The following is a 57,671-nucleotide window of genomic DNA, read 5'->3' on the forward strand; positions in this document are numbered from 1 at the left end:
CAACCTCCTCAACCTCCATTCCCCACAAAACAGCCATTCTCACTAGCACTTTTCGCACTGTCGGCTTGTCGCTGGCAACTAACATTTTTCGCCCGGCCAGCACCGTTTCAAAATTCACTTCGCACGCTGTCCCGACAGCAGTTAAATTTTCATTAACTGTCGGCACAGTAAACCAAAAAGTCGATCCTTTGCCAGGGGTACTTTCCACACCGATTTGCCCACCCATTAACTCCACCAACTCCTTAGAAATAGCCAGACCCAAACCTGTGCCCCCATATTTTCTTGTTGTAGAGGCATCAACTTGAGTAAAAGATTGAAACAGCTTTTTTTTGTTTTCTGGAGCAATCCCAATTCCTGTATCTGTCACTTTAAACAGCAGGAGCATCGACTCATTATTTTCTATTTTTAACGGTTCGATATTCTCTAAAATTTTCTGAGTATCGCTGTCTGCCAATAACCCAGGATTACTAGCATTAGCAACCTCTATTACCACTTCTCCTGCTTCTGTAAACTTAATAGCATTGTTGATCAAATTAGTGAGTATTTGCCGCAACCGTGCTGCATCGCCTTTAATTTGCAGCGGCACGTCGCTGTCAATCAGTGCCACCACTTCTATACCTTTTTCTTGTGCGGGAGTTGCCAACAAATCCAGCACTTCATTCATACAGATACTGAGGTTAAATTCTAGTATTTCTAAGCGCATTTCTCCTGCTTCCAGTTTGGAGAGATCCAGAATATCATTAATGATGGAGAGTAAATTTTGACCGCTGAGTTTCAGCGTCTGTACAAAGTCAAGCTGTTCGGGAGTAAGATTCGTTTTCAGCAGCAAATCCGTCATCCCCATCACTCCATTCATCGGAGTACGGATTTCGTGACTCATATTTGCTAAAAATAACGACTTCATTCGAGACGCTTCTAGGGCTGCTTCTCGGGCCTGCTGTGCTTGTTCAAAAAGAGTAGATTGCTGAATGGCGATCGCCAACTGCACGCTCAACCTTCCCAGCAAATCCATCTCAGAATCAGTCCAAACACGCGGAGCGCTACACTGATGGGCAATCAGCAACCCCCACAACCGATTTTGACTCGTTTCCAAACTCCTTCCCGGCGGTTCAATTCGAGTTTCCGGCGAATATTCGGCTGCCAACCCCTGACTTTCATCGCCTATAAAAATTGGTACAACTAAATTAGCCCTTACCTGCAAACTAGCAAGTAAATCTCGGTGTTCCTCGCTCAAATTTGCCGTATAAATATCTGCCATTGCTTGAATTGTTTCTGCACTGTACAGCCATACATAACTTTCCCCAAAGGATGTTCTTTGAACTTTTCTGCCCAGCAGGGGCATCCAATCATCCCCTACAGATTCCACAACAACCAGCGCTGTTTCCTCGGACTCAAAACGATAAATTACCGTGCGGTCAGTTGCCAGCAACTGTCGCACTTCGTGTACAGCAGTGCTCAGAGTTTGAGTGAGGTTGAGAGACTGGCGGACTCGCTGGGCGATCGCCGAAACCAGCCGTTCTTGTTCTGCTTGTTCCCGCAGCATTCTCTCAGCTTGCTTGCGTTCGGTGACATCGCGAATTACCGCAGCAAAGCACAGCGGTTCGGTGGTTTGAGGGTGCTTGACCAGAAAAGCATTCATCACAACATCAATGGGTTGTCCGTTGCCCAAGTGCTGCATTTGACCTTCGCCTTGCCACTGGCCATGACTGATAATTGTTGGTAAAATTTCTTGACCGAATTTATGTTGAAAATACGGCCCAATATAATCCCATATCTCCGTATAAAGCACTGCCGAAAGATTCTCTACACCAACCAGTTTTCGTCCGGCTTCGTTGACAAACAGTGTTTTGCCTTTCAGGGTAGCCATACCGATAAAATCGCTGCTGTTTTCAATCAGCGACACAAATTTTTGCCGTTCTTCTTCTCCTTTTTTGCGTTCGGTAATGTCGCGCTTGACGCAGACGTGACAAATTACATCATTGGCGTTGTTAATCACAGAGTATGCCGCAACGTCGATCGCCAGCGTCTGGTCTTTTTTAGTGCAGGTAGTAATTTCGCCCCGAAAACTTCCTGTTTTCTCTAAACTTTGGGCAATTGCCGAAAAACACTCTCCCGCAACCAGTGGCGAAGCTTCTGCTTGTAATTCCGCGTCTGTGTATTCTAGAAGCGTTTGGTGAGCAAGATTTTGTTCGAGGAAAAACCCGTCAGCATCAATAATGACGATCGCATCATTGGAGTTTAAAAATATTTCTCGGTAAAGCTTGAGTTTTTCCTCAGCTCGCTTGCGTTCGGTTATGTCTCTTTTGACACTTACGTAACAAACTACATCCCCAGCATCATTTAAAACCGCAAAAGCCGAAACCTCCACCTCAACTGTTCCTGCTTGCATAGCCTTAATACAGGTTATTTCGCCTCGGTAACTCCCTGTTTCTGCCAAGCTTTGCAGCACAGACATAAATGCCTGTTCTCCCATGTGAGTGGCAGGCGTTTTTCCCCACAATTTTGACGCGCTGTAACCCAGCAAAGCCGTGTGAGCTTGATTGGTTTCTAAGTAATAGCCTTCGGGGTCTAAGATCGCGATCGCATCGTTGGATTTCAAAAAGATTTGTTGATAAAGTTGCAGCTTCCGTTCAGCTTGTTTCCGGGCGCTAATATCCGTGAACAAGCCGTAGTAAACTATCTCGCCCGATGCTTGGAATTCTGGCTGGGAAGCTCCTTGCACCCATTTAAGTTTTCCTGACGGAGTGACAATTCTTCCTTCCCACCGCCAAGGCTGCAAATTTTCAGCAGAAAGCGTCACCGAGTTGAGAAAATCATCTCGATCTTCGGGATGAATCATGTCAACAATTACATTAAAATCCTGCTGAGCCACCTCTGGTTCTATTTCATACAATTCTCGGCAGCCCGCGCTCACAAACGAGAAAGCCATCGAGCCGTCTGGATGCAAGTCAATTTGATATACCGTACCTGGTACGCTAGCAGTAATTTTTTGCAGTTTGGCTTGGCTTTGATTCCTCGCTTCATCTGTGGCCTGCAATTGACCAATTTCTCTAGAAAAACCCAAAACCCCAAATATATTACCCTCTGCATCGCACAGTGGCACTTTTTGCGTATCAAAGACGTGCTGTTTGCCACTTTCAAAGACGATCGCCTGGTAGGGATTGCGAACCCTCTCCCCAGCCAGCACAGCTCGATCTTCCTCGCGGATGCCCTTAATTTGGCGGTTGCGATCGCCAAATACTAATTCGGCTGAAAACCCTAATTCAATATCATCTTTGCCGATAATTTCCTCAACATTTTTCCCCACACATTCAGCAAAACTTTGATTTACAAAAATGTATCTCAAGTTTCTATCTTTCGCAAAAACTCCGTCCGGGGCCTCGTCCATTACAGCCCGCAATAATAGTTCTTGACTTTCCGAATCCAGAGCAAAATTATTTTTAATTTCATCCTTGACACTGCTCGTTTTACGTGCTAAAGTTATTAACTGTTTCGCACAAATTTGAGCGACAGTGTGGAGCAAACAAAGATGTTCCAAATTAAAAGCATTTTCCTGCTCTGCACCGATGAAAAATACTCCCAACAATTCTTCAGTTTCATCAGTTTCATCCGAGTTGGCTGATGCCATCAAGACAGACTGAAACTGAGTAATTGGTGGCGGAGCGATGTTGTGCGCCCAGTCCCGATTGCCAGCAAGCCATTCACTGCGAGCAGCTTGCAAGCGCCCTTCAATTTCGGCTTTGGCGCTAGCACTTAACGGCTGTAAGTGTTCCAGGTATATTCGATCGTCCGGTAGCGTCAAAATGGCGATCGCCTGTGTGGGAATGAGGCGATCGAGATGTGCCAGACACGCAGACCAAATTTCCTCAACGCTGAGAGCGGCTTGAACTTTTGCAGTAAGTTCGTTGAGAACTTGCAGTTCCAAGGTACGCTGGCGGACTTGTGCTTTGAGGCTGGCGGCTAGGATTTGCATAGTGCTCACCAAACTGGTTTGCTTATATTATAATTATTGATTTTTAAACTTTTTCAAACAATCATCTTAAAATACATCCGCCGAAAAAACAACTTTTTTATATTGAAATTACCTTCTACCAATAAAAAAACAAGGGCGCGATCGGGAGCAAAGCGGCACCGCAAAGCACCTGCTTGGCTCCCGCAGCGAGATTAAACGGCGAAATTATCCCATTAAAATTACGTTATCGATCACATGGATCACACCGTTATCAGCTTCGATATCTGCAGCGACAACTGTAGCATTTTTCACCTCAAAACCGTCTGAACAATCAATTTTAATCGGCGAACCTTCCAAGGAAGTAACAAAACCGAGTTTGGCCAAATCAGCTTTCATAAACTTGCCGGAGACGACATGAAACATCAAAATCCTACTCAGTTGGGGAACGTTCTGCACTAGGGTGGTGATAGTTCCCGGTGGCAATTTCGCAAAAGCATCGTCCGTGGGTGCAAAGACAGTAAAAGGACCCGGACTTTTGAGCGCGTCTACTAAATTAGCTACTTGCACGGCTGTTACGAGGGTTTGGAACGAACCCGCACCTACGGCAATATCAACAATATCAGGCATTGTGTTTTACCTCATCTGGGAAAAAAGTTCTATTAAGTATCGTAAACTGAGGCGGGCAACAATACCTACTGTCTTTTTTGAAAAATTGGTAATTATTTTGTAGTCAGGACTTCAATCCTCACATTTTTGATGAGGACTTCAGTCCTCACTACAAACCTAATAATATAGGACTTACGCATGGGGGTCCAGAAACCGGGTTTATTACGAAAATACTTCGTTAAAACCCGTAGATTAGGTAAAAAACCCAGTTTCGAGGAGTCGGAGTGCGTCCAGGACTATAATAGTTATTTTACCAGATATAATATTACTAACCGCTTGGCAATTTAACCGCGGGGGGGTTTACAATTGGTACAATACTGCTGGCGATTGTGATACCCCAATCCTCTGTTTCTAAATCTTCTACTTCAGCATTTAGGTTTTCTCCCTTGTGAATGCTAAAACTGCCGTACAAAATTGAAATTTCAAAAATATCTGTAGTAATCACCGCAGGCTTGCGGTGTTCCGGCTCGCCCAATGAAATTCCGAAGAATTCAGCTTCCAGTTCGCCAACTGCCCCTTCATCGTGTACAGTCCAACTGATATCGCGACAGTCTTTGAATGCCAGGATATAAGGCAATCTTTCTTCGGGATTGTAGACGCATTCAATTAATACTTCGTTTCCCCATAAAGATACGTTGACTTTTGTGATTAAAGATGTAAAGCCACCCAATCCAAGCAAGTTATAGTCATCCTTCCAATCACTCATTTAATTTTTTTCCCGTATTGTGAGTACCTGGAATTAAATTACCAAATTCGTCTTTCGTCCGCAATAAATTACCATCTCTGTCGAGACGCAAACCTTTGTTGATATTTATTCCATCCGAGCCATATTTCGGTGCAGGCGTTCTCATCACTTCACCGTTAGGACGGATCATTACTGTTGACTTATCAAAAAATTTATATTCAACATAACCCTCTCTAGTAGTTCTGATTTCTGCACCCAATCCGCGCAAAAAATCATTGACTTCTTGGCGAGTCATTCCGGTTAAGTCTCCAAACTCAGATGCAATTCCATTTCCTCCAAATCCCTGACTCGGCACGCAAGTCTCCTCACCAACCATTGCCTCTTCGGGTTTAGCACAGGTGCAGAATCGGAAAAAGGAAGTTCGGCAACGGATTCGCTTTCTGAAGAGGTAACGGATGTAACGGATAAATGGATGGAAGAAGGAAGAAGGATAAAGGATAAAGGAAGAATCATTCCTAAAATTCGCAATGGCCAATGCTTTTCGGCCCAATTTTCAATTCCCAATGACCAATTATCAATTCCCAAAACAAATAGGGGGTGCTTTGCGCCCCCCTACTCATTAAATAAAACTAACTAAACTAGCAAACAATTATTAGCCGCCGATTTGCACTTTCACCACGCGGTTCTTTTCTGCTTCCGCTTTGGGCAAATTCAGGTGCAAAACTCCATTTTTGTACTCAGCTTGTACGCTGTCATTTTGAACCCGTGCGGGTAGGGGAATCACCCGGCGGAACGAACCGTAACGGAACTCAGAGCGAGTCATGCCTTTATCTTCAGTCTGAGTTTCCTGACGGCGTTCGCCACTGATAGCAACAGCTTCTGCGGTTACTTGTACGTCCAAATCCTTAGCTTCCATGCCCGGAACTTCTAACTTAAGGTGGATGGCTTCGGGAGTTTCATCGAGTTCGGCGGCGGGTAGAAAAGCAACACCGTTAGATGCGCGATCTGTTGTCGGTGACAAGCTATCAAACAACCGATTCATTTCTCGTTGCAAGGAGTCCATTTCCCGCAAAGGTTCCCAACGAATAAGTGCCATAACTAATACCTCGACTATCTGAAGTTTTGATGGTTGAGAAACACTTGACTCAACCTGTATTTAATATATTCCAGCTCCAGAAATAGGGGGAGTCGGTTTTCCGCAAAAAGGGCGATCGCATTTCCGAACATTCGCGATCGGTATTGTAAAACCATCCCCGGTGCGGGTATCCGAGCCAACTCGAACCCAGCAATTTTAGATTTTAGATTCGAGCCAGGAATTCCCATCTAAGAATCTCAAATCGAAGTTTCGATTAACTCCACCGCGAATGCTGATAAGAAGCGTAGGTATCAAACAAAGCACCCACCAAACCAAAAGTTAGGCCGATCACGAAAAAACCCTGGAGGGGACAGCCGCTGCCGAAAGTAGCTAAGAACTGCAAAATCAGGTCTTCTCCAGAACGACCAACTCCTTGGAGAGCAGGGACGAAGCCGATCAGCGAAAAGCTAGTCAATCCCGCACCGATTAACAATAAGGGGGCGACAAAGCTCAACAGGCTGGTCAGCAGTAGAGAGCGAAGAAAATTGGGGAAAATGCTCATAAGAGTCAGTAAATTCAGCTAAACTGCCGAAAGGTACAAGCAAACAAAACTTGTCCTTTTCTACGATAGGCAGCGATCGCCCTCAGCGGCCAATTATGTCAAAAATCTTAAATCTTAGAGAAGAAAGTTGTTTAAGATTTGTAGATAGATTTCATTTTTGGCAGTTGTTCTACACTCGAAATCCCTTGAGCACAACTACACCATCGAGCCTCAGTTTGTGGAGTCAGCGGTTGCTGGCAGCAATTTTATTGGGCGGCCAAGTCATGCTGCACTTGCTGAAGGGCAAAATTCACCGCCGCAACACGATCGACCAAATGGCAGCAGTCGGCCCGGAATCTCTGCTGATTGCTTTGCTGACTGCGGGTTTTGTCGGCATGGTATTTACTATTCAGGTAGCGAGGGAGTTTATTAACCTCGGTGCTGGCAATGTCGTCGGTGGCGTTTTAGCTTTGTCTTTGACTCGCGAGCTCGGCCCCGTCTTAACAGCCGTCATCGTGACGGGACGGGTAGGTTCGGCTTTTGCAGCGGAAATCGGCACGATGCAGGTAACAGAACAGATAGATGCCCTGCTGATGCTCAGAACAGACCCGATAGACTATTTAGTAATTCCCCGCGTCCTTGCTTGCTGCTTGATGCTGCCAATTTTAACCATCATGTGTCTCGTCACCGGCATCGTCGGCGGACTGCTGATTGCTACGACAATGTACGGCATCTCTCAAAGCGTGTTTTTAGAATCAGTCCGCAATTTCCTGAGTCTGTGGGATATTTGCAGCGCCGCAATTAAGGCTTTTGTATTCGGTGGCTTGATTGCTGTAATCGGCACTAGCTGGGGTTTGACCACCACCGGCGGGGCAAAAGGCGTCGGTCAATCGACTACTACGGCGGTGGTGACGGCTTTACTGGCTATTTTTATTGTGAACTTTTTCCTGACTTGGCTGATGTTTCAGGGGACGGGCTCTAGCGTACTCAAAGGCTTGTAAGCTAGGAAACATATAAAATATGAATAATCGGCAACATTCCTTTACTACCCTTGATTTAAACCCGTGAATACCACTGCCTCTTCGACTGCGCCGACAAGTACGATCGAACTCGCTCCGAGTTATGCGATTCCCCTAGTCTTGGTACTGGCGGCCGTACCCCTGCTGTTTGTTCAGAAGTGGGTGAGTTTGCCGCTTTCTGTGTTCGGCTTGTTTCTGATGTACCAAGCCGCCACCCTCCGGCTGCAATTTACCCCAACAGATTTGGATATTTATCGAAAGTCCAACTTAATCCGCCGCTTTCCTTACCGAGAATGGCAAAATTGGCGGATATTTTGGCCCCCTGTGCCGATTTTGTTTTATTTCAAAGAAATTAACAGCATTCACTTTCTGCCGGTTCTGTTCGATCGTAAAATGCTACAGACCTGCTTAGAACAGCGCTGTCCCCGTCAAGACTAAAAAAGTTGTTAATTTTAAATTTTTAACTTTTCCATGCCCACGCCGAACAAAATTTCCCATGAATTCAGACGAATCTCCAACCCAAGAACCGCAATCACAACCAGCCGCCCCAAGCGGTGACGGCGAAGTCGATTTACCCGTGAATGAGACGGAGTACCAGCTTCCATCTCAAACAGAGGATTTGTGGCTCGACCAAAATGAACTGGCAGCCCAACTCCCGCCAGAAACAGACCCGCCGCTGGGCGAGGAAGATGCCGAAATCGCCCAATTCGTGGACGAAGCAGGCGCAATGGCCCAAATTCCGCCCAACACCGACGATGGCGAATCAGAAAGTCCGATCGCTCAAATCGAGCCTCCAACAGACTCCCAGCCAACAGTAACCGCAGAAACGGTAACGCCCATCCCAGAAAATGTTACCGAACAGTTGGCAGAGAGAGTCAAAGAATTGCAGCAGCAAGAACAAGCTTTGACAGAAAAAATTGCCGCCTTGGAAGCCGACAAAGCCAATGCTATAGAAGCGTTGGGCCAGGCTCAAGCATCGATCGGGCGTTTGGTACAAGACGGCTTGATTCAATTAGATCAGCGCAAACAAGCGCTACAAATCGAAGTAGAAAAACTCGAACGCCGGCGCGATCGAATTCAAAAGGAAATGCGAACCACTTTTGCCGGCGTTTCCCAAGATTTGGCAATTCGAGTCCAGGGTTTCAAAGACTATCTAGTAGGCAGTTTGCAGGATTTGGCCGCTACCGCCGAACTCTTAGATTTGACGCCACCGGCGCAAGAGACACCCAAGCAAATTCCTGCTGAGGAGTCTCAATCCTCAGCACCAGTAAATCCCAAATTTGCCGAACAGGGATTTCAAGAACAAGCCAAACAAATTCGCCGCACCCTCGATCAATACCGCACTGTCCCCGACTACTACGGCCCGCCTTGGCAACTTCGCCGCACTTTTGAACCCATCCACGCAGAACGAGTTTCTAACTGGTTTTTCACCCAAGGAGGAAGGGGTGCTTTGCGGACTATGGGTTCGCGCTTGCAAAATATCTTGATTACTTCCACTATTATTTCTGTACTCAGAAGCGTCTACGGTGGACGGGTGCGGACTTTGGTGCTCGCCAACAGTCCCGAACGTTTGGGAGAGTGGCGCCGGGGTTTGCAGGACTGTTTGGGCATTACTCGCAGCGATTTTGGCCCAGAACGGGGGATTATTATGTTTGAGTCTGCGGAAGCTTTGGCTCAAAAAGCCGATCGACTGGTGAAAGATGGCAAATTGCCACTAATTGTCATTGATGAAACTGAGGATTTAATTAGTTTGTCAATCCTGCAATTCCCGCTATGGCTGGCATTTGCTGCCGATCCGCAAACTTTAATGGCTGCTAAGGATTTTTGATTGGCTAATTGGTAATTGGTAATTGCTAATTGCTAATTGCTAATTGCTAATTAGTAATTAGCAATTATGCTAGGGGAAAGGTGGCAAATTTTAAAAGTACACGAAATCTCAAAGTAAAAAATGGCTAGCTGGATAATTTTAAATGGCGCACTGCTAATAGCAGCTTATCTGCTGGGTTCGATTCCGACGGGGTACGCCTTGGGGAAATGGATGCTGGGAATTGATATTCGACAGGTTGGTTCGGGTTCGACGGGTGCGACTAACGTACTGAGGACTTTGGGGAAGTGGCCGGGGTTGGGGGTGTTGCTGGTTGACGTGTTGAAGGGGGTAAGCGCGATCGTCCTAATCCGCTACATTTATTCTCTCAGTTTTACCCAGCAGCTAGCAACCGTCGCAGGTTTAGAAAATACTGCAACTGTCATCCCTTGGATGGCAACTTTGGCGGGTTTCTCTGCTGTTTTGGGCCACAGCAAATCAATCTGGCTGGGGTTTACTGGCGGTAAATCGGTGGCGACGAGTTTGGGAGTTTTGCTTGGTTTGTATTGGCCAGTTGGTTTGGGAACTTTCGGAATTTTCGGGATAGTATTTGCGGTATCGCGAATTGTTTCTTTAAGTTCGATTATCGGGGCAATTAGCGTTGCTGGATTGATGTTTGCTTTACATCAGCCGCTGGCTTATGTATTGTTTGGAATTGCGGGCGGTGTATTTGTAATTGTGCGGCACCGGAGCAATATTCAGCGACTGTTGAATGGTACGGAACCCAGGATTGGAGAGAAATTAGAAACAGCAGCGAGCGATTGATCGGTAATATTGTTGTACTCCTGGTTGCAGATTACCATTTCTCTGTCCAATCTTCGATTTAAGCTTTTGGAGGAGGCTTTGCAGCGCATTCTACAGCTTAGAATCCCTGAGTAGAGATAATACTCCCTTGAATCTCAGCCACACTTACATTTGCCACAAAGCCTACTATGTCGCCGGAATTCCTAACTTTAATTAGAGTGCCTTGACTCTGTATCGGTTGAGGATCGAATACACCTGGCGCGAAAACTTGATTGAAACTTTCTGGTGCATCAAACCCCAATAAGAGTGTCACGTTTGTCACGTATTGCAAGTCTACATCGCTAGCAGTCAAACCGCCTGCCAATCCAATTCGATCGGCACCTACTCTGAAACCGGCAATAGCATCGGCATTATTGACATCTGTAACTCCGGGTTCTGCTTGGAGGACGTACAAGTTGCTGCCCCCGATTTTGATTGAATTATTTTCATTCAAGGCGGCTAAAAAGTCGCGACCCAAACCTCCCACCAGAGTGTCATTTCCGTTACCGCTGGCTAAGAAATCATTGCCTCTACCGCCCAAGAGAATATCGTTTCCCGCATCACCCGCAAGCAAATCTGCATCTTGACCGCCGCTGAGAGAGTCATTTCCCTCATTTCCATCAAGTAGATCTATTCCTTTTCCCCCAAATAAAGAATCGTTGCCCAACTCCCCGCTGATAAGATCTTCCCCTTCATTGCCAAATATCAAATCATTAGCTGTTGAGCCGGTGACTAGATCGTCACCTCCGAGCATCCAACCTCCCAAAGGAAAATTAGTTGCATCTGCGATCGACAAAGTAACGACTTCGGATGTATTGTCGCCAATTAATCGCCGCTGTTCTGACGGATCGGGTTTTAAAGCCATAAAAAATTTCCGCGTAAAATCTCAGATGTCAACATGATTAAATAAGCAGTTTTCAAAGTCAATTCATAAATTCATAACTTTGAGTTCATAAAAGTCATAACTTTGAGTTCCTAAAAGTCATATTTGTGGTAAAATCAACACCAACGGGTGCAGCGAGTCGAGGGAATAGAACAATTTATGTGTCTGAATCCAGGGGATATTCTGCGCGATCGCTACCAAATTATCGGTCAATTAGGTGAGGGAGGATTTGCCAGAACCTATACGGCTAACGACGCTTTGGGCAGCCCCGAAAATCCCCTGTGCGTCGTCAAGGAAATTGGGCCTCCTCCATCGAAAGATCCCGATGTTTTGCACAGGGCACAGGTGCAATTTGAAACAGAAGCTGAATCCCTGATATCTCTGGAACAGTGCTCGCGCATTCCCAGGTTAATCGAGCACTTTCAAGAACAGGGAAGATTTTACTTAATTCAAGAATATATTGCAGGAAATCCGCTGAACAACGAGATCGGTTCAGGCAGGCAGTTTAGGGAATCAGAAGTTATTGATTTATTGCAGGATATTTTAGAAGTTTTAGATTGCGTCCACAAAAAACATATTATTCACCGCGATATTAAACCGTCAAACTTAATCCGGTGCAACCGCTCCGGCAAAATTGCGGTGATTGACTTTGGGGCAGTCAAAGGTATTAGCAATTTGGCGATTCAGGGCGGTCAAATAACTCAAACTCGCGTCATCGGTACAGAGGGTTATATGCCGGCCGAACAGTGGAAAAATCAGCCAAGATTTAACAGCGATATCTATGCTGTGGGAATCATCGGCATTCAAGCGATCGCAGGTTTAGATATTCCAGACTTTTTTAATCATAAAAAAACTGGAGAACTCGTCTGGCACTACTCAACTCACGATCGCCCGATGGTACAAATTAGCGACAAGCTGGAAAAAGTTTTAAATAAGATGGTGCGCTACCACTTTAACGATCGCTATCAATCCGCTGCTGAAGTGTTAAAGGATTTGCGATCGGTGGTGGTATCGCCCTCAGCGCCGATTGAGACTGCGACGCAGGTGGGAGTGGAATATTCGATCGCCAGTGACAGCAGGACACCTGTGGACTCAAACCCTCGTTTAGTCCTCCCAGATAATTTAAGTGCGGGAGAAAGAATTCTCTTTACCAGTTCTCGTCCTCGGTTAAAGCAAAGAGGAGTTGAAAAATTTGCAGCTTCAAATTCAGAGCAAGCTTTTAATTTATTCAAACAATCGTGGCATAAAGAATACGGCAAAGATCCAGAAACTTTAGTTTACCTGAACAATGCTTTTCTGGAGGTCAGCAACGCTCCTTATTACACAATTGCTGTAGCCCTTCCCATTTGTGGGAGAAAGCCGGACAGTTTTGCTCTGCTTGGTGCTCAGGCAAAAGAATTTCTGCGCGGAGTGGCTCAAGCGCAAACAGAAGTTAATTTGGGACTGTCCAATGCTAGCGATCGGGACTTTACCGGTCGAGGTTTTTTACCAAGTCAAGCCATTAACGGCAAAGGACTTAAAGTAATTATTGCTGACGATGGGAACGATAAAACAAGGGCAAGACAAAGAGCAATCTCACTGGTAAATCAACCGGATATTTTAGCAGTTGTCGGTCACGCTAGCAGCGAGATGACGATGTACGCTGTAGATATTTACAATAACAATAATCTGGTTTTGATGTCTCCGGGTGCAGCCACGGAAGAGCTGACAGATGAGCCTAAAAAATTTTTCTTTCGGACTCAATATACGACCAGTTTAATCGCTAGAGATTTAGCGGACTACCTCCTCGCACAGAATCAAACACAAGCAGCAATTTTATACAATCAGGAAAGCCCATTTAGCGCATCTTTTAAGGAAGAGTACACAACGTATTTTCGAGACCGCAAAGGAGGGGAAATAGTCTGCATTCGCGATTTTGATTTATTTCAAACAGACTTCAACGCCCAAAGAGCGATCGAGGAAATCCAGGCGAACGCAGAAACTGCGATCGTGTTAGTTCCAGACCCTCATGTTACAGGAGCCTTAAACAGCGCATTTGAGATAATAAAACTTAACGCCGATCGCAATTGGATTGCCGGGGCATGGATGCTGATGTGTCCGCAAATGTTAGAATTTGTATCTGGGCAACCGAAAAGCTTGTTTAATAAACTAATTCTTTCTGTCGGCTGGCATCCCTTAAACAGCCCCAACAAAGAATTTCCTCAACAGGCTCGATCGCTGTGGGGAGAAGAGGGAAATACTCGTATAGCTTCAGGTTACGATGCAGCGCGCGCACTCATAAAGGCATTGGAAATGCAGCAGGAACCCAGTCGCGAAGGAATGCAAAGAACGCTTTCATCTCCTGATTTTAGGGCTTGGGGAGCAACAGGAACCATTCAGTTTAACTCGCCGGAAAATGGCGATAGGAAAAATCATCCCAGCGATCTAGTACATATTGTAGAGTGTCCAAAAGAGCGGTTCGGCCTCGCTTTTGTTCCCGTCAAGTACCCGACAGCGGCAGCGGCCGGTTTAAAGTGCGATTGAACTCGTTTCTGATTGATTCAATTTTCTTGCGTTAGCCGCCCTCGCTCGCGGTACATGAAGCGCCAGAGGGCGGCGTTACATACTCGTGAGTAAACTATATAAACCCGTTCCCGCCCGATGGTAAAATCAACGTCAACGAGTGCAGCCAGTCGGGGAATCGGAGAATTTATGTGTCTGAAGCCAGGGGATATTCTGCGCGATCGCTACCGAATTATCGCTAAATTAGGTGAGGGAGGGTTTGCTAAAACCTATACGGCTAACGACGCTTTGGGCAGCCCTGAAAATCCCCTGTGCGTCGTCAAGGAAATTCCGCCGCCTCAATCTAATGATGGGCGGCTGTTGGAGGAAGCACAACAGCAATTTGAAAAAGAAGCTAAAACCCTGAAGTATCTCGATAAGTGTCCGCATATTCCCCAGTTAATCGATCGCTTTCTGGAAAATGGAAAATTTTACTTAATTCAAGAATACATCGACGGAAATCCGCTCAACAAAGAACTCGTTTCAGGCAGACAGTTTCAGGAGTCAGCAGTTATTGATTTATTGCTGGACATTTTGTCAGTTTTAGAGTGCGTACACTCTCAAGGTATTATTCACCGAGATATTAAACCGTCAAACTTAATCCGGCGCAAGCTTGACGGCAAAATTGTGTTAATTGACTTTGGGGCAGTAAAAGCGATCGGCACTTTGGCGATCGAGAACGGTCAAATAACTCAAACTCGCGTCATCGGTACAGAGGGTTATATGCCGGCCGAACAGTGGAAAAATCAGCCCCGATTTAACAGCGATATCTATGCTGCGGGAATCATCGGCATTCAAGCGCTCGCAGGGTTAGATATTGAAGACTTTTTTAATGATAAAAAAACTGGGGAACTCGTCTGGCACTACTCAACTGACGATCGCCCGATGGTACAAATTAGCGACAAGCTAAAAAAAGTTTTAAATAAGATGGTGCGCTACCACTTTAACGATCGCTACCAATCTGTTGCTGAAGTGTTGCAGGATTTGCGATCGCTAACAGCGTTGCACTCACCACCGCCGAAACGCAGGCTGTTTTCTCGCTCGATCTTTGGTTTGTTACCATTGGCAGTTGCGGGAATGACTGCGGGACTGGCAGCCCCTATTTTTTTACGCACAATTACACCTAAAACTTGTCCTTTAATGCAGGGAGATGCTTTGAGTTGCGGCGAAGAAATCCTCGTCAAAACTTCTTCGCCTCGGTTAAAGCAAAAGGGAGTTGAGGAATTTGCCAAATCTAATTATCAATCTGCTTTTGATTTATTCAAAAAATCCTGGAACGAAGAAGACAGCATCGATCCCGAAACTTTAATTTACATGAACAATGCTTTGCTCAAGGCTAAAAATGCTGATTATTACACAATGGCTGTTGCCGTTCCCATCCTGAGAACTCAGGATGGTTCTGTAATTAATGCAGATTCGGCAAAAGAAATTTTGCGCGGCGTTGCCCAAGCCCAAACACAAGTTAATTTAGGATTAAGCGCTGCTAATGAGAGGAATAAAAGCTTTCCCGGTCAAAGCTTTCTCGACGCCAAAGCTATTAACGAAAAAGGACTGAGAGTCATCATTGCTGACGATGCGAATCTCAAAACAGAGGCCATTAAAACAGCAAATGCACTGGTTAAACAGCCGGATATTTTAGGGGTAGTAGGTCACTATGCCAGCGAAATTACTCTATCAGCGATAAATATTTATGACAAAAATAACCTAGTGCTGATTTCTCCGGGAAGCACAACGGAAGAACTGACAGAAAAGCATCGAAAAATTTTCTTTCGCACATCCTATTCGAGTCGGTTTGCAGCTCAAAGTTTAGCAAAGTATCTGCGGTCAGTAGGTAAAAATCAAGCAACAGTTTTATACAATCCCGGCAGTTCGTCGGGTTCTTATTTTACACAAGCATTCAAAAGGCAGTTTCAAGATGACAAAAAAGGAAAAATAGTCAGAACTCGCGACTTCGATTTATCGAAAAATGAATTTAACGCCCAAACAGCTTTAAAGGAAATCCAGCGAACAGGAGAAACAGCGATCGTGTTATCTCCAGACGGTCAAATTACCAATTCCTTAAATAACGCGATCGCAATGGTTAAAGCCAACCGCGATCGCAATTTGATAGCCGGAATTTGGGTACTCTACAAGTGGAGAACTTTAGAAGCAGCATCCCAGTTAAAATCTTTTGAAAAACTAATCGTGTCTGTCCCCTGGCATCCCTTAAGCAGTGTTAATAAAAAATTTCCTCAACAGGCTAAAAAGTTGTGGGGAGGAACGGTAAATACCGATACCGCCTTAGCTTACGATGCAACTATTGCACTGATTAAGGCAATGGAAATGCAGCAGCAGCCCAGCCGCGAAGGAATGCAGAAAACGCTTTCTCTTCCGAATTTTATTGTGGAAGGAGGAACAGGAACTATTCAGTTTGGAAAGAATGGCGATCGCAAAAATCCCCCCAGCGAATTGGTGCATATTGTCAAGTGTCGAAAAGAACAATTCGGTGTAGCTTTTGTTCCCGTCAAGTATCCGACAGCAAAAGCGGCAGGTTTAAAGTGCGATTGAAGTCATTTTTGATTGTTTCTGTGCGTCTTTCCTGACTTATTTCCCTAATTCTTGAGAACGCAAAGAAGCTGCTTTCACTGCTTCGATCAGTGCCGAACGAAAGCCGTTACTCTCTAATTTAGCAATTCCGGCAATAGTTGTACCACCGGGACTTGTAACTCGATCTTTCAATTCTGCTGGGTGCATTCCTGTTTCTTGCAACAGTTTCGCTGTACCGAATACTGTTTGCAAAGCTAATTGAGAGGCGATCGCCCGTGGCAAACCAGCACAAACCCCCCCATCTGTCAAGGCCTCTATCAAAATTGCTACATAACCAGGCCCGGAACCCGAAAGCCCAGTCACCGCATCGAGCATACTCTCAGGTACTTCTACCACTTCTCCTACGGCCTGAAAGATGCGCTTTACTAATTCTAAATCAGCCGGTTGCACGAGTTTTCCCGGAGCGATCGCGCTCATTCCCGCCCCCACCGTCGCCGGAGTATTCGGCATCACCCGCAGCACTCCCCGCCCCGGAAAGGCTGGTTCGAGCTTGCTCAGTGGCACTCCTGCCAAAATCGACACTACCAGCGCTTCTGGCTGGGAATTAGCCGTTTCTCCATTATTTCCCTGTTTGCGATCGCCTGCCACGGCCAATTCCAAAGCTACCGTATCAAAAACTTGCGGTTTAATCGCCAAAAACAGCACTTCTGTAGCGGCAGCAACTTCTAGATTGCTGGCTGTTGTTCCAATCCCGTATTTGTTAGTCAAAAACTCGCGGCGCTTTACCCCTGGCTCGCTCACCAATATTTCTGAAGGCAAATAAACTTTTTGTGCAATTAAGCGGGATAAGAGAGCTTCTCCCATTACCCCGCCGCCGATCGTACCAAATTTTATGTTAGTCATTAGTCACTTGTCACTTTTGAGTTATCAGTTGTCAGTTGTCAGTTGTCAGTTGTCATTGGTTACTTAGTTGTTAGCTAATGTTATTAATCCGCAGTGTTTATTCCACAGTTATTAGTTGTTAACTATTGACTACTGATTACTAACTACTGACTACTGACTACTGACTACTCACCACTGTCAACTGACTACTAACTACTAACTACTGAGCGATGGGAGCTTGTTCTGCCGGCCAGACTGTCGGTGCAGGAGCAGCAGCACGGGGCCGTCCTTGAGCAGGAGGCACTTCGTGAACCACACCAGACTGAGTTCTCACCTGCACGCAGCTAGGCGTAAACAAGAAAATACTTTCGCCAATTCGCTCTTGATGACCGTCAAGAGCATAAGTACCGCCCGCCACAAAGTCCACAGCTCTTTGCGCTTGGTCTGGGTCCATCACCGTCAGGTTCAAAACAACAGACTTCCGTTCCTTAAGGGCTCGAATTGCTGCCGGCATCTCTTCAAAAGTGCGCGGCTCCATTACTACTACTTCCGAAATCCCGTTCATAGCTCCAGGCATTCCAATCACGTTATTCATTACTGACCCTACTCCCCCGGTTGGTGCAACGACATCCATACCTGTCGATCCTACTACTGACCGCTCTCGCATTCTACGATTTTGACGACGTTCTTCTTCGGCTGCTGCGACGGCAGCGGCGTTGGGTTCAGGCGCTTGGTAGAAGTTCTGATAGCGCTCCCCTTCCGTTTCGTCGTACACGTCATCGTACTCAGGCTCATTGTTGATGCCTACAAAATCTCGCAGTTTAGAAAAAATATTCATGATTCACGCTCCTTCACGACTTTGCTGCCCCGACTATACTCGCGTTGCGCGTTAGTCGCGGGTAGCTGACTATTCTATATTTAACCCAAATTGTCTTTATCAGAAGATTTCAATTACTTATCCCCTCCTAGAGCCAAATAAGGTTTGTCCTAGCCGTACCATAGTAGCACCTGCTTGAATTGCCAAATGATAATCTCCCGACATCCCCATCGAGAGCTGCTGCATTTGAATGCAGGGCAAGTTTTGCTGCTGGATTTTCTCAGCAAGTTCGCGGGTGCTGTTAAATAATTCTAGGATTTGCGAGTCATCTAATCCCAGCGGAGGAATTGTCATCAAACCTTGAATTTTGATATGCTGACATTTGTTGAGTTCTGGAAGGTCGGCAAGCAGTTCTGGAACGCTCCAGCCGTATTTGTCCGGGTCGGGCAACATTTTGACTTGCAGGCAGACTTGGGGAGAGCTCGACTGTTCGCCCGCCAAGCGCGAAAGTCGCTGAGCGATTTTTAAATTGTCGAGAGAGTGAATCCACTGGAAATGCTCTAGGGCTTTGGCGGCTTTGTTGGCTTGCAAGTGGCCGATCAAGTGCCAGTTGATATCCGGTAAATCTTGCAGTTGGCTTTGTTTTTCGGCAGCCTCTTGAACCTTACTCTCGCCAAAATCCCGGATACCGGCGTCGTATGCTTCGCGGATAGCATCAGTCGGTACCTGTTTGGTAACGGCAATTAACCGCACTGATTGTGGCAAGTGTTGGCGAATGCTGTTAATTCGAGAGGCAATGGTCATGGGTGCTCAACGCTCTTGACGGGAAGGAAGGAAAATTAAGACAGTTACCAATTACCAAATTACTGATTTTCGCTATTGAAACGTGCGCTGGTGAATGGTTTGCAATTGGTCGTACTCGTGATATTGACCGCTGCGACGCAGGGTTCGCAGGCGAATTTCGACCATGAGGCGAGCGTCGGAGCGGCTGATTGGTTCAAATCTCAGCCCGCCTGGGCCGTTTGTCACCAAAAAAAACAGGCGCTGGGCGTATAGGGTGGTAAATAATTCTTGGCTGTCTTCAACCTGGGATACCCTGAAGAGGAGGCCAAAGTTTGGATGATTCAGGTAAGTTTCGGTAGTCATTCACGCTCACAATCGATCAATTTTAGATTAAAGATTTAGATTTTAGATTTTAGTTTCGCTCGATCGCCCGACGGCGTTGTTTGACGGCGGGGTACAAAGAGCGATTACCGTAGCCGTGCAATAGTCTCCGTCGTGGCTGAGGCTCAATTGCCACTGGCAATTTCCCCAAACAGAGGCTTTTGCTGCTGCGGTTCCGTGGAGTTGCACGTTGGGAGCACCGTTTTCGGAGCGCCGAATTTCCACATCTGCATACCGTATTCCCCGCCATCCCGTCCCTAGAGCTTTGACAACGGCTTCTTTTGCTGCCCAGCGCCCTGCTAGTTGGTTGCAGGAAACTCGATTCATTTTACCTTTAATGCTGCTGTGTTGAGAATTTAGTGACCTACAATCCCTTTGTTCGGCGGGCGTGTAAACTTTTTCGAGGAAGCGATCGCCAAACCGGTCTAATGCGGCTTGTATGCGCGGAACATATACGATATCTGTCCCAAGATAGATGTTCAAGGTCTTGGTTCTCTAAATATTTTTCTCCATTACTTTAGCAGGACTGTCGCGCACCAGACAAAACTTACTCAAATTTAGGCCCGCGATCCAAACCCCGCTCGAATCAGTCCTTGTCAATTCTTCAATCTCAAATCTAATCAATCAATCAATCAATCAATCAATCTAAAATCTAAAATCTTAACTGTCCCAACCCCAAACCAAGCGGGCGCTCCAGAGGACGAGCAAGCAGCCGAGGGCGATCCAGTCTCGGATTTTCAATTGCAACTGGTGCCATTCTACACGGTGTCGATCGGGACTGGTGAAGCCACGAACTTTCATGGCGCTGGCTATTTGTTCAGCTCGCAGCAGCAAGTTTTCTAACAGCCGCTCGGCTATCATCAACCAAACTTGAGCGGCGCGGCGAAATCCTAGTTTTTTCCAGTTTATGGCTCTAGTGCTGACCGATCGCACTAAATTTTGTATTTCTTCCAATACTAGGGGAATGAATCGCAAAGATAAAGTTAATGTTAAGGCTATTTCGGTAACAGGCCAGTTCAAGCGGCGCAGCGGCTGCATTAAGTTTTCTATAGCAGCGGTGATTTCTTCGCTGGCTGTGGTGAGAAGGTAGAGGTTGGTGCTGTAAATTACTGTAAAAAATAGGGTGCTGACGTTGATAGCTAAATCTAGGGATTTGCGGGTGATTTTAATCGGGCCTTGTTTGAATAAAACGTAACGGTAGTTTGTGGGTTGCGGGAGTTGATTTGGGCTTTGGGCTTTGGAATTGGGGATTGGGGAGTTTGAGCCTAAATTAAAAGGTTTGTACCAGGGTTTTGGTTGGGGCGGGGGTGGAAGAGTTGCGGGCTGTTGGGAAAATGTTAATTCGTCGGCGGGGATGCGGGGCTGGTGCTCTGAGGGGAGTCCGTCGGGGGCGATCGCGCTGAGGCAAAATACTAAAATGCAGAATAGCAGCAGCATTCCCATTTGCTGTTTCCACACCCGCAAGGGAATTGCTGCGGTTAGTGTCAGTACGATTAACATTCCTACTAGCATCAAGCGCCAGATGGGATTGGCGAGTATTGGCGCAATCAGAAATGTCATCAACCAGGCTAGTTTTACGCGGGAGTCTAGCCGGTGAAGCCAGGTTACAGGTTGTTCTAGGTAGAGTCCAATAGGGAGCGATCGAAGTAAATCCATCTTGATATTTTAGATTTTAGATTTTAGATTTTAAGTTGTTTGATTTCGGATTGTCTGATTGTTGGGTTGTTTGATTGCTTGATTGTTTGATTTCGGATTGTTTGAGTTTTTAATTTAGAATTTGGATTGTTTAATTTTTTGGCTATTTTGGTTAGAAATTTGAGATTTTTTCATTTGCGATTACCTGTGGAATTTTTAGCCCTTAAAGTTTTGATTGAGGCAACTGTCATCGCTATAATTTCATTTTTTTCTGACATGATACTTTTCAAATTAGTTACCTCTACTAATTTAGCTTCAACTATCAGCTCCATCTAGTAAAGACATTCATCTGCTTATTCTTTCACTATTCTGAGTTTGGCAATTAAGTCTGCTATCGATCTAGCGCGACAAGCTGCTCGATAGTTAGCCCCTACAGAAGTTCCTGAACAAATTAACTGCTTGCCAAGTATTTCAGAAACGGTATTTTTGGGCAGTGAACTTACTAGCTTAATAACTCTTAATGCTATAGCCTTCGTTCTTTGTTTAAACTCTTGTTCGTCCAGCTTGGGATTTTAGATTTTAGATTTTAGATTTTTTCATTTGGGATTGAAGATGGTTAATTTTCGATTTATATTTGACATTTGGAGTTTGCAATTGTTGGATTTTTGATTAAACAAAAAAACGCAATTCATTAATTTTATTATTAAATTGCGTTTTTTCTTCAATCTAAAATCCAAAATCCAAAATCGAAAATTACTTGACGCGCAGTGCTCTGTTTGTTGTACTCATTTCTGTGGCACGAACTTTTTTGCCTCTCCAAAGTAGCCGCATTGGTGTACCGGTAAAGCCTAGGTGTTTGCGGAATTGGCTTTCCATGTAGCGGCGGTAATTTTCGGTGAAGCGTTTGGGATCGTTGACAAATAGGGCGATTGTCGGTGGCTGCGATCGCACTTGAGTACCGTAATAGATTTTGCCTTGTTTTCCTTGGCGGGTAACTGGGGCTGAGTGCCAGCTTGTGGCTTCTTCTATGACTTCGTTAATCACGGCGGTAGGGACGCGACGCTTGTGTTCGTCAGAGGCTTTGTCTACTAATTCAATGATTTTTTCAACTCGCTGTCCAGTCATGGCGCTAACAAAAATCATTTCTGCCCAGTCGAGGAAATAAAGTCGGGTTCTTACTTCTCTTTCGTACTCGTAGATGGTGTCGGAGTCTTTTTCTACGGCGTCCCATTTGTTGACTACTATGATGCAGGCTCGACCTTCTTCGCTGATGCGATCCGCTAATTTTTGGTCTTGATCGGTAACGCCGTCAATTGCGTCAATTACTAACAGTATGACGTTGGCGCGGCGGATGGCTTTGAAAGCGCGGTTGATCCCGAAAAATTCTGCGCCGTATTCAACGTTTTTCTTTTTGCGAATTCCGGCTGTGTCGATCAGGCGGTAGGTTTTACCGTTGCGTTCTACTAAGGTGTCGATCGCGTCGCGGGTTGTGCCGGAAATCGGGCTGACTATGGCGCGATTTTCTCCGAGAAATGCGTTTAACAAACTCGATTTGCCGACGTTGGGACGACCGATAATTGCTACTTTAATTTCCTCAACTTCTGGTAATACTTCTGTGGGAAGGTAAGTAATTAATTTGTCAAGCAATTCGCCGGTGCCGTTGCCGTGAATGCCTGAAATTGGGTAAGGTTCTCCTAGTCCCAATTGCCAAAAGTCTGCTGCTTGGGTGAGTCCTGTATTTTCCGATTCGCACTTGTTGACGGCGAGAATGACGGGGACTTTTTGCAGTCGCAGCCAAGATGCGATCGCTTCGTCGCCGCCGGTGAGTCCGGTTTTTCCGTCTACTACGAAAATGGCTGCGCTGGCTTCTGCGAGGGCCGCCATTGCTTGTTCGCGAATTAAAGGCAGAAATTCTGTTTCGTCGTCGAATACTAGCCCGCCGGTATCTACGACTTGATATTCTCGATCGCCCCAGTATGCTGGTCTGTAAGTGCGATCGCGCGTGATTCCTGGTTCGTCGTGGACGATCGCGTCTTGGGTGTTGGCTAAACGGTTGACGATCGTCGATTTGCCTACATTGGGGCGTCCAATAATAGCAACTATAGGTAGAGACATAAAAGTAGCAGCAATTAGGCTGCGCCGTAATTTTGAGGTTTAGTCTTGTATTGTAAGCTAATCTGACCGGAATTTTATAGATTGAGCCTGTGTTTCTGTCTTTTCATGCTGTAGGCGCTGTTTTACCGATCGCCCGTTTAAACATCGAACCCTAAAAAATAGCCACAGCCTATGGATCTGCATTCCCAGCCCGACTCTGAGAATTAGAAATAAAACTTAAATAACTCAACAAATCATCTCATGTGTGGTAATTCTTTGATGATTATGAAGGTACATATAGGATTTTAGCGATCGGCTATTATTGGAAATAAGCAGGAGTTTAGTTTTTGACGAAAGCTTAAAACAGCAGCTTAAAAATGGAAACTAAATTTCCCTCAAAGCTCAACACATTAGGTGGTAATATGGCTGTTCTGCAACTAGAAGACGGTAGAACATATACGGATATCCGGGCGATCGCGAGTCAACTGGCCGTTTTAAATATTGAGATCGATTCCCTGCCCCAAAACAAAAATCCGGCGTTTCAAGAACTGCTCGTTCAAGACATTCTCAATGTTACAGAAAAACAGCAGATTCTCGCAGCCTTTAATAGCGAGTTTGAACAGTTCAAGCGCGCCAGCGGATATCGGTGGTGCGACTTAAAAGTGCTGCATCCAGGTTCGCAGCAGATTTACGCGCTGATGACTCAAAGCGATCGCACTCACACCCACACAGATGCAGAAGTTCTTCACATTTTAGCTGGGGAATGCGTTTTTGGGTTCGTGTATTCTAACGGCTCTCAGGTACAATTAATGCTGCAAGCTGAAGAGTACATTAAAGTGCCTGCCAATACCGAACATTGGTTTTATCTCACTCCGTCGCTGTACTTGAAAGCCTTGCAGTATTACACCACTGCTCAAGGCTGGGTTCCTCAGTATACTAACAGGAAACTAAAAATTAAAAATTAAGAGTCAGAAGAAGAGGGGAAATTTGTAGAGGAGGAAGAAGAAGATGAAACAGAATTGGGTGACTTACTATCAAGCGGTGGAAGGTCGCCCGCCGCATGAAACTTTGCTGAAAGCCTTGTCAATTTTTGACACGGAACCGTTGCTCGATCGTCCTCGATTCGCTGTAGATTTAGGCTGTGGCGATGGACGAGATACGGTGGAACTCCTGCGTCGAGGCTGGCGGGTTGTAGCGATTGACAGGGAACAAAATGCCTTCGATCGCCTGCTGGATCGTCCGATTCAACGCGATCTCCTGCAAACTCAATTGATGCGTTTTGAAACCTTAACTTTGCCTCAATCGATCGATCTAATCAATGCCAGTTTTTGCCTTCCTTTTTGTCATCCCGCCGATTTCCCCCATCTTTGGGAAACGATCGTGACATCGCTAAATCCAGGAGGATATTTCTGCGGTCAATTGTTTGGCGATCGCGACTCATGGGCTGTTTATCCCGATCGCACTCATCATACTCGCGAACAAATTCAAGTGCTGCTAAAGTCCTTTGAGATTGAGTGGTTTGACGAAGAAGAACATCCTGGAGTAACGGCGCTAGGCGAGGAAAAACACTGGCATATTTTTCACATTGTTGCTCGTAAGAGAGATTAATATATATAGTGCCGACTGCTTAAAGAAGTCGGCACTCTCTTGAAGTCGGAGTTCTGGAAAAGTTGCAGCTCGTTTTTACTGAATTTTTCGGAATTTACCGTTAAATTAGCTTCCTAATGGCTAAGGAATGAAAAATAAATAAGGTGACTAATAGAACAATAGTTTACCTTGGATCAAGGCTTCTGGGGTTTAATTGTGCAAGTTATTGATTTTTCATTCCTTAGTCTCGAACCTTTCTGATTTTTTAGATGCTTTCTCATTCAGCGGGTGTGGCAATTTCAATTTCTTCGCAACGCTGCAAAAGTGCTTCTATTTCCTGAGCTAAAAAAATTACTTCCGGCCAAGAAGAACCGTTAATTAAATCTTGAGCGTGAGCTAATTTGTTTCTCAATGCTTCTGCTGACTTTAAAAAACGCTCCCCGTAGCGTTTTGATTTAAGCCCCAGCCGATCGACTATTTCAGCAGAAGTCAGGATTAAATCTCGCTTGTCGCAGAATTGCAGGTAATCGATTAAGTCAATTGCTTCATTTCGGGATCGCCCCAATTCCCACAGGTGTTTTGCTGCTAAGATGCGATCGCCCTTAAGCAATTTTTGCCAAGAATCCTGGGGAAAGTAAATCCGCACAATCCGCAATAAATTCATTTCCAGAAGCGTCACCAATCCAAACAGCAGCATCCGCACCGGTGCTTTTTGCAAATCGCCGCAGGTAACGATACCGTTGATCCTGTTGCTTTCCAATACAAATAATCTCGGTTTTTCTCGCAGCAGCGGCAGCAATTCCATCAAAGGAGTTGAAGCGGCGATTAATTGTGAGGGGTGAAAAATTTGCTGGTAGTCGCTGCATTTGCCTTTACCTAAGTGCGAGCGTTCTACATAGCCGCAAACCGTGCCCTTTTCTTCAATACCGAGCACGTCAAAATCGCGGGCTTCCATCCACGATCGCAATTGGGCGGCATCTTCGCAAGCTGGGACAGATTTCAACGGTTCCGCGAGGTATTTAACTGTAATGCTGTCTTTGAATAAATCCCGCAAGTCGGCGGAACTTGATTTTAAATGTTTCATCTCATGTCTGGTAATTTCATGGATCGTTGCGCGACAAGAGGACAATTAATATTGTAACTGCAACTAGAGACGCTGCACTACCGTGGGATAATCTCAGTTTGGTAAAAAGCGTTTTTTAGGAGTGCGAACGTCCCCCTTGCACTCCTGTAAAATCAAAACAGAGATACTTCCTTACCGTGTCTCTAAAGATTTCATGATATTACTTACTGGCTAACTCCGGGCAATAATGGTTGGCGGCAAGAGTGGTAATAATATCGGCATCCGCCAGAAAACTTTCTTTGAGACTTGGATTTTCGATACTGACAGCTTGCGCGATCGCTCTTAATTTAACTTCCGGCAGAGAAACTCCCGCTTTTGCTTCCGCACACATTCTTTTAGCGGCCGCAATTTTTTGACCGGGCGCCCTTTGGATGGCTTGCAGTAAATTATCCGTGGCTTCGGGAGAGTAGCTTTTTGCTAACCGTTTGTAGTCTTCGAGAAATTTCCCATCGTTTCCTGTCAGCTTAATCTCTGATTCTTGAGGCGAACACAACAAATTTAAGTTAATTACTTCTCCCGCTGAATTGACAAGAAAACATCCTTCGCGTTCTTGGGCGATCGCGCTTTGGTTGCTGGGTACAAATTGTATAATAACGGCGGACAGAACAGCAGTTAAACGCGAGTAATTTAGCATGGCAATTACGTGATATACTTTGGATTTTTAACCGCATAATGCGGAGCAATATGGCTTTTTTGAGTTAGAGCGTGTCCGGTAAATTAACCGAAATACTTGGAAAGGCTAGTTTCATCAACACTCTATAATTTCTACTAAAAATCGGCATACATAAACCAGCCCCGACTAAGCGACAAGAAATCATTGCAGGAAAATCAACTGACATAATATCAGACGAACATTTCGTTGTCTAGCGAAGTTTTCATTAACAGCAAACATCCCCCTTGTGTGAGGGGCGAATGTGTGGAACCGGGAATCGATCGAATGTAGTCGCCGTGATGGCAAATTTCCCCTTCTACAATTAAGTCTCCTTCTAATACAAACACTTCCTCCGAGGCAGCGTGTCGGTGCAGGGGAAATGTTGCTCCCGGTTCTAGTCGCATCAAGCAGGTAATTTCGCGCTTTTTTTTGTCAATATAAAGCTTGCCAAACGAGACTCCCGAAACTCCATAAGATTTCCATTTGACATCGTGCGATCGCACGATTAAAGATGGAGTATTGTTCTCTGTTGGGGAGGTAACAATTGGCTTTAAATTGACTGATTCTGTTGGGGTTGGCGGCAGTTCTGCTATGCGCTGGAACAGGCGGTTTTTGAGGTCGGGGGCGACAGGAACTGGGGGGGCTGTGTAGGCGATCGCGGCAATTGTTGATTCCAAAGCTGCTAATTCACTTGTAAGTTCTGCGGACTCTTTCAATTTCTCTGCAAATGCGCCGCGTTCTGACTCGTCGAGGGTATCGAGAGCTTGAAGGGCTGCAAGGATTTTATATTCCTCGTCTGGCATCATTTCCATCTGTTTTGCGCCATTAATTAAGTAATTCAGCCTAAGTTGATTTTAACTTTTAGATTGGTGTGCTACCCTCGCACTCAAGATGGATGATTGGAGATACCATAATTTTAGATAGATGTTAAACAACTTAAATTTTGTTTTTTGACTATCTAAAATTCTTCGCTCAAAGCTTGACGCAATTTGGAAATACCCAACCGAATTCTGGTTTTGATTGTACCGGTCGGGATACCAGTTTTAGTTGAGATCGCCGCGCAAGTCAATCCTTGGTAGTAGGCTAGTTCGATCGCCTCTTGCTGTTCCTTTGGCAATTTTTCTAAGGCTGCTTTGACTTGTTCCCTGCGTTCTTTAAACATTGCATCTTCCATCGGTTCTGCAACGCTAGAGATGGGTACTTTAGCATCTTCCAGACAAGCTTCAGCCGCCCGGACTGTTCGCTGGATCGCTCGCAGGCGATCGAGGGAACGACTGCGGGTAAGCATGAACAACCAGGTATCTGCTCGACTGCGAGAAGGATCGTAAGTTGCTGCTTTTTGCCAAATTTGGGAAAAAACATCGAGTACAACTTCTTCAGCTTCTTCTACCGAACCCAGGATTTTGTAAGCGAGAGCATAACTTGGGCGACCGTAGCGATCGTAAAGTTTAGCTAATGCCGTTTGGTCTTTCCGGGCAATCTGCACTAAAAGCAGCGATTCATCGCCTGACTTCTGGCCTGTCATTTCAGTGTACCCAAAATTTTTGTTTTGACGGCACAGATCCAAAATTAACAATTCGGCGTATATCACTACAGAACATAATTGTAAGTTTGAAGTTGGGGGTACAAGCTGGAGTATGCCTTTTCCGGCTAATTTTGTCGTGCTTTGAATTGTAAAAATCCCAAGTTATCTTGAATTTTACCACCTGATTAGTAATTTTTTTGACACTTAGCAATCCGCTTTATGCACAAAGAATAAATGCCCGGAGCCTGAACAGTCAAACCAGCACCATTAACTCATTCCTAAGCTCTGTCTGCTAGCTCCCAAGCAGAGCATGGAAACCCATATAAGCGATACTCTGGTTCCACTAGATCGAGGGAAGCCGTGTCTCCAAGCAGGCGTTCCCAAGCATAGTCCGGGAACGAGTAAATGCTCAATAACGCACTTTTTTACATAAATTAATCTGGCAGCATAGATCCAAAATTGCCAAACCTTCGTATACCACCAATAGGAGAAGGCTCAGCAACAGCCCCAAAGCCCGACAGGTTGACAGGTTAAAACCTGTTGCTACAAAAGTAAAACCCGCGAATGCGGGTTATTTACCATTGATTTGTGCAAAAATTTCATTGAAATACAGGTGCTAACTGTGAAGCTCACAAAAAAAATTCGCCGAACCATACTAGCTATTGAAGTAGCTCTAATTGCTCTATTAACTCCCGGGATAATTGTCGCTTCTGACCACGACGACGGCGAAGTAGATATCAAAGGTCGCGCTGTAAATTTAACTGACCTGTACGTATATCGCGAAAAAGACCAAAACTCCGGTGCTGCGGACGGGGATTTAGTATTTACCATGAATTCAAATCCCAGGTCTGTCGCCCGTTATCAATATTATTTCAGCACTACAGCCCTCTACCAATTTCACATCACGCAGGTAGGTGAGGTGAATTCTACACCTACTGGACGCTCGGATATTATCTTGCGGTTTGCCTTCAGTCCGCCTAACAATCAAGGTATGCAAGCGGTAGCTGTAACTGTTGTTCGCGGTGGCTCGGAGACTGTTGCTAAGACTACAGTTAACGGCGGGCTAATTGCCACAACTCCGCTGAATTCTAATGCTGTTTTGAATACAGTACCTGTGGGCGGTTCTAACTTGACTGTATTTGCGGGTTTACGCGAAGACCCGTTTTTCTTTGATGTGGAACAATTTTTCCGAGTTCGCGCCGCAGCTTTGGGAACAGGGCCGCGAACTGCTTTTAAACAACCGAATCAAGCGGTGGACTTTACTAAAGGTTACAACGTCAATACAATTGCCGTGCGGGTTCCAAAAGCGTTTTTGCAAGCAGGAACTGGGGCGAATACTTTTGATGTTTGGTCAACAGTTTCGATCCGGGATGGAGCTGGCGGTTTCAAACAATTCGAGCGTTTGGCGAGACCTGCAATTAATGAGGGTTTGATAGTTTCTCCCGCTTATCTGGAGGCATTTAATAATATTCCTCCGAGATCGGATTTGAGCGCTGCTGCTGCTCCCGTGCGGCAGGAAGCTGTTGCTACTCTGAATGCTGTGGATCTTTTGGACGGTCGGGATAATGTCGATCCAAATGCGATCGCCGGAGCTTTCTTACCGGATGTCATGCGGATCGATACCACAAAAACCAGCGGCTACGCTAGCGCTACAAATGCTCAAGGAAGCTTGATCGGAGGTCGTATGCTGATGGACGACGTTATTGATATCACTCTGGGAGCTTTGGTAGGTTCTCCGGTTGGCGATAACGTTTCATATAACGGAACTCCGGGAAATCCGGCTCAGGGACACAAACCTTTAGAACCGAATTTTCCTTATTTGGCTTTGCCTAATTAGTCATTAGTCATCTGTCATTAGTTATAGTTTAGTGATTAATGACAGATGGAAAATTATTTTTTTAACCGCAGATGAACGCTGATTAACGCGGATGTATGAAAACTAAAATTAAACCGGAAATAAAATCGGATTTTTTCTCGTGGTGGCTTCTGATAGCGGTTCCTTTAGTTGGGATGGTAGTAGTGAATTTACCTCCTAATTTGCGTTTTATTTCAGAAAAATTTTCTAATAACAAAAGTCCCGAAAATCTCGATATTAATTACCGCTATCATTTTTCGGAAAGTTTGAGAAATAATCCGAATCAAAAAGAAGCGATTAAGCAAGAGATTGCTTTTTACCAGCAGCGGCTAGCTGTTGATTCCCGCAGCGGTTTGAACCGGGCGGCGCTGGCGGGATCTTATTTAAAAATGGGTCGCGCAACAGGGGAGGGCGGTTGGTTTTTGTTGGCAGAACAAGCGGCTCAAAGGTCGATCGCCGATTTGCCTTTTGACAACAAAGGTGCGCTGTTAGTTTTAGCTCGAATTGCCGAGGCGAGACACGATTTTGCTACTGCTTTGCGCTTTGCTAAACAGGCGGGTTCTGACAATGAAGATGCGATCGCCCTTTCAGTTACATCTCACTTAGCGATGGGAAAAGTGAGCGAAGCAAATGCAGCCGCAGAAGCCTTAGTTAACCGGATTCCTAACTTGGGTTCTCTCACTTTGAGAGCTTTAGTGAGAGAGTCTCAGGGCAGAGATGCTGAGGTTGTGCAGGATTACCGCCAAGCAATGGCGGCGGAGGAACCGGGAGAAGTTGCTGGTTCCGCGCGGGCCCGATCGCTCTTGGGTCGATTTTACGCGCGTCGCGGGCAGTTTGTGCAGGCGAAAGCGCTGTTTTTGGAGGCGCTGCGGTTGGTGCCGCGATACCCGCTGGCGCTGATTTATTTGGCGGATTTGGAGACGCGGCAGGGCAATTATCGCGAGGCGGAAGGCTATTACAGCAAGGTTTCTGCCTATTCTGGCGGGGTTGCGACTGTGTTCGATCGCATTGTCGATCGCGGTATGGCAAGGGTGAAGGATTTGCAGGGAGATGCGATCGAATCCCGGCGACTTCGGGAAAAAGCAGAAGCAGGGCTGCGACAGGAACAGGTTTCTGGATCGGGCGGTTTTGGCCACCGCAGGGATTTGGCAAGTTTGCTGCTGGAAAAAGGTCGATCGCAGGATGTCACCGAAGCGCTGGCGTTAATGCAGGAGGAGGTGAAAATTCGGCGGGATGCGGTAACGCTGGATACTTTGGCTTGGGCGCTTTCGAGTGCTGGGGAATGGCAAAAGGCCGATCGAGTGATGGCCGAAATAATACGATCGGGGATTCGGGATGCGGGGATGTTTTACCGGGCTGGTGCGATCGCCCGGACTTTAGGTAAGGATACCGAATCTCGCGCTTATTTTCAAAAGTCCAAGGAAATTGACCCGACTTTTGACGATCGAGCTCGCCAAGCATTGGGCTTGGGAAGTTATGAATTTTGAGATTAACTAATAGCAGCCATTCTGCCAAGTTCGCCATTCCGTCAATCCGCCAGGGGTTTCAACCCCTGGCTAAAAGCTTAAGTCCTCTTGCATAGAACTGAAATGCAAAATTGTTGAATTTGATTAGCTATTCAGTCGGTTTCAACCGACTTTCGCTATGAGACGGGGATTTCAATCCCCGGCGGCCTTGCGGGTAAGCGCCCCGGAAAAATCACAACAAAAACAAATAATTCATCCGAAAATTACTAACAAAACAGGTATTTATGCAGTACAAACTTAACCGAATATCAAAATTATTCATCCTATTTTTCGTAACACTTTCATTCTCACTAACAACCTCAACCAGACCAGTTTACTCCCACTGGTCAGACTTATCCGTAGCAGAAATAGTAGTCAACGATTTGCAAATCGAAATAACATTAACTTTCCCAACCGGCTTAACAAACTTCGCCGACGACAATCGAGACAGCCAGCTACAACCTGGTGAAGTTCGCAGCCACCAAACACAGCTAGAAAAGTTTTTCAGCCAACAAATCCGCCTCACCAACAGTAGCAACATTCAAGGCTCCGTAGCAGTAACACCGCTAGACATAGCAGCTAAAACCGCCAGTGTTATCCAGCAGCCCAATACCCACAGCACCTTAATTTTAGAATACACCTGGCCCGCACCTTCTCAAGATAAAACCCCCCGTTTACCTGACTCAATTTCCATCTCCAAACCAGAGAAATTGCGTATTAATTACAATCTGTTTTTGCCCGAAGTTCCGACAGCTAGCTGCCAAGCTACGATTGTACAAGCCGGTGCTGTAAAAAGCTTTGTATTTACGCCACAAAACCGGGAGTTTTTGTTAGCAGGAAAGGAATCTATCTGGGATTCAGGTTGGAGTTTGCTGCTCGCAGTAGCGGGAGCATTTGCTTGGGGATGCGTGCACGCGATGTCGCCCGGACATGGAAAAACCATAGTCGGCGCTTATTTAGTGGGTTCGCGGGCTACTCCGGTACACGCTTTATTTCTCGCAGCGACGACTACAATTACTCACACTGCGGGCGTGTTTGCTGTGGGCGGAATGACTTTGTTTGCTTCTAACTTGATCGACCCGGAAAAATTAGATCCTTGGCTGAGTTTAATCTCTGGTTTATTAGTAGCCTTAATCGGGTTTAACTTACTCTTATCAAAAATTAAGACGAGGTTGGTAGTGAGGACGGAAGTTCTCAAAAAAATCAAAATTAAAATTTTTAATAAGGAAAACTGGTTTCTCAGGAATAAAGTCTTTACTGCGGAATGTGAAGAACCAGTAAATCTTTTGAGTAGAGGAAGTTGGGAGCGAGAATTTAAGCCGGTCAAACCCGATATATCTCACCACTACCACCATCACGGAGACGGCCGGATTCACTCGCATTTGCCGCCCGGTGCAGACGGTTCTGCTATTACTTGGAAAAGCTTATTGGCGTTGGGAATTTCCGGCGGTTTGTTGCCTTGTCCTTCCGCTTTGGTGATGCTGTTGAGTGCGTCGGCTTTGGGCAATGTTGGTTTGGGAATGACGCTCGTGGTAGCGTTTAGTTTGGGATTGGCTTTAGTGCTGAGTGCGATCGGATTGATTTTAGTTTATGCCAAACGTAGTTTTAATAAACTGCCAAAACAGATAACAGCAGTCAAATTTCTGCCTGCGATTAGTGCGATGTTTGTAATGTTTTTGGGGTTGGGAATTACCGGACAGGCAATGTTGAAAATATGGGCTGCAAATCAGTGGGTAATTGGCAATGGATAAGCATAAAATTAGGACTCTTTCTCCTAACTGCACACTTATTCGTAAGTGTGCAGTTAGATACCCGATTTCTTAAAGAAGCCGGGTATCTGGGTATTGTGTTTTTTAGCCGTTGCTCACTTATCAGGCCGCACTATGTTTATTAATAATTTCGGCTAAATCCGGTACTCCGTTTTCCACGTAAGTCTTAGCTGAGGGGCGGAGTTTGGCATAGGCGCCTTTAACCATCGATCTTGTGCTTTTCTCGACCCTTTTGTCACTTATCTGGAGCAATTCGTCTGCTACTTCACCTTTTCTTTGGGCTAGATATTCTACTGGGTTGCCATTGTTTACGGCTTCAGTCCACATCGGATCGAGTGCGATCGAGATTTCTGGCAGAAGTTGATCGACGACTTGGGCGCAATAGTCAGCCCGTATCCCCTTGACAGTAGAGTAGGCAGCTTTAAGAGCCAAACCACCCAATCCCGGCGCTGCTGCAACTTGTTTGTCTATCAACTTTACACAGTCATCAACAAAAGTTTCTCTGTTGTTTTCATTCAATAGAATATCGCTAAGTCCCATTTTCACTTTCCTTGATTTAATAGTCAATGTGCTTATTAGCTTTAAGCTCAATCTGACATCATATATCTATTTTGAGTCTTTACTCAAGGTTTCCCAAGTTTTTTAAGGTTTAAATGTGTCTATGACACAACCTAATGTTGAGATTTGTTTAGTATGTTATGGGAATTAATGTTCTATCTGCTACTAATTATTTGCCTACGGTTTGTAGTAAGGGCTTTAGTCCTTATTAGGTGATATTAATAATGAGGACTAAAGCCCTGACTACAAACTGATGAGTTGTGAACAGTCACATAAAAAAGAAAACAGCTCAAAAAAAATATTAGAAAGGCTCTGCCTAAGTCCGATCGCACTTGCACGTATGAGCTGGCACGTATCATTAGGATTGGACATTCGGCTTGATGCCCGCAGGTACTGCAACGATGGGAAGTTTCACGGTTTGAGCCGGACGCTCGCTCGATTGCAATACCAAATTTTTCGGTAATTTCGCGGAAGTGCTTAGTCCGGGAAATATTTGAAGCGATAAGGTTAAGCCGGCCGCTAATAATAGTTTTTCTAACATGGCACTGTCTCCCATACGTACGCCCTAGGGCATAATTCCTCTTACACCTACAACATATAAACATCCTCAGTCCCTTGGTGCGATCGCACGGGCATAGTTAAGTGACATCTATCACCACTGAGCAGGGGGTGATGGGAATAGGGGGTGTGGGGATGGGGGGTGATGGACACTATGGAAGTGGGGGAGAGTGGGAAATCTTTCATCGCACTTCTACCGTCAACATCCGTTGAACGTGTTAAATTCCTTACACTGGTTCGTTGGCAAACTTCCCTACAAATCAAGAATTGTCCTAGAGAAAGAAGCCGTTGAGTCTCTCTCAAAGGTAGAATTAGCGCGTAGAAGTTATTTGACACAGCGGAGGTACCGACAAGATGCTTGCATACATTCTGGCGTTGGCGGTCGGTCTAGGCAGCTTCAGTATTTACATGGCGGCATTCTTTTTTCCAGAAGTGCACCGCAAAAGTGATTTTACCTGGAGCGGGGTAGGGCTTTTTTATGCGTTAATTTTATGGGCTTGTGCGGGACGAATCACTGGTGCTCTCCTGCTTGGTCAAATGGCGGGTGTGGCGATGTTGGGCTGGTTTGCCTGGGAAACTCTGACTTTGCGCCGGCAGGTGACGCCCGTTGCTGAGCAAACGCCGATTCCTCAGTCGGCGAATTTGGCGGCAGCAGGCGTGCCGTTTGCTGGCTTGTTTGCCAAGAAAAAAGAACCAGCAGCAGCGGCGAAAAAACCTAAGTTTGTTCGATCGCCCAAACCGAAAACTGATGTGGTTCCAGCACCCACTCTGGATAAGGGCCAGGTAAAGCTAGAGGAACAGCCGGCGATTTCCCCCATAGCTGAAAGTATTGCTGAAAGTGCGATCGACGAGGCAACGGCAGAAAGTGCGATCGCCCCTGACTTGAAAATTCCCGACTCGAAACCACCTGCAATTGCAGAAATACCAGTGTTTTCAGTCGAAACTCCTGCTGCTGAGACTTCACAACCCCTAACAGAATCAGCAGCCAGCAGCTTCACTCCTCCACCTCTACCTCTAGAAATTTCAGAAATAGCCGTTGCACCAAGTGTGGAGCCAGCAGAGGCTCAGCCAGAACCTCCACAGCAGCCAGAAGCAGATGATTTTGACGAGGAAACAGAATGGAGGACAGCCGTTAAAGAGTCGCAGGCGGCAGCTGCAGCGGCGGCGGCCCCAACTCCTCCTACTCCTTCTAAACCAGCTAAAAAATCCGGCGGTTTCGGAAGTCTGTTCGGCAATTTCAAAAATAGTCTCGGCGGTATGTTAGGACTCGGTGCGGGTAAAAACAAGTCTGATGCAACTCCCCAGACGCCAAAACCTTCAGCGACTCCAGAATCGATCGTACCTGAATCTAAAATAACGGCAACTCCTGCACCGGGTATCGACCAAATTCTCGAATCCGAATTAGCCCAGGCGGCTGCGGAAGTGGCAGCCGAAAGTAGCAACACTGTTGTGGAAACAAGCCCAGGAGTGCCGTTTCCCAACGATGTTGAAGCAATGGCATTTTTGATGGCAACAGAAACCGCGAGTTCTGACAAAATAGGGGAAACTCCGATCGAAGATCGATCGTCCGCCCAAATCCAGACACCGCTGGCTGCGGTTGGTGAACCGGAAGCAGCAGCAGGCGTACTAGAAGCAGAAGCCCCTGCTGTATCTCTGGAAACCCAGACACCGCTGGCTGCGGTTGGTGAACCGGAAGCAGCAGCAGGCGTACCGGAAGCAGAAGCCCCTGCTGTATCGATAGAAATGACTGTGGTGGAAATGGCAGAGCCTGTAGAGATAGAAGTGCCGGGAGAACCTGGGTTGAGCGTGCAGGTGGAAACGGTTTCAGTATCCGTGATCTCGATAGAATCTACAGGTGAAGAACTCTCTTCTGAGGCAGAAAAAACTGAATTGAGTCCCCCGAATCACCCCGATCCGAATCTAGTCGAAACTGCTAAACCCGCCACTGAATCCAAGTCTGAGAAGGTATCCGGCGAAGATCAGCCGTCATCTTGAGGCAGAAAGTAAAAGGTAGAAACCAGAATTTTTTTTATTCTGCCTTCTGCCTTCTTACTTTTTACTTCTTACTTTTTTCTTCTGCCCTCTTCCTTCACGCTTGACTTCAGTCCTCAACATCGATCGGTTAAATCCGTTATATCGTTTCCGGTTGCATCGGAATAATAAAATCGAGTCAACAGTTAACACTCAACCATTTAGTTTGTAGACGCCCAGTCAACAGTTAACACTCAACAATCAACAATCACGGACGGTGCAACCGGAATAGATATTAAATCCTTTACACGGCGCGTTGCCGAACTTCCTTCTCCCTTAATATTATGAAAGCAATTATGGTCGTGGGAACAACCTCTCACGCAGGGAAATCTTTACTCGTGGCAGCTTTGTGTCGAATCTTTGCTCGGCGAGGCTGGCGGGTAACTCCGTTTAAAGGTCAGAATATGGCGCTGAATTCCTATGTCACAGCCGCCGGTGGAGAAATTGGTTACGCTCAAGCAGTGCAAGCTTGGGCTGCGCGCGTCGCACCTTTGGTAGAAATGAATCCGATTTTGCTCAAGCCACAAGGAGACATGACTTCTCAATTGATTGTCAAGGGCCGGGCGATCGCTAATGTGCGAGCATCTCAATATTATGAACAGTATTTCGATATCGGCTGGCAAGCTATTCGGGAATCTTTAGAATCTCTCTGCCAAGAATTTGACATGATTGTGTGTGAGGGAGCCGGCAGCCCTGCTGAGATTAATCTCAAACACCGCGATTTAACAAATATGCGGGTAGCTAAATATTTAAAGGCTCGAACTTTGCTAGTAGTTGATATCGATCGGGGCGGTGCTTTTGCTCACATCATCGGCACTTTGGAATTGCTCGATCCCGACGAACGAGCTTTAATTAAAGGATTCATTATTAATAAGTTCCGAGGACAAAAATCGATCTTAGATCCGGGCCTGACTTGGCTAGAAGAAAGGACGGGAATCCCGGTAGTAGGGGTGATTCCTTGGATAGACGAAGTGTTTCCCTCAGAAGATTCTCTCGATTTGCTCGATCGACGTTCTCCCAATTCTCAAACCGACATCAATATTTCGGTCATCCGCCTGCCCCGAATTTCGAATTTTACCGACTTTGACCCGTTAGAGTCGGAAACTAGCGTCAGCGTCAAATATGTCAGCCCAAAAGACCAGTTAGGCCATCCAGACGCCGTGATTTTACCAGGCTCTAAAACTACAATTTCCGATTTGCAGGTGCTGCGCCAAACAGGTATGGCAAAAGCTATTCAAAATTATTTAATAGCTGGCGGTACAGTCATGGGAGTTTGCGGCGGCTTTCAGATGCTCGGACAAAGTATCACCGATAAAGAAGGCATTGAGGGAGAAAAGGGAGAATTCCCAGGATTGGGATTGCTGCCTTTGAAAACTGCGATGGCACCGAACAAAATTGCGCGCCAACGAATCGTAACATCTAACTATCCTCAACCGGGTTTGCCAGTTTTCGGTTACGAAATTCATCAAGGAAAAACGCAAATCCTAGAGTCAGATTTGACTCAACCGTTATTTGACGATGCTAGTTTAGGCATTGTCAATACTTCTCAATCTATTTGGGGTACATACCTGCACGGCATCTTTGACAACGGAGCTTGGCGGCGAGCTTGGTTAAATCACTTGCGGCAGCAGCGGGGACTCCGCGCATTGCCTACAGGTATTCCTAATTACCGAGAACACCGAGAAGCTCTGTTAGACTCTCTAGCAGATACCGTGGAAAAGCACTTAGATATAAGGCATATTTTAGGTTAATTAGTTAACAGTTGACTGTCAACTGTTAACTGTTGACAGTTGATTATTGTTTGTTAGATTTGAGGTTCAAATTCAATGACAAAAGTTTGTTTTTTACCTGATAACGTGACAGTTGAAGCTGAACCGGGAGAGCTTTTATTAGATGTAGCCAAACGTGCAGGGGTTTCTATTCCTACTGGCTGCCTCATGGGTTCTTGTCACGCTTGCGAAGTAGAAATTGATGGCGGAGATACGATTTGTGCTTGTATTTCCGGCATCCCTTCGGGGAAAAAGCAAGTGACAATTAATCTGTATGTTGACCCGACTTGGTAATTTGTTAGTTGACGGTTGACGGTTGACCGTTGACTGACAACTGACAACTGACTAATTTTTTTGCCATTCTTGCTGTTTCTTGCGAGCAGATTGCAGCCATTTTTGGGATTCGGGATAAACAGTGGTTCCGGGTTTGACAGATTCTAATTGATTGATAATTTGTTGCAACTGGCTGAGGGAATAACCGGGATTTTGAGAATTCACATCTTTTTGCAAGTTTGCCAACAAGCTTTTAGCTTCTTGCAAGGCTTTGGCAGAATCTTTTTCTGCTTCCAGTCTAATCTGGGTAATTCCTAAATTTTTTTGATATTCAGCGAGTTTAGTTTGAGCGTCGAGATAACCAGGGTTATCGACAGAAATCAATTTTAGTCGGTTAATTCCTTCTTGCCACAATTCTGCTATTTGCTCCCACTGTGCGGCGGGATGGGGAGGTTTTTGGGAGGCGACGGCGGCGGAGAGAGCAAATTCTTTAGCAGCTTCAATTAAGTTGTCAGCCTGCAAAGAACCGGTGGCGACGCCACCCATTGCTTGAAAGTCTCTTTCTGCTGCTTTGAGTGTTTTTTTAGCCGTTTCTCCTGCGAGGGTTTCGGCGGGAATTTGATTGAGTTGATCGATCGCACTTTGCCAATTTACCGTCGCTTTTTGTCTATCCGCAGCAGTTTTGGCTTGCTGATACTCCTGTTTCGCGGCCTTTAGCGTTTGTTCGACTTGATTTAACTGAGTAAAAGCATTTTTTTGCTGGAAAATCTGAGCCTCCATCCGCCCGACATTTTTGCGGGCGGCTTCAAATTCATCGAGTGTAAACTGCCAACTGCAGCGGAAAAAAGAGCAGTACCTCTTTGGGTAATAGCCGAGAAACCAGACTGGTAAGGCGTCGAGGTGTTTTTGCGCCTCTTTTGCTTTAATTTCGCCCAAGTCAAAATCAGCGACAGCCGTAGCTTTATTAACCAGTTGATCGGATTGTTCCACAAGGGCGATCGCCTGCCGGTAATTGTTATCCATATTGATAAAACTCGGCAGCAACAATATCGGCATTGTTTTGGCTACGGGCCAGCGAATCATCGGAAAAGGTAGATTTAGCAGCCAAATTATCCCCGCCGCACTTCCCAGCAAACTCCCAGCAAAGATGATTTTACCGAACAATCCCGGCGGGCGGTTGGCTTTGACGGCTGTTTTGAGAGCTTGTTCGCTGAAGTTGGGAAATTCGTCTTTGAAGGTATCGCGGATTTCTTCTTTTGAGGCGAAAGTGCCGTTTTGCAAGCGTAATTTCTCCAACCGCTTGATTACCATCCGTCGGTAGACATCACCGGCTAGACTATCAGCCGCCGCGCACTTGTCAACTTCGGCCCGCAAAATTTCAAAAGCTCGATCGGTAAGACGCGCCATAAAACTCACCTATTCCCTTTTAATTATTTTACAGGTTCCCGTGTAAATAATTGTTAAAATATATAAAGCCCACATCAAATATCCGAATTAATTTCATGCCGACTGCTTTAATCACCGGTGCTTCTGGCGGAATTGGTGCAGCCTTTGCCGCCGAATTAGCCAAACGCCAGCACAATCTAATCTTGGTAGCTCGATCCGAAGACAAATTGCAACAGCTAGCTGCTACACTGCAACAGGAATTCAATATTTTAGTCGAAATTATCGTTCAAGATTTGACCGCACCAGGAGCCACAACTGCTGTATTTGATACGGTTGTTAAAAAAGGTTGGACGGTTGATTTGTTGGTAAATAATGCGGGTTTTGGCGATTACGGTGCTTTTGCCGATCGCCCGCTTGACAAACAAGTAGCCATGGTCCAACTAAATATTGTAGCATTAGTTGAACTATCGCACTTATTTTTGCAGGGAATGCGGCAGCGAAAAGCAGGAAGTATCATCAATGTTAGTTCGATCGCAGCTTTTCAACCGATGCCGTACTTGTCGATGTATGCAGCTACTAAAGCCTTTGTTTTGAGTTTCAGCGAGGCACTTTGGGCGGAAAACAAAGATTTAGGAATTCGCGTTTTGTGCCTTTGTCCAGGGCCGACCGAATCGGACTTTTTCGCAGTAGCTGAATTTCCTAAATCAATGGCATCCAGTAGCGGGCAAAAACTCGTTCCCGCAGCGGAAGTAGTGCGAGATGCTTTGAAAGCTTTAGACAAAAATGAGTCTAATGTTGTGACAGGGGGAATTCCCAATCAAATCATCGCCAATCTGCCTCGATTGATACCGCGAGAACTTTTGGTGAAGTCGGTAGAAAAGATGTTTCGGGCGAAAGAGGAATAATCGCGATCGTTGACAATATAAATAAACCCGCCCCCACCCAAGGACAAACATTAGATCGCCCCTAACCCAAATTTTACCAAAACAATCAAACATCCCGATAATTCTGTAGGGGCGGGTTTTACCAACCATCCCCAATTCCCAGCAACAATCTAGATAAACCCGCCCCCACCCAACGACAAACATTAGATCGCCCCTAACCCAAATTTTACCAAAAAGTCGATCGCACATTCGCGCCGCCAAAATCTCCGCTACCAAAATCCCCTACGCTACCCCACAAGTCCGCCGTTCGTTTCAACCCCCGTCTCATACCAAAAGTCCTCTAAAAGAGGACTGAAAAGCAAATTAAATAAACACTCAAATATTTGTCACCATAATCGATTATTTCTCACCATTATTCAGTCGGTTTCAACCGACTTTAGCTATGAGACAGGGGTTTCAACCCCTGGCGGAATCGCGGACAAACAAACGGCTCACTGGACAAACCATCGCGCCCACAGACAAACCATCGGGCCGACGAATAAACGATAAACCCCCGTGGTGTGGCAAATATTGTCGCCCAAATGCGAGAACCCCTACAAAAAACTTGGCATCGCCAGCCCCGAACCGATGAGTTTCACCGATAATAAATTAATGGATCGCACAATCCCAAATCCCAAATCGCAATGAAGTCAGAACGCGAACAAGCCTATCTCAACCTGATAAATCAACTGCTAACCTGTTCCAGCGGCGAAGAAGCGGAGGTATTGAAAACTCACCCGGAATTGCTGGATGATGGCTTAGTGGCGGCTATGCTAGAAGAGGCAGATTGTCTTAGAGAAAAAGGCGAACTAAATAATGCTAATTGGTTGATGAATTATGCCAGGATACTGCTTGGGATGAAGGACAACACCTCAGTGGCTGTCACCCGAAAAGCAGAAGCAGACAGACTGTTAGAACAAGGAATTCAGCAGTATGCAATCAGTCAATTTCGAGAAGCTTTGCATTCTTGGGAACAGGCATTAACTATTTATAGGGAAATCGGAGATCGCGCGGGAGAAGCTAATTACTTCGGCAATTTGGGCATTGCTTACCGTTGTCTAGGGCAATCCCACAGGGCGATCGAATTTCTCGAACAGTCTTTAAACATTTCACGGGAAATCGGAGATCGCGTGGGAGAAGCTCATTCCCTCGGCAATTTGGGCAATGCTCACCAATCCCTAGAGCAATACCACAGGGCGATCGAATTTCACCAACAGTCTTTAGACATTTCACGGGAAATCGAATATCGCGTGGGAGAGTCATTTTCTCTGAACAATTTGGGAAATACTTTCCTACAAACTCACCAACTTGCTGAAGCGGAAAAAGCACTTCGTGCCTCGATCGCAATTCATGAAACTATTCGTTCTGAATTAGTAAGTAATGACCACAAAGTCTCAATCTTTGAAACCCAAATATCTGCCTATCGCCTGCTGCAAAAAGTTTTAGTCACCCAAACTAGATTTGATGAAGCCTTAGAAATATCAGAAATGTCGCGCACCCGTGCCTTCGTCGAGTTATTGCGGCAAACCTTATTAACAACCCCCCCTCAGTCCCCCCCTTATCAAGGAAAGGAACAAGAGTTATCTCAATGCCTCCCTCTTAAGCCCCCCCTTAGCAAGGGGGAGCTGGGGGGGTTATCAAGATTTGAGGAAGAAGCAAACCTCTCAAAGCCCCCCCTTAGCAAGGGGGAGTTGGAGGGGTTATCAATTTCCCAAATCCAACAAATCGCCCGCGATAGAAACTCTACAATAGTTGAATATTCGATTATCTTTCATGACATTTACATCTGGGTAATCCAACCAAACGGCAACATCACCCATCGCGCCGCCAACCGCGAACCCCTCAACCAACAAAACCAAACCCTCAAACAAATCATCCTCAAAACCCGCGTCTCAATCGGCACCAATGAAACCGACGACGAAGGCAACAAAATTCACCTAGAATCCGAGTACAATCGAGACGAAACAGGCCGCTTTCCCCTATTGCAACTCCTCCATCAAATCCTGATCGAACCCATCTTAGACTTACTCCCCACCGATGCCAATTCCCCCATCATCTTTGTCCCCCACTACGACTTATTTTTAGTTCCTTTCGCCGCCTTGCAAGATAGCAACAACCGCTACCTAATAGAAAATCATACCATCCTCACCAGCCCATCCATCCAAGTATTAGAAATCACCTGGAAACATCAAAACCGAGTGCGAGGATTGAAACAAGCAGCCCTAATTGTCGGCGATCCAACCATCGCCGCCAAATTCAACGAAAACCCCTACAAACTCCGCCAAATTCCCAGGGCAAAAGAAGCCGCCGAAGCCATAGCCGCAACTTTAGGAACCGAAGCAATTAGCGGAGAAAATGCCACAAAAGTCGCCATTTTAGACAGGATGCTAAACACGCGCATCGTGCATTTATCCGCCCACGGACTCCTCGACGATTTCCAAGGTTCCGGCATTCCCGGCGCGATTATTTTAGCACCATCAGGAGACACCGACGACGGCGCGCTTAACGCCGCAGAAATCCAAGACTTAAAACTCGATTCCGAACTCGTAGTTTTAAGCGCGTGCAGCACCGGGGGCGGTAAAATCACCGGAGATGGAGTCATCGGATTGTCGCGCTGCTTCATGATCGCCGGAGTCCCCAGCATCATCGTTTCCCTCTGGAATATGGGAGCGATTTCAGCCAAATTACTAATGACTGAATTCTACCAAAATTTAGCACGGGGCGACAATCGAGCAGCAGCCTTGCGGTGTGCTATGCTAACCACAAAAGCTCGATTTCCGAGTCCCATAGCTTGGGCTGCATTTACCTTAATTGGCGAAACCGAAACTTTACTGCTGTCAACTGAAAAGAGTGATTTAAGGAGATTAGTAATGTCACTTCCCGATGATGCCACACCCGAAGAAATTGTGGCGGCTTTCACTAAGTTATTGAAAATATCCGAGCCGCAATTTGTCAAACAATTATCCGCAATAGATGTTGGTTCGACCGATAATATCAATATTATCGCTCAAACAATCAAAAAATGGTGCGAAACTCGGCTTCAAATTGAAGATAATTTAGAGAACGAAATTTATCAAATGGGTGCGGGCGGCGGTGATAGCGATGCACCTGAAGAAATCGTCAGGGAGTTTTACGAAACGCTGAAGGAAAATCAGATTCGACTGGGTTTGCCTCCGTCGTCTGCGCCACCTGCACCGCCAACAAATAATCCACAAACACCTTCCTAGGATAGAAACCATAAAAATCTTGTAGGCTGGGCATCTTGCCCGCCCCAAATATCTGATAGAAATACTCGAAAACATATCAAAAACTTGATTATGAGCCAAGAATGGCAAATTAAAAATCCCAGCATTAGCCTCTATCCTTTCCACCTGCGGGATGATAGGGACGAAGGCTATAAGCAAGTAGCAAAAAATGCCCAAATTTTGTGGGAAAATCTGGCAGATAATGTCGGCAAAGAATTTAACATCAACGAACTCAAATCCCTCAGAGACAAGCTAATTTGCTACAAAAACGGCGTCTATTATCCAGACGGCGAAGAGGAAAATCTGACTCCGGAAAAATTGCTGATTCCCGATGGAAAAACTTTGAAGTTCCAGCCAATTACTCAGCCAGATAACCAGAAACTTGATGGTTCTATCAATGCTCTGCGAGTTCAGGATACTTACATCGCAGACTTGACATTTTGCTATAAAGATGTCACAATTAAAGTAGCTGACTTAACTCGATTAAATCCCGAAGGTTGCTTGTTGCCAAAGGCAATTCAACCGTCTCTGGGACAGACATTATTATTCTACGCCGCACCAGCAGTTTATGATACTTACCGGAAACTAGCTGACGAATCTGTTAAAGCTTTTGTACAGGATAAACAGCCAGCATCAGTAGAGTTTCGCGCGGAAGGAAAGTTATTCGGGAGTCCGATTTTTGAGTATGACAGCCGCGAAGATGATCCGCGTCAGCGGTGTCACTTTCTAGTATGGTTGCAAGAAAATCCCCGAACTTTGGAATTCGCAACCTCGACGTTTAACTTTTACTTGATGAATCTGCTGTGTTCTCGCGCTAAAATTGTATTTGTGTATGGCGAAGCTCGGAAAAAGTATCGCAAAGCACAGCAAATAGTGGGCGAGTTAGAAAAGAAGCTGCCCGAATTACGTGCAATAGAAAGCGAACAAAATCGACAAGTTAAGTTGCAGAAGTTAAAGGAGTTGCTGGCTGAAGTTCACACTAAAATGTTGGCTTTTGCTCAGCAGATGCGATCTTTACAAGAAGACAGAAATACCATTGATACTAATGCTGAAAATTATGGTAAGGAGTTTACAAGAATTAGAGGTTTGTGCATCCCAGGCGACAATCTGGATTTTTGGCAGAGGTTTCTAGATTTAGCTGAGGATAAGTATCAGCGGCAAATTGAAATAGATTTAAACTACTTGATTGCTAGTCAAAATTTGTTCCAGCAGTCGATATCCACTGTGCGGGGGATGGTGGAAATCGAACAGGTGGAATTGGACAGGGAACAGATGGAATTATACAAGAAACAGGAAGACAGGGAGAAAAAGGGCGATCGCCAACTGGAGAATATCATCTTTTTTGTCGGAACTGCGATCGGCGGCGGACAAATCTTTTCCGCCGCCTATCCTCTACTCAAGGATACACGGATTCAATGGCAACCGAATTTTTCTCTACCGCTGCATCCCTTTTTTGCGACAATTATCTTTAGTCTGCTGTTTGGCTTACTATTTGGCTTGTTAACTCTGGGTATCGCCGTGTTGGTAAGGAAAACTTTTCTCCGATAATTTGGATTTAGGACTTAGGCATAAAACCAAAGAAACCGGGTTTTTCGGGGTTTTTGGGTGGTATAACTCATAGGTTGCAGCATTTTTAAGAACAGGCAAGATGCCTGTTCCACAAAGAGTCAACTTTTTGTGGGGAGTAGGGGTTGGGCATCTTCGCCTCAGCATTCTTAAGAACAGGCAAGATGCCTGTTCCACAAAGAGTCAATTTTTTGTGGGGAGTAGGGGTTGGGCCGAAGATTCCGCCCATAAATTACAAATATCGAGTTAACTGGACTCGATAGCGTTCCTTCTTAGTAACAGCAACTTCCCCAATTTCCAATCTTCCCTTGCCGGTAACAGCAATTAAATCTCCCGACTTGACATTATAACTAGCTTGAGTAACGTCTTTCCAGTTAACTCGCACGTCGCCGCTGTCAATTAAATCGGCCATTTTGCTGCGAGACATTGCGAATCCCGCCGAGGCGACAGCATCCAATCTCATGGATGCTTCAACGGTTGTCATTTCTTTCTTTTTGGGTTCTCTAATTTTTAGTTCGCTCAACTCAATGCGCCGCGTTTGTACAGGAACCGATCGCACTTGCTGCAAACTCATCTCCAAATACTCTACCATCTCCGGCATGACAATGGCTTGCGCGCCGCGTTCTCCCAAAACAATCACATCGCCCGTTTTCTCGCGGACAATTCCCGTACCCAACATCGCCCCCAAAAAGTCGCGGTGAGAAGCTGTATCGAACAAGAAATTGCCAGCAATTTCTACTGCCGCAACGTTAACGCTAGCAGAGTCGATGGGGATATCCGATCGCGCGATCGCAATTCTTTGTCTTTCAGCTTGCGGGTAGCCGCCCCAAGCCACTAATTCCACATCAGTTAAGCGCTTAAATACAGTCAGAGTGTCCGCCAATTCTGGCGGCGACAGAAAATCAGTCAGAGTAACTTCCCAAGTTTTAATTGCTTGTTCCGCTTGGTCGATCGCCCGTGCCACACATTCGCGGTTTTCAATGCCTTTTAACAGTTCTTCTCTTGGTAACATCAGTTAATGCTAGATTCTAATTTGAAATTGCCAAAGCTTGCTGTAACTAAAAAGTCTACTTTTTTAACAGTCGCACTAACTTAATTATAGTCTAAAATCATCAAATAACGATCTTAGGATTTTAGTTGCTGGTAAAGCTGATATGATGAGCACGATTATTGTACCAAATGTATGAAGTCTTCGAGTTAAAGTTTTTGCAGGAGATGGATCGAGTATGACAGCAAAATTGTCCACCCAACTACTTATTCTTCTTCACCCGCAAATACAGCTCTTCCATCGCCTCAATAAACGAACCATCCTTGTGCCAAAACTGTGGAAAATCTCCCTGTTTCTTCACCACGATCGCACTTACCCCACTTTGCGCTGCCACCTCAATCGTCTGCGGCAATCGCTTCGCACCATGCCAAAACTCTTTCAGGCTGACCGTTTGCGCCTCACTGGCGATCGCCCGCGTGTAATAGGAATCCACCGCCACAGGGGCCGCTGCATCCGCCGTTAACTCGGCAGAAAGCGCCATTCCCAAAGGCGTTTTTGCCAATTCGCGGTGCAGCACTTCCTTAGAAAGCCCCCGTAATTCAAACAGTAAAAATGGATCTTTGTCCAATTCTGCCGCCACCAAATAATAAACTCCGGCAATATGTTTGCAGGGATTGCTATAGTCTGGGCAAGAGCAAGTGGTTTTAAAGTCCTCGCGGCTGCTGGGTAAAAGGTGCAATCCGAGGGGTGCAAAAGCCTTTTCAATATTGTCGGGCATTTCGTTGAGAAGCAGCCGAGAAATGAAGCTGGCTTTTGATGCCATTTGGGCGATCGCCACTTTCCACTTTTCCTGACTAATTGGCTCAAACTCAATTTGAGTTATGTACAGAGGCTCCTTATAAACCCCAAAATAAGGATTAACCGAGCCTCTCACCTGTGCCATCACTAACCCATCATTCATGCCAAAGCTTTTTACCTTGCCGTTTCGTGCATAGGCACGTCCCCGCCCGAGTCGCCCAGAATCAGTAAATCTTTCTAACGCATCGATAAATTTATTGCCCCACCAAGTCCGAGTAAATTGTGGCATATTTTTGGGTTTCTCCTAATCTAAAACTGCATTTTTATTGAGCCTAATTAATTTCTTAAATGCCTCATTATCCAACTCAGTCAACCACGACTCATCCGCACCAATAATTGACCCTGCCAATTTCTTTTTGTCCTCAATCATTTGGTCAATCTTTTCTTCCAAAGTGCCAATTGCCACAAACTTATGCACAAACACATTTTTTTGCTGTCCGATCCGAAACGCCCGATCCGTCGCCTGATCTTCCACTGCCGGATTCCACCAGCGATCGAAATGGAACACGTGATTGGCTTTTGTCAGCGTAATTCCCACGCCGCCCGCCTTCAGTGACAGAATAAATACCGAAGGTTCAGACTCTGGATCTTGAAACTCTGAAATCATCCGTTCCCGTTTTTCGCGACTGGTTCCCCCGTGGATGTAGTAAGTGTTGTAATGTAGCGTTTGTTTAATATATTTTTCCAACGCGCTTCCCAGTTCTGTAAACTGCGTAAATACCAATAAACTTTCGCCTTCTGCTTTGACTTCCTCAATCATCTCGAGCAGCCGTTCCAGTTTGTGCGATCGCTCTGGTGTAAACTCACTTTCATCTTGCAAAAACTGGCGCGGATGGTTGCAAATTTGCTTCAGCTTCAGCAGTGTCGCCAAAATCATCCCCTTGCGCTTCATCCCTTCCGCCGCGTCAATTTCTTGTTCTACCTCTTTCACAATCGCTTCATAAAGCGAAGCTTGCTCGCGGGTGAGATTGCAGTAGAGTTTTTGCTCAACTTTGTCGGGGAGATCCTGAATAATCGACTTATCGGTTTTCAGGCGCCGGAGAATAAAGGGTTCCACTAATTTTTTGAGCGCTGCCGATTGCGTGCGACTCCCATTTTTTTGAATCGGGATCTCAAACAACTTCCGAAACTGTGCCTCTTTGCCCAGATAGCCCGGATTGAGGAAATTAAAAATTGACCATAAATCCAGCAATCGATTTTCCACGGGTGTTCCAGTCAATGCTAGTCGATGGGTAGCGGGTAACTTTAAAATCGCCTTGGTTTGCGCCGCTTTCGGATTTTTAATATTCTGCGCTTCATCAATTACCACGCGATGCCACGCTACGCTGCTCAACAGCTTCTCATCTTTTCGCACCAAGGTAAAGGAAGTAATCAACATATCGCAACCTTGGACGGCGGCTTTGAATTCCTTGGCATCTTGCAAGCGCCCAGGGCCGTGGTGTATGAGCGATCGCAATTCTGGAGCAAACTTTTCCATTTCCTTTTGCCAGTTACCAACTACGGAAGTGGGCGCAATTAGCAGCGTGGGTAGAACCGAAGGTGCGATCGCTTTTTCTGTCTTTTTTTCTATCTCTTTTGTAGTATATAAAACTTCCCGCTCTTGCAATAATCGAGCAATTACCTGCGCCGATTTACCCAAACCCATATCATCGGCAAGACAGCCATTTAATCCCAAACTTTCCAAATAACTCAACCAAGAAACGCCGCGCTTTTGGTAATCTCGTAACTTGCCCTCAAACTTTGCTGGATCTGCAATTAACTCTAACCGACTCTTATCGTGCAGCTTCTCCAACATATCCGATAAAGTGCGATCGCGCTCAACCTCCAACTGTTCGCTCGCTTCTCCTTCTGCCGTCAACTTCATAAAGTCAATCAGGCTTAAATCGGGGTTTTCTTGGCGATGTTTTTTCCAAAACTCCAACATCTCCTGCATCTTGTCTTTGTCCAGTTCCATCCATTGTCCTCGGAACTGCACCAGCGGTGTTTTGCTATTTACTAACGCCTGCCATTCTTGTTCGCTAACCCGTTCACCCCCGATCGCCAATTCATATTGATATTCCACCAAGGAATCCGCCGAAAACAATCCTTTGCCCTTGATTCCAGCGCTCTTGCTGCCCTTCCCTTTGACTTGCAGGCGAATCTTTGCCCGTTGTCGTCCCTTCGGCGTCCACCAAGCGGGGACAATCACTTTGTATCCGGCATCTTCTAATACCCAAGCGGACTCGCTGAGAAAGGTGAAAGCATCATCTAAGCTGAGGGTAATGTTAACGGGTTTGTCGGTTTCTAGCCCTTGCCAAAGTTGGGGATAAATGCGGGCAGCGTAGCCGAGATTTGTCAGCAAATGTTGCTCAAAGTTGTCTCCGAATTGTGTTTGCAACTGTTTTTGTTGAGTCGATCGCGATCGCCAATAATCCTGCAACGGCATCCGCAGAGATGGGTCTTTTTTCGCAGCCGCCTGAAACTCTAAAACCCAAGGCTGTTCGGGGTTTTCGGGGGATTGTAGTTGAAAGCAGAGGGAGAATGAATCAGCAGATTGATTGCGCGTAATGCGATCGCGCCAGGTTTGCCATTGCCGGTATTGTTCAAGGCTTACTCGCGCGATTTTTCGTGTTTGGTTGAGGCAGATTTGGAGTAAAGAATCCGCAATCTTATTTTCAAACGATGCTGGGATGGGGGTTTGAGTGACAATTTCCGCGATCGCACACTCGGAAAAATGCCGCAGCAACCGTTCGCGATCGTAGAACTTTGGTGTATCTTGTAGCTGGATCTTCCGAAAACCTGACACACAAACTAAAGGCATCCATTCAACATAGCGTTGTAAATCATTTTCGTACTGTGTTGAAACAATTTCCCATCCCGGATAAATCTCAAAGCTGGGTGCAATTTTGGCAGGTGTTTTTGGAGTTTTTGCAGTTGTTTTGGTTTTTGTCTCGCCCGCTTTCTTACGCCCGCGCGTGGCTTTCTCAGCGGGTTCGGATGTTTCGATGGGTACGATCGCGATCGGAGCAGTTTCTCGATAGCGCAACGCCGGAATATAATGATCTTTCAGAACAATTTGCTTAAAACTTTGGGTGTAGTGATACCAAAATAGCAAGTCTGAACCAAACTGAACTTCTGTTAAATCGTAGAGAGCAAAAAAATGCAGATCGTTCAATACTTTAGTCAAAGTGTGGGTGGCGATGGACACACAATCAACTTCCCAATACTTCAACTCAAATGTTTCGGGTAACTCTGTCTCTAAATATCGCGCTAGTTCTAAAGATGGCAACGGCTGGTTGTCGGCAGTGGGCAGTAAAAAATACCGAGGGACGATCGCGTATTCTAGCCCCATCGCACTTGTATTGCTGACTGGTGGCAGTTGAATCCCAGCTTCTTTCGTTAGAAAATCTCTTAACTGTGCCGTCTCCAATTGTCGGGGATGAACCTTAGCAGGCTGTTTTTTCTTTTCAGTGGTTTCAACCCAAAGACAAAAAGTTCCACCTTGAACAAAACTCTCTTCTGTTTGAGGAATCCAAGTCCCGTGGAGGATTTTCATAGGTCATACCAAACGCAACCTTTGGCAGCCTATCATATCATGAATGAGTGGGAAAAGATAAGAAGGCGGTTGAAAGCAGGTTTATATAAACCATGTCTGCTGGATGCCGAATAACGTAATTTTACCCCAGTTGTCCTCTTTAACCACCCTCTGCGGGTTTTGACTTGATAGATGCGGTTTCAACCGCCGAGTCTTCTTACAAATTTAGAAAATAGCAGTTAAATCCAACACAAAACCGGGTAGTACATCTTCACCGGACAAAGTTGCAGGTTCATCTAAAATTTCTACTTCTCTACCTTGACGGGAGATTTCTACTTTTCTATTTTTGCGATCGAGCAACCATCCCAACTTCGCTCCATTTTTCACGTACACTTTCATTTTAGCCCGCAATTTTTCTAGGGAGTCGGTGGTCGATTCCCTACGGGATAGCTTCGCTTCACGCAATTCCACCACAAAATCGAGACAAATCGGCGCAAATTTCTTTTTTTATTCCGCAGTTAAACCATCCCACCTATCGCGCCGAATCCAAGCAGCATTGGGAGAAATATCTGAACCGTCGGGCCGTTTAAATCCAGTTGAAGAGTCAAAAGCAATTCCCAAATGTTTATTTTTACGGCTCCAACCTTCGACTTGAAAACTTAGCTCCGCATTCCGTCTGCCTGTATCGCTACTCGCAGGCGGCATAATAATTAATTCTCCCGTTGCAGTCCGCTCAAATCTTAAATCCCGGTTGTCTATACACAACTGAAAAAACTGCTCGTCTGTTAATTCGAGCGTTAATTCTAGGGGAGAATGTAGGGGGATAGTTTGTGATTCCATAACTGCCTCCAAATATTACACGAGTTGAATGTCAACAGTCAACAGTCAACAGTCAACTGTTAACAAACAAATAACTAAGTCTCTGTATAACCTTGGATATTTTCCGGTTCAAACCGCTGCAAAATCTTCGCAGCTTTCCCAGTCAAATCATCAGTACCCTTAACCGCAATCAAAAATTTACCCGCATTCAAACGGTTGCGGTAGGGCAAAGCATCGCCGCTACCAAAAGCCATACCGCCCGCGCCTCCAACAAACACACTGCCCATCGCAGCGGCGATCGCACCGAGTAAGCCACCGATTGCGTGATCGCCAATTTCGCCCGCCCAGGCGAAAGTCTTCAACTCAGTCATCAGACTGAAAGTAACGCCAGCAATAAAGCCAAAGGGAATCAGCCAAATAGCCATGAGTTTAGCTTGTTTCTTCGCTTGCTGGTTGGGGTCGATCAAGCCAAATTCATCAGCAGTTTTGTAGCCGCGACCCAAAATGCTCACTTGCTTCATAGGCAAGCCTTCTTTTTCCAGAGCACAGTAGGCAGCTTCGGCTTGAATTCGATCGGGCAGTACGGCGATAAGATAATTCATTAGAAAACAATTCCTGATAGTTAGGCTTGAATAGCCAAAGTCTATTATAGCCAGAAAAGACATACTAGCTAAGCACTTGGGGGATTTTAACGCGGTCAGAGAGTCCGATCGCCCGCAAAGCTAAAATATTTCACGCAAAAAACGGCCGACCTTGACCGAATACAGATACAATTCAAACTGCACAAAGGCAAGCTTGAGCTGAGCTGTTAGATACTGCTGTAAGTCATAAGTCTCAACTTTGAGCTCGCCAACGCTCGGTCTATTTTTACTATTGCACTCAATTGCTTGCTATGCCTAAAGTTCTAGTATCCGATCCGATCGACCAAGCCGGAATTGACATCCTCTCCCAAGTCGCGCAAGTTGACGTAAACACAGGACTCTCAGCCGAACAACTGGTAAAAATTATTCCAGATTACGACGCTTTGATGATCCGTTCTGGCACCCAAGTTACCAAAGAAATCATTGAAGCGGGGAATTCACTTAAAATTATCGGCAGAGCCGGCGTCGGCGTAGATAATGTCGATGTACCAGCCGCTACCCGCAAAGGAATTGTAGTCGTCAATTCCCCCGAAGGCAACACGATCGCCGCCGCCGAACACGCGATCGCCATGATGCTCTCCATGTCCCGCCACATCCCGGAAGCCAACGCATCCGTCAAAGGTGGTAAATGGGAACGCAACCGCTTTATCGGCGTAGAAGTTTACAAAAAAACCCTCGGCATCGTCGGTTTGGGCAAAATCGGCTCTCACCTCGCGGCCGCAGCAAAAGCAATGGGCATGAAACTGCTGGCCTACGACCCCTTCATTTCCACCGAAAGAGCCGACCAGTTGGGCTGCCGCTTGGTAGAACTCGAACTGCTGATGCGGGAATCCGACTACATCACCCTACACATCCCCAAAACGCCGGAAACCCTGCACTTAATTAACGCTGAAGTGCTGTCGAAAATGAAGCCCACGGCCCGCATCATAAACTGCGCCAGAGGCGGCATCATCGACGAAGCAGCCCTCGCAGAAGCCATCAAAGAAGGCAAGATCGCCGGCGCAGCTTTGGACGTTTACGAACACGAACCCCTCGAAGCCGATTCCCCGCTGCGGAATGTCGGCCAGAATATCGTGCTGACGCCCCACTTGGGAGCATCCACAGCGGAAGCTCAGGTAAATGTGGCGATCGACGTTGCTGAACAAATTCGCGACGTGCTGTTGGGATTGCCGGCGCGATCGGCTGTCAACATACCCGGCATTTTCCCAGACTCGATCGAAAAACTCAAACCCTACCTGCAACTCGCCGAAACCCTCGGCAACCTCGTCAGCCAGCTAGCCGGAGGCCGAGTCGATTACCTCAACGTCCAACTGCAAGGCGAATTGGCCAACAACCAAAGCCAGCCCGTAGTCGTTGCCGCCCTCAAAGGCCTGCTCTCCCAAGCCCTGCGAGAGCGCGTTAACTACGTCAACGCCAGCATAGAAGCCAAAGAACGCGGAATTCGCGTCGTCGAAACCAGAGACGCCTCGATTCGCGACTACACAGGCTCCCTGCACCTCTCGGCCAAGGGAACCCTCGGCGAACACACCGTGACAGGTGCAGTGCTCGGCGAAAGCGAAATTCGGATTACCAGCGTTGACGATTTCCCGGTCAACGTTTCCCCCACTCACCATATGCTGTTTACCCTGCACCGCGATATGCCGGGGATTATTGGCAAAATTGGTTCCCAATTGGGCAGTTTTAATGTCAATATTGCCAGTATGCAGGTAGGCCGTAAAATCGTGCGAGGCGATGCGGTGATGGTTTTGAGCCTCGATGACCCTCTACCAGAGGGGATACTGGCGGAGATCCTAAAAGTTCCGGGAATTCGGGATGCTTACACGGTAAATCTTTGACGGATTTAGAAGTTTAGATTTTGGATGCCAGGACTGATAATTGGTAATGGGTAATTGGTCATTGGTCATTGGCCTGAAAGCGGGAATTTTTCTATTAGCCAATCCTCATTCCTCACTCCCCAGTTCCCAGTCTCCAGTTCCCCTGGGCCAATCTAAAATCTAAAATCTAAAATCTAAAATCGTTATGGCACATAGCTGGTGGGAAATTAGAATTCTTTGCGATCCGGCGCTGGAAGATATCATCTTTTGGCGTCTGGAACGATTTAACTGTCGGGGAACTGCTACTGAGCTCAAAAGCAATTCCTGCCTGATGTCGGCTTATTTGCCCGAAGAACAGGCAGGATTGCTGGATTTGGCCGCTCTGTCTCTGTGGCTGCGCCAAGATGCTCTGTGTGCAGGTTTGCCCCTACCTGCGATGCAGTGGGATTTGATTGAAGACGAAGACTGGGGCAGCACTTGGAAGGAGCACTGGCAGCCTCAAGAAGTGGGCGATCGCTTTTTAATTAATCCGGCCTGGCTGCCCTTACCGACTGATACCGATCGCGTCATTTTGCGTTTAGATCCGGGTGTGGCTTTCGGTACAGGTGCTCACGCCACTACTCAACTTTGTCTGGAGTCGCTGGAAATGCGCCTCGGTTTTGATGACAAAGAGTGCATCGTTGCTGATATTGGCTGCGGATCGGGTATTTTGTCGATCGGCGCCGTCTTGTTGGGCGCTACAAAAGTTTATGCTTTGGATACCGATCCTTTGGCAGTGCGATCGACCATTAGCAACAGACTACTCAACCGCGTTAATTCTCAGCAGTTGGTTGCAGAGCTCGGAAGTATCGATCGCTTGAAGGAAATGGTCGATGAGCCGATCGACGGTTTGATCTGTAACATTTTAGCAGAAGTAATCATTGATTTAATCCCGCAGTTCACTGCAATTAGCAAACCCACTACTTGGGCAGTGCTCAGCGGCATTTTGCTCGAACAAGCTAAGCCAATTGCCGACACTCTCGAACAGCACGGCTGGATTGTGGCTACTCTGTGGAAGCGCCAAGATTGGTGCTGTTTTAATATTCGGCGTAGTTAACAATATGGTAATTGCTAATTCCTAATTGCTAATTGGTAATTTTGAGTTCATATTTCATCTTTGGGAAGTGAACTTAAATAAATATCGAACCTGAAAAAAAACCGCGCCAGCCCAGTAAAAAGCATTGACCAAAATCAACAATCCTTTACCAGCATAAGAATTAACAAAACCAAAAACGCGGTAAGTTGACAGCAGCACTAACAACATTTCAACCACAGAAACAATTGACCCGTAGTGCTTCCGATCCCAATAAGAAAATGGACTGATAAAACGGTAATTGCTGAACGGAAAAAAGTGTCGGTGAGCGTCGTCATTATGGACCGGCAAATCTCCCAGAGAGTGCAGTATCATGCTAATAAACAGAATTTGCACACTTTGCCAGCCAAAGTAATAAGCAATTAGCAAACCAATAACCGCAAGGGGAATTGAATGAAACAGAGCCACAATATTTTGTACAAAAGGCTCATAATATGCTTTTGACCAAATTGTAGCTGCGGGCAAGCGAGCAATGTATTTCGCCCAAAAGTAAAATAAAAATATTGGAATATCCGGCAAAACTCCGCCGATCGCAATAATGAGATTAGCTTGCGGCAGTTGCGGTTTTCCGAGAATTGCCAGATTGATAATAGCGTGGCTGGGAGTTTTCATAAGTAGGGTGCGTCAACTAGGATTATCTTATTCATAATTAATCAGATATTAGCTGACGCACCCTACGTGTGAGATAATTGGCTCGTGCTACAAGAAAGGTTGCACTCGATCGATCAACTGCGCCGCTTGCATCACTCCCTCAATGCGATCGACCTCAGCGCCATTTTTGAACAACACCAAAGTCGGCAAAGCATAAATGTGATGCTGCGACGCCAACTGTTCGTACTTATCCGTGTCAATTTTGACAACCATCAGCTTGTCTTTCATTTGACCACTCACTTGCTCCAAAATCGGTGCCATCATCTGACAAGGCCCGCACCAAGTAGCGTAAAAATCTACCAACACCGGCAACTCAGAGCCGGATAGTAACTCTTCAAAACTGCTGAACTGTTTTTGAACTGCCATAAGACAAAATAATTTTTTGGGTTCTGGCTCGATTTTAGTGCAAAATTCTCTGGTAGATTGCGAGGATACAATTATGGAACTATTACCAGAGACTTTTCAGAGATTGCGGGGTCAAGTTGCTGTCGTGACCGGTGCGTCGCGGGGAATCGGCCGCGCCGTTGCTTTAACACTAGCAGCAGAGGGCGCTAAAGTCGCCGTCAACTATGCGAGTTCGAGTGCTGCTGCTGATGAGGTGGTAGCAGAAATAGTCGCTGCTGGAGGAGAAGCTGTGGCGCTTCCAGCAGATGTCTCGAAAACTGACCAAGTAGATTTACTCACCAGTAATGTCATGGAAAAATGGGGACGAATTGACATTTTGGTGAACAATGCCGGCATTACTCGCGATACTTTGCTGCTGCGGATGAAGTTGGAAGATTGGCAAGCGGTAATTGATTTGAATTTAACTGGCGTGTTTTTGTGTGCGAAAGCTGCGAGTAAAATCATGTTGAAGCAGCGAAGCGGCCGAATTATTAATATTGCTTCGGTTGCTGGGCAAATGGGCAATCCCGGACAAGCTAATTACAGTGCGGCAAAGGCTGGGGTAATTGGGTTTACTAAAACTGTGGCGAAAGAGTTGGCGACTCGCGGGATTACTGTGAATGCGGTTGCACCGGGTTTTATCACTACAGATATGACTAAGGATGTCAAGTCTGATGAGATTTTGAAGTATATTCCGCTGGGGAGATACGGGGAAGTTGAGGAAGTTGCTGGGATGGTGAAGTTTTTGGCTGCCGATGCGGCGGCGGCTTATATAACGGGGCAGGTTTTTAATGTGGATGGGGGGATGGTGATGGCTTAGGATTTCGGGATTTTTTTAACCGCAGATGCACGCGGATTAACGCGGATATTTGCGGTTAATAATTACTTTAAGGCGGCGCACAAGTGACTGAGGATTTTTTTGTATTTTGCAATCCGTTGAAAATCTGCTTCTGTCGGATTGGCGATGCGACGAATATCGAGGTTATGAGTAACATCAGCGATTTTAACTCGCAGTGCGATCGGGTTGGCAATCACACGTTCTAAATAAGCTGCATAAGCTTCTCCTTCTATTTTGGTAATCGCCTCGATCGCCGATACGATAACTTCAGGAAAACCTTCGCTTCTAAGTTGCTCAAGTGTCAGTTCAGAATCTTCGACCGCATCGTGGAGAACCGCTACCATTTTTTGCTCTAGAGAATTTACATTTTCCATCACAAATAGCGGATGATCGAGATAGGGATTGCCTGCTTTATCAACCTGCCCCTCATGAGCTTTTGCTGCGATCGCGATCGCCCGTTGTAGTAATAATTCGTACTCTGAATTCGTGTTTGACAACATAGTACAGAAGTTCTCTATTAAAGTTTCACTCCCCTGGCGGCGAAAAGCTCGTGTGTGGTTTGTGATTTTAAATATTCCTG

The 57,671-nt window shown here is 46.0% G+C and carries 52 protein-coding genes and 1 pseudogene (2 of these 53 cut by a window edge); 21 read left to right on the forward strand and 32 right to left on the reverse strand.

Translation table 11 applies throughout. The annotated features are described in order from the left end of the window. From QUA23_RS02650 to QUA23_RS02680, 7 genes are all read right to left on the reverse strand, one after another. Positions 1–3,973: the 5' portion of a PAS domain S-box protein gene (locus QUA23_RS02650; protein WP_333073158.1), read on the reverse strand. The gene continues 1,142 nt to the left of window position 1, outside the view; only the first 3,973 of its 5,115 coding nucleotides appear in the window; it begins with the start codon at positions 3,971–3,973; its stop codon lies off the left edge, out of view. A 204-nt stretch (positions 3,974–4,177) separates the two neighbouring features. Beyond that, entirely contained in the window at positions 4,178–4,579 is a 402-nt protein-coding gene (locus tag QUA23_RS02655; RefSeq protein ID WP_194011615.1) for a fasciclin domain-containing protein, read from the reverse strand. Between the two features lie 307 nt (positions 4,580–4,886). Further along, positions 4,887–5,324, reverse strand: coding sequence for a hypothetical protein (locus QUA23_RS02660; RefSeq protein ID WP_333073040.1), 438 nt, complete (start codon positions 5,322–5,324; stop codon positions 4,887–4,889). Next, complete coding sequence (locus tag QUA23_RS02665) at positions 5,317–5,679, reverse strand: hypothetical protein (RefSeq protein ID WP_333073041.1); 363 nt, start codon at positions 5,677–5,679, stop codon at positions 5,317–5,319. The genes QUA23_RS02660 and QUA23_RS02665 overlap by 8 nt, the downstream gene beginning before the upstream one ends. 276 nt (positions 5,680–5,955) lie before the next feature. Beyond that, positions 5,956–6,399 carry an Hsp20/alpha crystallin family protein gene (locus QUA23_RS02670; protein ID WP_333073042.1) on the reverse strand — a complete coding sequence of 148 codons (444 nt, stop codon included), beginning with the start codon at positions 6,397–6,399 and terminating at the stop codon, positions 5,956–5,958. Between the two features lie 14 nt (positions 6,400–6,413). Next, positions 6,414–6,626, reverse strand: coding sequence for a hypothetical protein (locus QUA23_RS02675; RefSeq protein ID WP_333073044.1), 213 nt, complete (start codon positions 6,624–6,626; stop codon positions 6,414–6,416). A gap of 26 nt (positions 6,627–6,652) precedes the next feature. Next, positions 6,653–6,940, reverse strand: a complete 288-nt coding sequence (locus tag QUA23_RS02680; protein WP_333073045.1) for a hypothetical protein — start codon at positions 6,938–6,940, stop codon at positions 6,653–6,655. A 185-nt stretch (positions 6,941–7,125) separates the two neighbouring features. On the opposite strand from QUA23_RS02680, the gene QUA23_RS02685 reads away from it, so the two are divergent. The 4 genes from QUA23_RS02685 (at position 7,126) to plsY (ending at position 10,567) form a co-directional block, all read left to right on the forward strand. Then, positions 7,126–7,920 (forward strand): MlaE family lipid ABC transporter permease subunit, encoded by a 795-nt coding sequence (locus tag QUA23_RS02685; RefSeq protein ID WP_333073159.1) that lies wholly within the window; start codon positions 7,126–7,128, stop codon positions 7,918–7,920. 63 nt (positions 7,921–7,983) lie between these two features. Further along, positions 7,984–8,376: a DUF3119 family protein gene (locus tag QUA23_RS02690; RefSeq protein WP_333073047.1), complete on the forward strand. Its 393-nt coding sequence runs from the start codon at positions 7,984–7,986 to the stop codon at positions 8,374–8,376. A gap of 58 nt (positions 8,377–8,434) precedes the next feature. After that, positions 8,435–9,766, forward strand: a complete 1,332-nt coding sequence (locus QUA23_RS02695; RefSeq protein WP_333073049.1) for a DUF3086 domain-containing protein — start codon at positions 8,435–8,437, stop codon at positions 9,764–9,766. 120 nt (positions 9,767–9,886) lie between these two features. Beyond that, on the forward strand, positions 9,887–10,567 hold the full coding sequence (plsY, locus tag QUA23_RS02700; protein ID WP_333073050.1) for a glycerol-3-phosphate 1-O-acyltransferase PlsY: 681 nt from the start codon (positions 9,887–9,889) through the stop codon (positions 10,565–10,567). Between the two features lie 97 nt (positions 10,568–10,664). On the opposite strand, the gene QUA23_RS02705 is transcribed toward plsY, so the two are convergent. Next, complete coding sequence (locus tag QUA23_RS02705) at positions 10,665–11,450, reverse strand: calcium-binding protein (protein ID WP_333073051.1); 786 nt, start codon at positions 11,448–11,450, stop codon at positions 10,665–10,667. A gap of 177 nt (positions 11,451–11,627) precedes the next feature. Between QUA23_RS02705 and QUA23_RS02710 the strand changes: the two genes are divergently transcribed. Together QUA23_RS02710 and QUA23_RS02715 are read left to right on the forward strand one after the other, a co-directional pair. Continuing rightward, positions 11,628–13,991: a bifunctional serine/threonine-protein kinase/ABC transporter substrate-binding protein gene (locus QUA23_RS02710; RefSeq protein WP_333073053.1), complete on the forward strand. Its 2,364-nt coding sequence runs from the start codon at positions 11,628–11,630 to the stop codon at positions 13,989–13,991. Positions 13,992–14,159: 168 nt separating this feature from the next. Next, positions 14,160–16,556, forward strand: a complete 2,397-nt coding sequence (locus QUA23_RS02715) for a bifunctional serine/threonine-protein kinase/ABC transporter substrate-binding protein (protein ID WP_333093781.1) — start codon at positions 14,160–14,162, stop codon at positions 16,554–16,556. A gap of 36 nt (positions 16,557–16,592) precedes the next feature. On the opposite strand, the gene proC is transcribed toward QUA23_RS02715, so the two are convergent. The 8 genes from proC to der form a co-directional block, all read right to left on the reverse strand. Continuing rightward, positions 16,593–17,438: a pyrroline-5-carboxylate reductase gene (proC, locus tag QUA23_RS02720; protein WP_333073056.1), complete on the reverse strand. Its 846-nt coding sequence runs from the start codon at positions 17,436–17,438 to the stop codon at positions 16,593–16,595. 199 nt (positions 17,439–17,637) lie between these two features. Further along, positions 17,638–18,255, reverse strand: coding sequence for a cell division protein SepF (locus tag QUA23_RS02725; protein ID WP_333065646.1), 618 nt, complete (start codon positions 18,253–18,255; stop codon positions 17,638–17,640). Positions 18,256–18,372: 117 nt separating this feature from the next. After that, complete coding sequence (locus tag QUA23_RS02730; RefSeq protein WP_333073057.1) at positions 18,373–19,038, reverse strand: YggS family pyridoxal phosphate-dependent enzyme; 666 nt, start codon at positions 19,036–19,038, stop codon at positions 18,373–18,375. Between the two features lie 72 nt (positions 19,039–19,110). Beyond that, positions 19,111–19,380, reverse strand: a complete 270-nt coding sequence (gene pipX / locus QUA23_RS02735; RefSeq protein ID WP_333058020.1) for a transcriptional coactivator PipX — start codon at positions 19,378–19,380, stop codon at positions 19,111–19,113. 42 nt (positions 19,381–19,422) lie between these two features. Next, a complete protein-coding gene (acpS, locus tag QUA23_RS02740; protein WP_333073059.1) occupies positions 19,423–19,881 on the reverse strand; it encodes a holo-ACP synthase in 459 nt (152 codons plus the stop codon). 177 nt (positions 19,882–20,058) lie between these two features. Next, positions 20,059–21,054 (reverse strand): CbiQ family ECF transporter T component, encoded by a 996-nt coding sequence (locus QUA23_RS02745; RefSeq protein WP_333073060.1) that lies wholly within the window; start codon positions 21,052–21,054, stop codon positions 20,059–20,061. A 332-nt stretch (positions 21,055–21,386) separates the two neighbouring features. Beyond that, on the reverse strand, positions 21,387–21,596 hold the full coding sequence (locus tag QUA23_RS02750; RefSeq protein WP_333073160.1) for a four helix bundle protein: 210 nt from the start codon (positions 21,594–21,596) through the stop codon (positions 21,387–21,389). Positions 21,597–21,786: 190 nt separating this feature from the next. After that, positions 21,787–23,148 carry a ribosome biogenesis GTPase Der gene (gene der, locus QUA23_RS02755; RefSeq protein ID WP_333073062.1) on the reverse strand — a complete coding sequence of 454 codons (1,362 nt, stop codon included), beginning with the start codon at positions 23,146–23,148 and terminating at the stop codon, positions 21,787–21,789. Between the two features lie 356 nt (positions 23,149–23,504). Here der and QUA23_RS02760 point away from each other — a divergent pair, with 356 nt between their 5' ends. Both QUA23_RS02760 and QUA23_RS02765 read left to right on the forward strand, forming a co-directional pair. Then, a complete protein-coding gene (locus QUA23_RS02760; protein ID WP_333073063.1) occupies positions 23,505–24,092 on the forward strand; it encodes an acireductone dioxygenase in 588 nt (195 codons plus the stop codon). Positions 24,093–24,135: 43 nt separating this feature from the next. After that, the gene (locus QUA23_RS02765; protein WP_333073064.1) at positions 24,136–24,735 is read left to right on the forward strand and encodes a class I SAM-dependent methyltransferase; all 600 of its coding nucleotides are present in this window, start codon (positions 24,136–24,138) and stop codon (positions 24,733–24,735) included. A 256-nt stretch (positions 24,736–24,991) separates the two neighbouring features. Here QUA23_RS02765 and QUA23_RS02770 read toward each other — a convergent pair whose 3' ends face one another. The 4 genes from QUA23_RS02770 to QUA23_RS02785 form a co-directional block, all read right to left on the reverse strand. Next, complete coding sequence (locus QUA23_RS02770) at positions 24,992–25,798, reverse strand: hypothetical protein (protein ID WP_333073065.1); 807 nt, start codon at positions 25,796–25,798, stop codon at positions 24,992–24,994. 199 nt (positions 25,799–25,997) lie between these two features. Beyond that, positions 25,998–26,471 carry a DUF732 domain-containing protein gene (locus QUA23_RS02775; RefSeq protein WP_333073066.1) on the reverse strand — a complete coding sequence of 158 codons (474 nt, stop codon included), beginning with the start codon at positions 26,469–26,471 and terminating at the stop codon, positions 25,998–26,000. A gap of 209 nt (positions 26,472–26,680) precedes the next feature. After that, positions 26,681–27,295, reverse strand: coding sequence for a cupin domain-containing protein (locus QUA23_RS02780; RefSeq protein ID WP_333073068.1), 615 nt, complete (start codon positions 27,293–27,295; stop codon positions 26,681–26,683). Between the two features lie 152 nt (positions 27,296–27,447). Further along, positions 27,448–28,014 (reverse strand): sigma-70 family RNA polymerase sigma factor, encoded by a 567-nt coding sequence (locus tag QUA23_RS02785; RefSeq protein WP_333073069.1) that lies wholly within the window; start codon positions 28,012–28,014, stop codon positions 27,448–27,450. Positions 28,015–28,636: 622 nt separating this feature from the next. On the opposite strand from QUA23_RS02785, the gene QUA23_RS02790 reads away from it, so the two are divergent. The 3 genes from QUA23_RS02790 to QUA23_RS02800 all read left to right on the forward strand — a co-directional run bounded on the left by QUA23_RS02790 (position 28,637) and on the right by QUA23_RS02800 (position 33,125). Beyond that, complete coding sequence (locus QUA23_RS02790; RefSeq protein ID WP_333073070.1) at positions 28,637–29,851, forward strand: DUF4331 domain-containing protein; 1,215 nt, start codon at positions 28,637–28,639, stop codon at positions 29,849–29,851. 95 nt (positions 29,852–29,946) lie between these two features. Next, positions 29,947–31,356, forward strand: a complete 1,410-nt coding sequence (locus QUA23_RS02795) for a tetratricopeptide repeat protein (RefSeq protein ID WP_333073071.1) — start codon at positions 29,947–29,949, stop codon at positions 31,354–31,356. A gap of 263 nt (positions 31,357–31,619) precedes the next feature. After that, complete coding sequence (locus tag QUA23_RS02800) at positions 31,620–33,125, forward strand: HoxN/HupN/NixA family nickel/cobalt transporter (RefSeq protein ID WP_333073072.1); 1,506 nt, start codon at positions 31,620–31,622, stop codon at positions 33,123–33,125. 120 nt (positions 33,126–33,245) lie between these two features. Here the strand turns inward: QUA23_RS02800 and QUA23_RS02805 are convergent, their stop codons facing one another. Together QUA23_RS02805 and QUA23_RS02810 are read right to left on the reverse strand one after the other, a co-directional pair. Then, positions 33,246–33,683: a DUF6918 family protein gene (locus QUA23_RS02805; protein WP_333073073.1), complete on the reverse strand. Its 438-nt coding sequence runs from the start codon at positions 33,681–33,683 to the stop codon at positions 33,246–33,248. Positions 33,684–34,059: 376 nt separating this feature from the next. Beyond that, positions 34,060–34,242, reverse strand: coding sequence for a hypothetical protein (locus QUA23_RS02810; RefSeq protein WP_333073074.1), 183 nt, complete (start codon positions 34,240–34,242; stop codon positions 34,060–34,062). Positions 34,243–34,343: 101 nt separating this feature from the next. On the opposite strand from QUA23_RS02810, the gene QUA23_RS02815 reads away from it, so the two are divergent. The 4 genes from QUA23_RS02815 (at position 34,344) to QUA23_RS02830 (ending at position 38,353) form a co-directional block, all read left to right on the forward strand. Further along, positions 34,344–34,472, forward strand: a complete 129-nt coding sequence (locus tag QUA23_RS02815; RefSeq protein ID WP_333073075.1) for a hypothetical protein — start codon at positions 34,344–34,346, stop codon at positions 34,470–34,472. A 141-nt stretch (positions 34,473–34,613) separates the two neighbouring features. Continuing rightward, positions 34,614–36,254 carry a Ycf66 family protein gene (locus QUA23_RS02820; protein WP_333073077.1) on the forward strand — a complete coding sequence of 547 codons (1,641 nt, stop codon included), beginning with the start codon at positions 34,614–34,616 and terminating at the stop codon, positions 36,252–36,254. 320 nt (positions 36,255–36,574) lie between these two features. Continuing rightward, complete coding sequence (gene cobQ, locus QUA23_RS02825; protein ID WP_333073078.1) at positions 36,575–38,041, forward strand: cobyric acid synthase CobQ; 1,467 nt, start codon at positions 36,575–36,577, stop codon at positions 38,039–38,041. 75 nt (positions 38,042–38,116) lie between these two features. After that, positions 38,117–38,353: a 2Fe-2S iron-sulfur cluster-binding protein gene (locus QUA23_RS02830; protein WP_006634188.1), complete on the forward strand. Its 237-nt coding sequence runs from the start codon at positions 38,117–38,119 to the stop codon at positions 38,351–38,353. A 51-nt stretch (positions 38,354–38,404) separates the two neighbouring features. On the opposite strand, the gene QUA23_RS02835 is transcribed toward QUA23_RS02830, so the two are convergent. Next, entirely contained in the window at positions 38,405–39,739 is a 1,335-nt protein-coding gene (locus QUA23_RS02835) for a hypothetical protein (protein ID WP_333073079.1), read from the reverse strand. Positions 39,740–39,834: 95 nt separating this feature from the next. On the opposite strand from QUA23_RS02835, the gene QUA23_RS02840 reads away from it, so the two are divergent. From QUA23_RS02840 to QUA23_RS02850, 3 genes are all read left to right on the forward strand, one after another. After that, the gene (locus QUA23_RS02840; protein WP_333073080.1) at positions 39,835–40,623 is read left to right on the forward strand and encodes an SDR family oxidoreductase; all 789 of its coding nucleotides are present in this window, start codon (positions 39,835–39,837) and stop codon (positions 40,621–40,623) included. A 662-nt stretch (positions 40,624–41,285) separates the two neighbouring features. After that, positions 41,286–43,868, forward strand: a complete 2,583-nt coding sequence (locus tag QUA23_RS02845) for a CHAT domain-containing protein (RefSeq protein WP_333073081.1) — start codon at positions 41,286–41,288, stop codon at positions 43,866–43,868. 90 nt (positions 43,869–43,958) lie between these two features. After that, positions 43,959–45,434: a hypothetical protein gene (locus QUA23_RS02850; RefSeq protein ID WP_333073082.1), complete on the forward strand. Its 1,476-nt coding sequence runs from the start codon at positions 43,959–43,961 to the stop codon at positions 45,432–45,434. A gap of 250 nt (positions 45,435–45,684) precedes the next feature. On the opposite strand, the gene QUA23_RS02855 is transcribed toward QUA23_RS02850, so the two are convergent. The 5 genes and pseudogenes from QUA23_RS02855 to QUA23_RS02875 all read right to left on the reverse strand — a co-directional run bounded on the left by QUA23_RS02855 (position 45,685) and on the right by QUA23_RS02875 (position 52,233). Beyond that, entirely contained in the window at positions 45,685–46,464 is a 780-nt protein-coding gene (locus QUA23_RS02855) for a photosystem II S4 domain protein (RefSeq protein WP_333073083.1), read from the reverse strand. 238 nt (positions 46,465–46,702) lie between these two features. Next, positions 46,703–47,527: an SWIM zinc finger family protein gene (locus QUA23_RS02860; RefSeq protein ID WP_333073084.1), complete on the reverse strand. Its 825-nt coding sequence runs from the start codon at positions 47,525–47,527 to the stop codon at positions 46,703–46,705. A 15-nt stretch (positions 47,528–47,542) separates the two neighbouring features. Beyond that, positions 47,543–50,833 carry a DEAD/DEAH box helicase gene (locus tag QUA23_RS02865; RefSeq protein WP_333073085.1) on the reverse strand — a complete coding sequence of 1,097 codons (3,291 nt, stop codon included), beginning with the start codon at positions 50,831–50,833 and terminating at the stop codon, positions 47,543–47,545. 204 nt (positions 50,834–51,037) lie between these two features. Next, a pseudogene (locus QUA23_RS02870) lies at positions 51,038–51,652 on the reverse strand (Uma2 family endonuclease). A 74-nt stretch (positions 51,653–51,726) separates the two neighbouring features. After that, a complete protein-coding gene (locus QUA23_RS02875; protein ID WP_333073086.1) occupies positions 51,727–52,233 on the reverse strand; it encodes a hypothetical protein in 507 nt (168 codons plus the stop codon). Positions 52,234–52,523: 290 nt separating this feature from the next. On the opposite strand from QUA23_RS02875, the gene serA reads away from it, so the two are divergent. Then, a complete protein-coding gene (serA, locus tag QUA23_RS02880; RefSeq protein WP_333073087.1) occupies positions 52,524–54,107 on the forward strand; it encodes a phosphoglycerate dehydrogenase in 1,584 nt (527 codons plus the stop codon). Between the two features lie 184 nt (positions 54,108–54,291). Next, positions 54,292–55,182, forward strand: coding sequence for a 50S ribosomal protein L11 methyltransferase (gene prmA / locus QUA23_RS02885; RefSeq protein ID WP_333073088.1), 891 nt, complete (start codon positions 54,292–54,294; stop codon positions 55,180–55,182). A 54-nt stretch (positions 55,183–55,236) separates the two neighbouring features. On the opposite strand, the gene QUA23_RS02890 is transcribed toward prmA, so the two are convergent. Both QUA23_RS02890 and trxA read right to left on the reverse strand, forming a co-directional pair. Further along, positions 55,237–55,830 carry a hypothetical protein gene (locus tag QUA23_RS02890; protein WP_333073089.1) on the reverse strand — a complete coding sequence of 198 codons (594 nt, stop codon included), beginning with the start codon at positions 55,828–55,830 and terminating at the stop codon, positions 55,237–55,239. Positions 55,831–55,917: 87 nt separating this feature from the next. Continuing rightward, the gene (gene trxA / locus QUA23_RS02895) at positions 55,918–56,235 is read right to left on the reverse strand and encodes a thioredoxin (RefSeq protein ID WP_333073091.1); all 318 of its coding nucleotides are present in this window, start codon (positions 56,233–56,235) and stop codon (positions 55,918–55,920) included. A gap of 73 nt (positions 56,236–56,308) precedes the next feature. Between trxA and fabG the strand changes: the two genes are divergently transcribed. Continuing rightward, positions 56,309–57,073 (forward strand): 3-oxoacyl-[acyl-carrier-protein] reductase, encoded by a 765-nt coding sequence (gene fabG, locus QUA23_RS02900; protein WP_333073092.1) that lies wholly within the window; start codon positions 56,309–56,311, stop codon positions 57,071–57,073. A 62-nt stretch (positions 57,074–57,135) separates the two neighbouring features. Here the strand turns inward: fabG and QUA23_RS02905 are convergent, their stop codons facing one another. Together QUA23_RS02905 and QUA23_RS02910 are read right to left on the reverse strand one after the other, a co-directional pair. Continuing rightward, entirely contained in the window at positions 57,136–57,591 is a 456-nt protein-coding gene (locus tag QUA23_RS02905) for an HD domain-containing protein (protein WP_333073093.1), read from the reverse strand. Positions 57,592–57,608: 17 nt separating this feature from the next. After that, positions 57,609–57,671, reverse strand: the 3' portion of a protein-coding gene (locus QUA23_RS02910) for an NUDIX domain-containing protein (protein WP_333073095.1). Its footprint extends 411 nt past the window's final position; only the last 63 of its 474 coding nucleotides appear in the window; its start codon lies off the right edge, out of view; the stop codon is at positions 57,609–57,611.

This window comes from Microcoleus sp. Pol1C5 (assembly GCF_036701115.1).
Lineage (GTDB): Bacteria > Cyanobacteriota > Cyanobacteriia > Cyanobacteriales > Microcoleaceae > Microcoleus.

Bases quoted from the DNA above. Each gene is read 5' to 3' on its own strand.
- QUA23_RS02675 (WP_333073044.1), bottom strand. From the start codon at position 6,626: ATGGGAATTCCTGGCTCGAATCTAAAATCTAAAATTGCTGGGTTCGAG.
- QUA23_RS02835 (WP_333073079.1), bottom strand. From the start codon at position 39,739: ATGGCGCGTCTTACCGATCGAGCTTTTGAAATTTTGCGGGCCGAAGTT.
- QUA23_RS02800 (WP_333073072.1), top strand. From the start codon at position 31,620: ATGCAGTACAAACTTAACCGAATATCAAAATTATTCATCCTATTTTTC.
- QUA23_RS02805 (WP_333073073.1), bottom strand. From the start codon at position 33,683: ATGGGACTTAGCGATATTCTATTGAATGAAAACAACAGAGAAACTTTT.
- QUA23_RS02905 (WP_333073093.1), bottom strand. From the start codon at position 57,591: ATGTTGTCAAACACGAATTCAGAGTACGAATTATTACTACAACGGGCG.
- QUA23_RS02795 (WP_333073071.1), top strand. From the start codon at position 29,947: ATGAAAACTAAAATTAAACCGGAAATAAAATCGGATTTTTTCTCGTGG.
- QUA23_RS02670 (WP_333073042.1), bottom strand. From the start codon at position 6,399: ATGGCACTTATTCGTTGGGAACCTTTGCGGGAAATGGACTCCTTGCAA.
- fabG (WP_333073092.1), top strand. From the start codon at position 56,309: ATGGAACTATTACCAGAGACTTTTCAGAGATTGCGGGGTCAAGTTGCT.
- QUA23_RS02705 (WP_333073051.1), bottom strand. From the start codon at position 11,450: ATGGCTTTAAAACCCGATCCGTCAGAACAGCGGCGATTAATTGGCGAC.
- QUA23_RS02890 (WP_333073089.1), bottom strand. From the start codon at position 55,830: ATGAAAACTCCCAGCCACGCTATTATCAATCTGGCAATTCTCGGAAAA.
- QUA23_RS02655 (WP_194011615.1), bottom strand. From the start codon at position 4,579: ATGCCTGATATTGTTGATATTGCCGTAGGTGCGGGTTCGTTCCAAACC.
- QUA23_RS02845 (WP_333073081.1), top strand. From the start codon at position 41,286: ATGAAGTCAGAACGCGAACAAGCCTATCTCAACCTGATAAATCAACTG.
- proC (WP_333073056.1), bottom strand. From the start codon at position 17,438: ATGACTAACATAAAATTTGGTACGATCGGCGGCGGGGTAATGGGAGAA.
- QUA23_RS02780 (WP_333073068.1), bottom strand. From the start codon at position 27,295: ATGATGCCAGACGAGGAATATAAAATCCTTGCAGCCCTTCAAGCTCTC.
- QUA23_RS02745 (WP_333073060.1), bottom strand. From the start codon at position 21,054: ATGGATTTACTTCGATCGCTCCCTATTGGACTCTACCTAGAACAACCT.
- QUA23_RS02860 (WP_333073084.1), bottom strand. From the start codon at position 47,527: ATGCCACAATTTACTCGGACTTGGTGGGGCAATAAATTTATCGATGCG.
- QUA23_RS02830 (WP_006634188.1), top strand. From the start codon at position 38,117: ATGACAAAAGTTTGTTTTTTACCTGATAACGTGACAGTTGAAGCTGAA.
- QUA23_RS02850 (WP_333073082.1), top strand. From the start codon at position 43,959: ATGAGCCAAGAATGGCAAATTAAAAATCCCAGCATTAGCCTCTATCCT.
- QUA23_RS02770 (WP_333073065.1), bottom strand. From the start codon at position 25,798: ATGAAACATTTAAAATCAAGTTCCGCCGACTTGCGGGATTTATTCAAA.
- QUA23_RS02710 (WP_333073053.1), top strand. From the start codon at position 11,628: ATGTGTCTGAATCCAGGGGATATTCTGCGCGATCGCTACCAAATTATC.
- QUA23_RS02730 (WP_333073057.1), bottom strand. From the start codon at position 19,038: ATGACCATTGCCTCTCGAATTAACAGCATTCGCCAACACTTGCCACAA.
- QUA23_RS02875 (WP_333073086.1), bottom strand. From the start codon at position 52,233: ATGAATTATCTTATCGCCGTACTGCCCGATCGAATTCAAGCCGAAGCT.
- pipX (WP_333058020.1), bottom strand. From the start codon at position 19,380: ATGACTACCGAAACTTACCTGAATCATCCAAACTTTGGCCTCCTCTTC.
- prmA (WP_333073088.1), top strand. From the start codon at position 54,292: ATGGCACATAGCTGGTGGGAAATTAGAATTCTTTGCGATCCGGCGCTG.
- serA (WP_333073087.1), top strand. From the start codon at position 52,524: ATGCCTAAAGTTCTAGTATCCGATCCGATCGACCAAGCCGGAATTGAC.
- QUA23_RS02785 (WP_333073069.1), bottom strand. From the start codon at position 28,014: ATGACAGGCCAGAAGTCAGGCGATGAATCGCTGCTTTTAGTGCAGATT.
- QUA23_RS02715 (WP_333093781.1), top strand. From the start codon at position 14,160: ATGTGTCTGAAGCCAGGGGATATTCTGCGCGATCGCTACCGAATTATC.
- QUA23_RS02765 (WP_333073064.1), top strand. From the start codon at position 24,136: ATGAAACAGAATTGGGTGACTTACTATCAAGCGGTGGAAGGTCGCCCG.
- QUA23_RS02695 (WP_333073049.1), top strand. From the start codon at position 8,435: ATGAATTCAGACGAATCTCCAACCCAAGAACCGCAATCACAACCAGCC.
- cobQ (WP_333073078.1), top strand. From the start codon at position 36,575: ATGAAAGCAATTATGGTCGTGGGAACAACCTCTCACGCAGGGAAATCT.
- QUA23_RS02760 (WP_333073063.1), top strand. From the start codon at position 23,505: ATGGAAACTAAATTTCCCTCAAAGCTCAACACATTAGGTGGTAATATG.
- QUA23_RS02680 (WP_333073045.1), bottom strand. From the start codon at position 6,940: ATGAGCATTTTCCCCAATTTTCTTCGCTCTCTACTGCTGACCAGCCTG.
- QUA23_RS02775 (WP_333073066.1), bottom strand. From the start codon at position 26,471: ATGCTAAATTACTCGCGTTTAACTGCTGTTCTGTCCGCCGTTATTATA.
- QUA23_RS02865 (WP_333073085.1), bottom strand. From the start codon at position 50,833: ATGAAAATCCTCCACGGGACTTGGATTCCTCAAACAGAAGAGAGTTTT.
- QUA23_RS02840 (WP_333073080.1), top strand. From the start codon at position 39,835: ATGCCGACTGCTTTAATCACCGGTGCTTCTGGCGGAATTGGTGCAGCC.
- QUA23_RS02855 (WP_333073083.1), bottom strand. From the start codon at position 46,464: ATGTTACCAAGAGAAGAACTGTTAAAAGGCATTGAAAACCGCGAATGT.
- QUA23_RS02810 (WP_333073074.1), bottom strand. From the start codon at position 34,242: ATGTTAGAAAAACTATTATTAGCGGCCGGCTTAACCTTATCGCTTCAA.
- QUA23_RS02665 (WP_333073041.1), bottom strand. From the start codon at position 5,679: ATGGTTGGTGAGGAGACTTGCGTGCCGAGTCAGGGATTTGGAGGAAAT.
- QUA23_RS02820 (WP_333073077.1), top strand. From the start codon at position 34,614: ATGCTTGCATACATTCTGGCGTTGGCGGTCGGTCTAGGCAGCTTCAGT.
- der (WP_333073062.1), bottom strand. From the start codon at position 23,148: ATGTCTCTACCTATAGTTGCTATTATTGGACGCCCCAATGTAGGCAAA.
- trxA (WP_333073091.1), bottom strand. From the start codon at position 56,235: ATGGCAGTTCAAAAACAGTTCAGCAGTTTTGAAGAGTTACTATCCGGC.
- QUA23_RS02660 (WP_333073040.1), bottom strand. From the start codon at position 5,324: ATGAGTGATTGGAAGGATGACTATAACTTGCTTGGATTGGGTGGCTTT.
- plsY (WP_333073050.1), top strand. From the start codon at position 9,887: ATGGCTAGCTGGATAATTTTAAATGGCGCACTGCTAATAGCAGCTTAT.
- QUA23_RS02725 (WP_333065646.1), bottom strand. From the start codon at position 18,255: ATGAATATTTTTTCTAAACTGCGAGATTTTGTAGGCATCAACAATGAG.